The organism is Microbacterium sp. CIAB417, from assembly GCF_022788845.1.
This window is the reverse complement of the sequence record NZ_JAHZUT010000004.1, coordinates 57338-114455: the sequence shown is the minus strand read 5'-3', so window position 1 is coordinate 114455 and position 57118 is coordinate 57338. Positions and strand designations below refer to the sequence as shown.

Here is a 57118-nt window from a genome sequence, read left to right as displayed (position 1 = left end):
GCATCGCCGAACTCGCGGGGGCCCGCACGCTCCTGCGCATTCTCACCAACAAGGCCGAACTGCGCCTCACCCGCGCGCGCGCCGTCTTCGACGCGGAGCTGCTGGGCGGCGCGCAGGTGGTCGACGACATCGTGGCCGCGAGCGCCTTCGCCGAGGCGGATCCGTACCGCGCCGCCACGCACAACAAGGGCATCATGAACGGCATCACCGCCGTCGTGCTCGCGACCGGGAACGACACCCGAGCCGTCGAGTCCGGATGCCACTCCCACGCCGCGCGGTCCGGCCGGTACACGGCCCTGTCGCAGTTCGAGAAGAACGCCGACGGCGACCTCGTCGGTACGCTCGAGGTGCCGCTCGCGGTGGGACTCGTGGGAGGCGCGACGCGCGCGCACCCGACCGCGCAGGCCGCCGTGACCCTCCTCGGGGTGCAGACGGCCCGCGAGCTCGCGAGCGTGGTCGCCGCCGTGGGCCTGGCCCAGAACCTGGCGGCATGCCGCGCGCTCGCCGCCGAGGGCATCCAGCGCGGGCACATGACGCTGCACGCCAGGACGGTCGCTGCGAGCGCCGGGGCCGACGTGCACGAGATCGGCGCGGTCGCGGCACGGATCGTCGCGGATCGACGCATCCGTGTGGAGTACGCCCGAGAGGTGCTCGACGAACTGCGCAGGACCGGCTCATGACCACCGCCCTCCCCGAACCCCGGGTCTTCCGCGAGGAGGGTCTGCCCGCACGGGTGACGGTGTTCGAGGTCGGTCCCCGGGACGGGCTGCAGGCCGAGACCGACATCATCCCGGCCCGGATCAAGGTGCAGCTGTGCCGACGGCTCTACGCGGCCGGCAGCCGTGACCTCGAGGTCACGAGCTTCGTGCCCCCGGCCTGGATCCCGCAGCTGGCCGACGCGGAGCAGGTCGTCGCGGAGCTCGACGTGCCGGACGGCGCCCGTGCCGTCGGTCTCGTGCCGAACCTGAGAGGCCTGCAGCGCGCGATCGACGCGGGCGTTCGCGAGGTGTCGGTCGTCGTCAGCGCCACCGAGTCGTTCGCGCAGGCGAACCTCAACACCACGCGAACCGGCGCGATCGACCGCGCCGTCGAGGTGATCCAGGCCGCGAACGCCGAGGGGGTCCCGGTCCGGGGGTACGTGTCCATGGCGTTCGGGGATCCCTGGGAGGGCGCGGTCGATCTCGACGCGGTCCTCACGGCGACCACCGCGCTGCACGACGCCGGCAGCCGCACGGTCGCGATCAGCGACACGATCGGCGTCGCGACCCCCGGTCATGCCACGGCGGTGATCGAGGCCGCACTCGCCGCAGGCGTCCCCGTGGAGCGCATCGCGCTTCATCTGCACGACACCTACGGCCAGTCCCTTGCGAACGTCCATGCGGCGCTGCGCCTGGGGGTGGCCGAGTTCGACTCGTCGGTCGGCGGGCTCGGCCGGTGCCCGTACGCGAAGGGCGCGACCGGTAACCTCGCGACGGAGGACCTCGTGTGGATGCTGCACGGTCTCGGCATCGAGACCGGGCTCGATCTTCGCGCGCTGGCCGCCACGACGCTCTGGCTCTCACGCATCCGCAGCACCCGCCCCGCGTCCCGCATCGCCCGCGCCTACGCGGCGGCGGGACTCGACACCCCCGACATCGCCCAGGAGGTCACGAACACATGATCGACACGACGCTTCCCGCACCCGGGGCGCTCTCCGGCGTCATCGTCGTCGACCTGTCCCGCGTGCTCGCCGGGCCCTACGCCGCGCAGATGCTCGCCGACCTCGGGGCCACCGTGATCAAGGTCGAGAACCCGCGCGACCCCGACGTGTCGCGCGGGTTCCCTCCGTACCTCACCGACGGGATCGAGGAGTTCAGTGCCTATTACGCCCAGTACAACCGCGGCAAGCTCGGGGTCGGGCTCGATCTCGCCACGGCCGAGGGGAAGGAGGTCCTCAAGGACCTCGTCCGCCGGGCCGACGTGCTCATCGAGAACTTCCGGCCGGGGACCATGGACAAGCTCGGGGTCGGCTACGAGGTGCTGCGCGAGGTGAACCCGCGCCTGGTCTACACCGCCATCTCCGGGTACGGTCGCACGGGTTCGCGCAGCCGCAGACCCGCGTTCGACAACACCGCCCAGGCGGCCGGAGGGATCTGGTCGATGAACGGCTACGCCGATCAGCCGCCGGTGCGGGTCGGCGTCACGATCGGCGACCTGTCGGCCACGCTGTTCGCGGTGGTGGGGACGCTGGCCGCCCTCCGGCACGCCGAGGCGACGGGCGAGGGCCAGGTGGTCGACGTCGCCCAGGTCGACAGCATCGTCGCCCTGACCGAGACGGCGGTCGTCGACTACACCGTGAACGGAACCGTCGCGTCGCCGCAGGGCAACGCGCACGCGTGGGTGAAGCCGTACGAGCTCTTCGACTGCGCCGACGGCCAGGTGTTCTTCGGGGCCTACACGGACAAGCTCTGGGACGCGAGCTGCGATCTCTTCGGCACTCCCGAACACAAGGCGGACCCCGAGATCGACACGATGCGCAAGCGATTCGACCCCGACGTGTACGAGCGACGCGTCAAGCCGATCGTGGCCGGGTGGCTCGCGAGCCGGACCAAGCAGGAGCTCGAGGATCTCGCCGGCGACGTCGTGCCCCTGACGGCGGTGAAGAGCATCGGCGAAGTGGTCGAGGACCCCGGCACGGCGGAGCGGGACATGATCGTCGAGGCCGACTACGGCGAACTGGGCGTTCTCCGCATGTTCGGGCAGCCCATCAAGCTGTCGGCGACGCCCGCCACGCCCGCCCGCACCGCGAATCGCTTCGCCGAGCACGCCGACCAGGTGCTCGCCGATTTCGCGGGATACGACGCCGTGCGCATCGCCGAACTCCGCGCGGCGGGGGCGCTGCCGTGAGCGTCGTGCGCACCGAGCCGATCACGGCGTCGACGGTCGAGGCCTACCGCGGCACGTTCGCTCCCGGCGAGGCCGGATACGAGGACGGCGAGGAACTGCCCGCCGCTTGGGAAGGCGTCTTCTTCCCGTTCGCCGTGCCCCTCGCGGACCTGCGCCCCGACGGCACACCGGCCCGGGACGGGGTCGTGCCCGAGATCGACCTGCCGCGGCGCATGTACGCCGGGGAGACGACCGACTTCCTGCGTCCGATCCGCATCGGCGAGGAGGTCGTCCAGACGACTGCGCTCGGCGACGTCGTGGAGAAGACGGGATCCCGCGGCCGCCTGACGTTCGTCGACATCGTGCGCGAGTACGCGGTGGGCGGCGAGATTGCCGTGCGCAGCACCTGGCACGACGTGTTCCTCGAGGCCGCCGACCCGGACGTCCCGGCGAGGGCCCCCAGACCCGATCCGACAGTCGCGGAGGCGGCCGAATGGACGCAGGAGCTGACGCTCGACGCGCGGCAGCTCTTCCGGTTCTCGGCGCTGACCTTCAACACGCATCTCATCCACTACGACCGGGCGTGGGCGCGCGAGAGGGAAGGCCTGCCGGACCTCCTCGTGCACGGACCGCTCACCCGGATCCTGCTCATGGACGCCGTTCGGAGCCATGTGCCAGGGCGACGGCCCGCGCAGCTCGGCATCCGGGCGATCGCTCCGATACTGGTGGACCGCCCTCTGCGCATCGTCGGACGCTCCGACGGCGCGACGACCACGGCGGCGGTCCTCGACGCCGAAGATGTCGTGCTCGCGACCGCCGACGTCGGGTGGGTCGCCTGAGCGGGCGGCGACCGATCCCACTCAACGCTTCCGACAGGAGAGTCCATGAGGCACAACCCCGACTACGCCCTCGATGACGTCGACGCCGTGCGCGCGCTCGTCCGCGAGAACCCGTGGGCCAGCATCGTCACCCATGTACCGGGGGAAGGGCTCGTCGCGTCGCACTATCCGGTGCTGCTGGACGAGGATGCCGACGGCATCGTGCTCCTCAGTCATGTCGGCCGTCCCGACGAGCGGCTGCACCGGCTCGGCGAGCACGAGGTGATGGTGATCGTCTACGGTCCGCAGGGCTATGTGTCACCGGGCTGGTATGGCGTCTCGCCCGCCGTTCCGACCTGGGACTTCGCGGTCGCGCACCTGCACGGCACGCCGGAGATCCTGTCCGACGAGGAGAACCTGCGGGTGCTCGATCGCCTGGTCGAACGGTTCGAGCGTCCGCTGCCCGAGCCGTTCCTTCTGGCTCGGACGCTGGAGAACACCGCATACGCCGAGCGCATCGTGCACGGCACGGTCGGTTTCCGTCTGCGCGTGCAGCGCTTCGAGGCGAAGGACAAGATGAGTCAGGACAAGCCGGCGGAGGTCATCGGGCGGGTCGTCGAGGCGCTGCGCCGTCCCGGGCCGTACGAGAACCCGAGACTCGCCGACCGCATCGCAGCCGTCAACGCGCAGCGCCTCGGCGAGAGGGGGATGACGTCGTGACGCGCTTCGTGGGAGTGGCGGACATGATCGAGTGGATCTCGCGGCGCGGCGCCGAGACGATCATGACCGAGATGGCCGACACCATCGAGTCCGACTTCCGTCGCTGGGAGTCGTTCGACAAGACCCATCGGATCGCGAGTCACACGCCGTTCGGGGTGATCGAGCTGATGCCCGTCAGCGATCCGGACGTGTACGCCTTCAAATACGTGAACGGCCATCCGTTCAATCCGGCGCGGGGCTTCCAGACCGTCACGGCGTTCGGCGTGCTGGCCGACGTGCACAACGGATATCCCGTGTTCCTCGCCGAGATGACCGTGCTGACGGCCCTGCGCACCGCCGCGACCTCGGCGATGGTCGCGCGTCGTCTCGCCCGTTCGGACTCGACGACGATGGCCATGATCGGCGCCGGCAGTCAGGCCGAGTTCCAGGCGCTCGCCTTCCGCGGGGTCCTCGGCATCTCGCGGCTGCGCATCTACGACGTGGATCCGGCTGCCTCGGAGAAGTTCGTCCGCAACCTCGCGTCGCGCGGTTTCGACATCACGGTGTGCTCCTCGGCATCCGAAGCCGCCGCTGGCGCGGACATCGTGACGACATGCACCGCGGACAAGGCGGTCGCGCAGGTCCTGACGGATGCCGAGGTGGTGCCCGGCATGCACATCAACACCATCGGCGGCGACTGCCCCGGAAAGACGGAACTGGACCCGCGCATCCTCGAACGCGGTCCGGTCTTCGTCGAGTACGCCCCGCAGACGCGGATCGAGGGCGAGATCCAGAACGTCGCTCCCGACTTCCCCGTCACGGAGTTCTGGCAGGTGCTCACAGGCGCCGCCGTCGGCCGCACGTCCCCGGAGCAGGTGACGATCTTCGACTCGGTGGGTTTCGCGATCGAGGACTTCGCCGCGTTGCGGCACGTGCGGGCCGACCTGGTCGGCACCGGCCTCGGCGAGGACATCGACCTCGTCGCCGCCCCCGAGGATCCGAAGGATCTCTTCGGATTCACGACGTCCCCTGTCCCCGTAGGCTGACCGCCGAACAGCATGCGCGCTCGGACGAGCGCCGAGAGGAGCATCATGACCGAGTCCCTCACCCTCCGCGGCGTGCGTCCGTACGATGCCGCCGAACCGGTGGACATCATCGTGAACGGCGGCGTGATCACGGAGATCGCGCCGACCGGAAGCGTCACGCCCACCGGAGAGGTCGTCGACGCGGACGGCCGTTGGGTGGGCCCGGGACTCTGGGACGCGCATGTGCACTTCACCCAGCACGTCATCCGTCGCCGGCGGCTCGACCTCACGGGCACGCGCAGCGCGGACGACGTGCTCGAGATCGTCCGGCGGGCGCGCGCCGAAGGCGCGCCCCTCACCGACGGGATGCTGATGGGATACGGGTTCCGCGACGGGCTGTGGCCGGTGCCCGCGAGCCTCGCGGCGCTGGAGGGCGCCGTCAGCGACATCCCTGTGGTGCTCGTGAGCGGCGATCTGCACTGCGGGTGGATGAACCGCGCGGCCGCGAAGCGGCTGGGCGTGGAGCTGGACGAGACGGGTCTTCTGCGGGAGGGACCGTGGATCGGGCTGCTGCATTCGTTCGACGAGGCTGCGCACCTGCCCGCCGATGCCTACGCCGAGGCGGCCGCGGCAGCCGCCTCCCGCGGGGTCGTCGGCATCGTGGAGTACGAGAAGACCGACAACGCCGCCGAATGGTCGGCCCGCACGGCCGGCGGCCTCACGTCTCTGCGCGCCGACATCGCCGTCTGGCCCGATGCGCTGGAGTCGGCGATCGCGGACGGACATCGCACGGGCGAGATCGTCGACGAGGCGGGACTCATCACGTTCGGACGGCTGAAGGTCGTCGTCGACGGCTCGCTCAACACCCGGACGGCGTGGTGCTGGGATCCCTACCCCGGAATGGACCCCGCACATCCGCATGCGTGCGGCATGGAGAGCGTGCCGATCCCCGAGCTCCGGCGGCTGCTCGAGCGCGCCCGCGGCGCCGGCATCGAGGCGGCCGTGCACGCGATCGGCGATCGCGCCAACAGCGACGTGCTGGACACCTTCGAGGCGCTCGGCATGAAGGGTGTGATCGAGCACGCTCAGCTCGTCCGCGAGGAGGACTTCCCCCGATTCGCGCAGCTCGGGCTCATCGCCAGCGTCCAGCCGGAGCATGCGATGGACGATCGCGATGTCGCGGATCATCATTGGGCCGGGCGCACCGGCCGTGCGTTCGCCTTCGGATCGCTGCACCGCTCCGGCGCGGTACTGCGCCTGGGCTCGGACGCGCCCGTCGCCCCGCTGGATCCGTGGATCTCGCTGAGCGCCGCGACCACGCGAAGCCGCGGCGAACGCGACGCGTGGCATCCGGAGCAGCGTCTCGACCTCGACGTCGCGCTCGCCGCATCCGTGCGCACCTCGCTCGCAGTCGGGCAGCCGGCCGACCTCGTGCTCAGCGATCACGATCCGTACGCCTGCGACCGCGACCAGTTGCGGAACATGCCCGTCGCTGCCACTCTGCTCGGCGGCCGCTTCACCCACCGGGCGCTGTGAGCATGGCGAGCCGGACCTTCACGAACGGCCGCGTCTTCACCGGCGAATCCGAGACGCGCTTCGCCTCGGCGTTCCGCATCACCGACGGCCGGATCGACTGGGTCGGCGAGGCCGTCGACGTCCGGGATCCGGACGCCGTCGATCTCGGCGGGCGCACGGTGCTGCCGGGACTGCTCGACAGCCACACCCATCCGGCGCTTCTGGCCGGCACGGCCGCCGCCGTCGAGTGCTTCCCGCCCGCCGTGCTCTCGCGCGACGATCTGGTCGAGACGCTGCGCGCGCATGCTCGAGCGAGCGACTCGTCGGATGCCTGGATACTCGGCCGCGGGTATGACGACACCCGATTCCCCGGCGGTGCCGGGCCGACGGCCGCGGACCTCGACCGCGTCAGCACCGAACGCCCCGTGCTCGTTTGGCGCTGCGACGCCCACTCAGCGGTGTGCAACACCCGCGCGCTGGAGATCGCCGGCATCGATGCGACGACCCCTGATCCCGAGGGCGCCCGCTTCGAGCGCGATGCCGACGGGGTGCCCGACGGCGTGCTGACGGAGATCGCGGCCGTGAACGCCGTCGCGCGATTCGTCCCCGTGCCGACCAGGGACGAGCAGATCGCCGCCCTCGTCGCGCTGGGGGAGGAATGGGCTTCGCGCGGCATCGTCGCCGTGTGCGATCTGCTGTCCAGCCGGATCGACGAGCCCTTGGCGACGTTCCGCGCCGCGGCCGAGCGCGGTCTGCGTACGCGTGTCGCGCTCTACCCGGGATGGGACCCTGAGGCCCCGCTCGCCGATCTCCGACCGGATGACCGCGAGGGGCGCATCCGCATCGGGGGCGTGAAGGTCGTGCTGGACGGCGCGTACTCCAACCGCACGGCATGGGTGCATGAGGCCTACCCAGGCTCCTGCGACCACGGTCTGCGTCTCGTCGACGATGCCGACGTGCTCGCGGCCGGGGAATGGGCGCGCCGCAATGGCGTGCAGCTGGCCGTTCACGCCATGGGCGACCGCGCCCTGGACCGGGTGGTGGAGCTGTTCGAGGATGCCGAGCCCTGGCTCGACGGCATCCCGTCGGTGCGCATCGAGCACGCGACCATCGTGAGCGACGACTACCTCCAGCGGCTGTCCTCCGCGCGGATGACGTTCGGGATCGCGACCCACACCGTCTTCTTCTTCGCCGAGTACGACGGCTACGAGAAGGCCCTCCGCGTCGAGCAGGTGCCGGACGCCTATCCGATCGCTCGCCTGTACTCCGGTCTCGGGGCGCTCGCGCTGTCCTCCGATCGCCCAGCGACGGCCTGGAGCGGTGCGGACGACGTCATGCTGTCGGTCGAGGCGGCTGTGCGTCGGCGCACGTACAACGGCGTCGAGTTCGGGCCCGAGGCGGCCATCACCGTGCCGCAGGCGCTGCTGCTGTACACGTCCCGCGCCGCGACGCTGTCGCCGCTCTCCGGGGCCGGCGCGCTCGTGCCGGGGTCGGACGGCAGCTTCGCGATCCTGGACCAGGACGTGTTCTCGGTACCGGCGGAGGACATCTCGCGCGTGCGGGTCGCCGAGACATGGATCCGTGGAGAGCAGGTCTACGTCCGCTGAGCGGGCGACGGCCGTGGAGGGACGAGCAGATGAGCGACGAGTTCCGCCCGCTGGAGGGCATCCGTGTCATCGACTTCACGCGGCTGCTCGCCGGACCGTACGCGACCATGACGCTCGCCGAACTCGGCGCCGACGTGATCAAGGTCGAGCAGCCGGGCATCGGTGACGAGACGAGACACTGGGGTCCGCCCTTCGTGCACGGCTCGAGCGCGTACTTCCATGCGATCAATCGCGGCAAGCGCAGCATCGCCCTCGATCTCACCGACCCCGCGGACATCGAGACGGCCCATCGGCTGATCGGAACCGCGGACGTCCTGGTGGAGAGCTTCCGGCCCGGTGTGGCGAACCGGCTCGGAATCGGAGCGGCCGCGATGCGCGAGCGCTTCCCCCGGCTGGTCTATGCGTCGATCAGCGGATTCGCGCAGGACGGCCCCCTCGCCGGTGAGCCGGGCACTGCGGTCACGGTCGAGGCGGAATCCGGCCTGATGCACGTCACCGGGTACGAGGACGCCGACCCGGTGCGCTCGGGAGTGGCGATGGTGGACATCGCCACCGGCCTGTCGATGATGGGCGGAGTGATCGCCGCCCTTCTCGAGCGTCAGCGCACGGGTGTCGGGCGACGCCTGGAGTTCTCGCTGTTCGCGACAGCGCTGAGTTCGCTCGGGACGGTGATCGCCGCGACGTCGGCGGGCGGACCTCCGTCGAAGCCGTGGGGCAGCGCGCATCCGTCGATCGTGCCGTACCGGGCATTCGCGGCGGCGGACGGGCATGTCGTGCTCGGGGCGACGAACGACCCGATGTTCGCGCGGCTCGTGGCCGCGCTCGACCTCGGCGAGGAACTGGGTGCCCCGCGGTGGGCGGGCAACCGGGCGCGGGTCGAGGGACGCGACGAGCTGGAGAAGATCCTCGCGGCCCGGGTCGCCGCGCTCCCGCTCGAGACGGTGGTGGAGCGGCTGCGCGCTGCGCGCGTGCTGGTGGCCAGGGTCCGCAGCCCCGAGGAGGCCGCGCGCAGCGCGCAGGCACAGACGCTGGGGCTGATCGAGGAGGACGACGGCCTGTCGGTGGTCCGTTCCGCGATGGGGACGAACGGCACCGCGCGGCTCGCGCGCGCTCCCGAGCTGGATGCCCATGGGGCGCCGTTGCGCCAGGAGCTTCGGGATCGCGTCTGAGGGTCGCCCTCAGCCGGCGGCCAGCAGGCGCACGCGGCAGGCCAGCTCGACCGCGAACCGGGCGTCCGGGTCGTCGAGATCGATGCCCAGCAGGTCGCGGATGCGCCGCATGCGGTACCCGACGCCGTTGGGGTGCAGCATCAGCTCCCTCCCGGCATGGACGAGGGATCCGCGGTGCGCCAGATAGGCGAGCAGGGTGCGCGTCGACGTCAGGGCGCGTTCCGGGCCGAGGTCGTCGAGGGGCCGGAGGATGTCGTGCAGGAGCTCCCTGCTGATCGGAGAGGCGTAGAGGTCGAGCAGAACGCGGCGGAGTCCCGTGACGTCCGTGAGCTCCACACCGCCGAGGCGGCCGGCAGCGATCGCCGACTCCGCCGCGATGCGCGCCTCGGCGGCGGACTGCCGAAGCCCCAGGGCGCCGACCTGCGGCGTGCCCAGACCCAGCGTGTAGGCCCAGTCGGCTCCGGCGAGCTCCTGAGCGCGCTGCTGGACGCGCACCGCGACCTCGCGCACGCGGCGCTGATGGTCGCCGGCGCCGTGCTCCTCCGTGCACACGAGCATCAGGTCGTCCTGCAGGAAGGCCACATGCCAGAGCTCCTCCCGTGCTTCCACGAGTTGCAGCGCGAACAGCTCGAGCGCCGGCTTCACGCTGCGCGGTGCCTGGGCGTCCGGGTCGTTCCGGCGGGTCGGTGCCAGCCACGCGACCACGTGCGACTGGGGAAGCGGCAGGCCGAGACGCGCGGCCTGCGCGACGAAGCCGTCCGCGCGGGAGGAGTCGGCGAGGACCAGCTCCACCAGCAGATCGGCACGCGACTGCGTGGGGGCGTAGCGGTCGCGACTCTGTCGCTGGGCGACCCGCGACAGCAGCGAGGCGATCACGGGGAGTGCGACCTCCGTGGCTCCGTCGGCGCGCTCGGCGACCAGCCGCCCGATCACGACCTCCCCGATGAACACGGCATCGGCGTCGCTCCACGACACGGACGGATCGGATGCGACCCGGAGCTCGGTGCCGAGACCGGCCGCCGCGGTGGAGAGGATCGTGTCGGTCGTGCAGTCCTCGTCGGCGGCGGCCTCGGTGGCGAGGGCGACCGCGCGCGCACCGCGCATCATGGCCTCGGACGCGCCTCCGGAGATCGCACGGTCGACGGTCTTGGCGAGGTCCGCCGCGCCGACTCCCGTCGCCGAGAACACCGGCACGCCGCCCCGGTCGGCGAGGACCCTGGCGGTCTCGGCCAGCGTGAGGGGGGCCGTGAAAACGAGTCCGGCGAGCCCGCGCGCGCTCGCCTGGCGCAGGGCCACGTCGATGCGGAACGGCGGCGGCTGCTCGTCACCCGGGATGATCGCGAGCGTTCCGGCGGCGAGAGCGTCGACGCGATCGACGGCGGCGAGATCGACGCGGCTGACCTGGCGCTCGTCGATCGGGCCGGCGTGCAGGCGCAGGCCCAGGCGTCCGGCGTCCTCGTGCAGGTCTCGTAACGAGTACTGTGCCATGCGCACAGTATGCCCGGAAACACTGGATGCTCGGAACATTGTCGCGGCCAGTGCGCCTCCGTACCGTGAACACATGGCCCAGACTTCCTCCGCCGCACGCACCGCGGCGCCGATCACCGAGATCACCGCGGATGACATCGCCGCCCTCGGCGTCGGCACCGCGATCTTCGGCACCGGCGGCGGCGGCGCCGTGTACACCGCCCAGATCATGGTCGAGAACGCCCTGCGCGCCCACGGTCCCGTCCGGCTCGTGACGGTCGACGACCTCGGCCCCGACGATGTCGTGATCCTGATGTCGGGCATCGGCGCCCCGACCGTCGGCATCGAGATGCTGTCGGCGACGGGCCAGATCCACGCGCTTCTCGCCGAGGCCGAGCGGCTGCTCGGACGCAGGGTCACCACACTCATGGCCGCGGAGATCGGCGGCAGCAACGGCGTCCAGCCGATCGGCTGGGCCGCGCGACTGGGTCTGCAGATCCTGGATGCCGACGGCATGGGCCGTGCCTTCCCCGATGCGGCGATGGTCGCGATGAACGTCGCCGGCATCGCGTGCGAGTGGGCGGTGCAGAGCGACGTCGTCGGCAACATCTCCGTCATGAAGACGATCGATCTGCACTGGCTCGAGCGTCACGCACGCGCACTCACCGTGGCGAGCGGCTCGATCTGCATCGGCGCGCACTATCCCATGACCGCCGACACCGTGCGCGGAGCGGTGATCGAGGGCACCGTGAGCGCCGCCATCCGGGTCGGACACGCACTGATGTCCTCCTCCGACCCGGTCGCAGCCGTCGCCGCCGAGCTCGACGCGCGCGTGCTCATGACCGGCAAGATCACCGATCTCGATCGCCGCACGGTCGGCGGATTCGTCCGCGGGTCGGTGACGATCACGGGCACAGGAGCCGATCGCGGACGCCTGCAGCGTCTCGAGCTTCAGAACGAGAACCTGCTCGTGCTCGAGGACGGCGAGGTGCTCGTGAGCGTCCCCGACCTGATCACGATCATCGACGCCGAGACCGGTCATGCCATCACGACCGAGATGCTGCGCTTCGGGCAGCGCGTCTCGGTGCTCGCCTGGGCCTGCGACCCGATCTGGCGGACGCCCCGCGGCCTCGAGCTCGCGGGACCGGCGGCGTTCGGCTACGACCTCCCTTACGTCCCCTTCGAAGGAGTGGCCCGATGACCGCCCGCGACCTCTCCATCGGCGTCGACGTCGGCGGCACCAACACCGACGCCGTCGTCCTCGACGGCGAGGGCGCCGTGCTCGCGTGGACGAAGCGGGCGACCACCGACGACATCACGGGCGGCATCCGTGCCGGGATCCGCGACGTGCTCACTACGATCGGCGAGGACCGGTCCCGTGTCTCGCGGGTCATGCTCGGCACCACGCATGCGACGAACGCGATCGTCCAGCGGCGACAGCTGGACAAGGTCGCGATGATCCGCTTGGGAGCGCCTGCCGCGACCGAGTATCCGCCGCTGACCGGCTGGCCCGAGGACCTCGTGCGCATGGTGCTCGCCGATTCCGCGATGCTCGGCGGCGGCCACATGGTCGACGGCACCCCCATCGCGCCGCTCGATCGCGACGGCATCCTGCGCTTCGTGGACGGCCTCGACCACTTCGACGCGATCGCCGTCGCCGGGATCTTCAGCCCGTCGTCCCCGGAGCAGGAGCTCGAGGTGGCGGAACTGCTGCGCGGCCACCTCGGTCAGGACACCCGGGTGTTCCTGAGCCAGGACATCGGCCCGACGGGCCTGCTCGAGCGCGAGAACGCGACGCTGCTCAACGCCGCGCTGTACAGCGTCGCGCGTTCGGTGACGGATGCCCTCGTCACCGTCGTCGCGGAGGAGGGGCTCGACGCCACGACCTTCTTCGCCCAGAACGACGGCACATTGATGTCGCTGGACTTCGCCGCGCAGTACCCGGTGCTGACCATCGGCTCGGGTCCCGCGAACTCCATCCGCGGCGCGGCCTACCTCTCAGGTCACGACGACGCGATCGTCATCGACGTGGGCGGCACGACCTCGGACCTCGGCGTCGTGGTCGGCGGCTTCCCGCGCGAGTCGACGCTGCCCCGTGAGATCGGCGGAGTGCGCACGAACTTCCGCATGCCGGACATCCTCAGCGTCGGCATCGGCGGAGGAACCGTCGTGGACATCCGGTCCGGACGCGTCGGGCCGGATTCGGTGGGCTACCGCATCGATCGCGAAGGTCTCCTGTTCGGCGGGTCGACACCCACGCTGACGGATGCCGCGGCGCTGTCCGGCAGTCCCGTGGCCGGGCGCTCCCTGCCCTCCCTCGACCAGGCGACGGCTCAGGCCCTCGAGCACGCCCTCGCCGTCGTGGCCGATCGCCTCGAGGAGGCCGTCGAGCGGCTGTCCCTCGGCCGGGTGGACATCCCCCTCGTCGTCGTGGGCGGCGGCGGGTTCCTCGTGCCGGACCGGCTCGCCAGTGCGGGCCGCATCCTGCGCCCCGACCACGGCGGGGTCGCCAACGCCGTCGGCGCGGCGATCTCGCTGGCGGGAGGCCGTGCGGATCAGATGGCGCCGATGGGCGATCGAGAATCCGCCATCGAACAGGCATCCGAAGCGGCCATCGCCAAGGCGATCCAGGCGGGCGCCGATCCGCTGCAGGTCTCGGTCGTCGAGGTCCTCGAGACCCACGTGCCGTACACGGCGCAGCCCACCGTCAACGTGACCGTCAAGGCCGCGGGTCCGCTCGCGCGGCTGTCCGCCGAGGTGCCGGCCCGCTGACCGCAGCTTCATCCCCCACCCGAAACCAGGAGATCGCTATGAAACGCAGTACCGCAGTACCCGTGGCCGCCGCTCTCTCCGCCCTCGCGCTGACGCTGGCGTCCTGCGCGGGTTCGACCGATCAGCCGTCGGCGGAGGAGGGCGACTTCGTCTCCGGCGGCACCTTCGTCACCGCCGTGAACGACGACCCGGGCGACCTCAACCCGTTGAAGGCGATCTCGCCCGACACCTGGGGCGTCGTGAGCCTCGCGTATGAGTCGCTGATCTCCGTCACCCCAGACGGGGAGTTCGAGCCCTGGCTCGCCGAGAGCTGGGAGGAGACCGGCACCGAGGTCGTCTTCACGCTCAAGGAGGGCATCACCTGTTCCGACGGGTCCGAGTTCACGGCACAGACCGTCGCGGACAACCTGAACTACAACGCCGACCCGGCCAACGCCACGTTCTCGTACGGCTCGGTCATCGACGAGAACGTCTCGGCGGTCGCCGACGGCGACACGGTCACCGTCACGAGCGCCGTGAACTCGCCGTTCCTCGCGGTCAACGTCGGCACCATCCTGATGGTGTGCGACGCGGGGCTCGCCGACCCGACGACCCTGTCCGACACCACCGACGGCACCGGCCTGTTCGCACTCAGCGACGTCAAGCCCGGGGACACGTACACCTTCACCAAGCGGGACGACTACACCTGGGGACCCGATGACGTGACCAGCGAGACCGAGGGGCTCCCCGACGTCATCGAGGCGCGCGTCGTCACCGACGAGAGCACCGCGGCGAACCTGCTGATCTCCGGCGAGATCAACGCCGCGTCGATCTCCGGAGCGGATCGGGCCCGCCTCGACGGCGCAGGCCTCACCCACGTGGGCGTGCGCAATCCCGTCGGGATGATGCTGTTCAACGAGAAGGAGGGGCGCCCGTTCGCCGACCCGCTCGTGCGGGAGGCGCTGTCGATCGCAATCGACCGCGAGGAGGTCGGCACCGTCATCGCCGACGGCGAGGGGCTCGAACCGGTCTCGCTCGTCACGAAGACGCCGCTGCTCTGCGTGGCGGACGGCCCCCGATGGGAGCTGCCCGAGACCGACCTCGACCGTGCGGGCGAGCTGCTGGACGAGGCCGGCTGGGCGCTCGAGTCGGACGGCCTGCGCTACAAGGACGGTCAGCCGCTCACGATCAAGTTCGTCTACAACGCACCCACATCGACGCACGCCCCTGCGGCCGAACTGGTCAAGGAGACCTGGGACGAGCTGGGCGTGACGACCGAGCTCGCCGCGAACGACGCGGCCGCCTGGTCGGAGCAGCTGTGGTCGACGTTCGACTGGGACACCGGCTGGATCCAGGTCGCGCCCGGCGGGCCGCTCGTGCTCTCGACGTTCTTCGACGGCGCGATGCCCACCGACGGCGGACTCAACTTCATGTGGGTCGAGAACCCGGAGTACTCCGCGCTCGTCGACGAGGCGTCCAGCGCCACCCCGGAGGACACCTGCGGGATCTGGCAGGATGCCGAGGCCGAGCTCATCGAGCGTTTCGACGTCTTCCCGGTGATCGACAACATCCTGCCCACCTACCAGTCGGGGGCGGTGTTCGATCAGCCGAACTACATCCTGCCGACGTCGATCCGGATGCTGGGCTGACATGACGACGACTCCTCCTCTCCCGACCGCCGAGGTGGCCGACGCGAGCACGGCCGCCCTGGCGGCGCGAGCGGAGGAGCGCCGTCTGCGCCGAGGGCTCTCCCCGCGCACCGCGTTCCTTCTGCGCCGCCTCGGACGGCTGGTGATCTCGCTCGCCGTGGTCGTGGTCGCCTCGTTCCTGCTCATGTACCTCGTGCCCGGCGACCCCGTGCGCGCGGCGCTCGGGCAGAGTGCGACTCCGCAGCTCGTGGAGGCGACGAGGGCGCAGCTCGGGCTCGACCGTCCGATGTGGGAGCAGTTCCTCCGATTCGTCGGCGGGCTGTTCACCGGTGATCTCGGGGTATCGGTGCGGTTGCAGCGTCCGGTGGCGGACGTCATCGCGCAGCGCTTCCCGACCACGCTGCTGCTGGCCGTGCTCGCCTTCGCGATCGCCGTCGTGTGCGCCCTTCCCGCGGGGATCGGCGCCGCGGCGCTGGCCCGCTCCGGCCGCCGGCGAGGACTGTCGATCACGCTCTCGGGCGTGCTCGGCATCCTCATCGCGGTACCCAGCTTTCTCGTCGCGGTCGCACTGATCGCCCTCTTCGCGGTGCAGCTCGGCTGGCTTCCGGCGGCCGGCTGGGGCACGCCGGCGGATGCCGTGCTGCCGGTCATCGCCCTCGCCGTCGGGCCGCTGGCGTACCTCGTGCGCATCGTGCAGGTCGAGATGATCGCGGTGCTCGACACGACCTACATGACCACGGCGCGAGCGAAGCGGCTGCCGCGACGCCTGATCCACCTCCGGCACGCGCTGCCGAACATCGTCACGGCGTCCCTGACGGTGGGCGGGATGACGCTGGCCGGCCTGACCGCGGCGACCGTGCTGATCGAGACGGTGTTCGCGATCCCGGGTCTCGGCATGATCATGGTCTCGTCGGTGGGCGCGAAGGACTACCCGATGGTGCAGGGCATCGTCATCGTCTACGCCCTCATCGTGCTGGGCGTGAACCTCGTCGTGGACGTGATCCTCGCCACCATCGATCCGCGTTCGTCCATCACGGAGGGCTGAATCATGTCCCTGCGCACGAAACTCCTGAATCCCACGGCCATCGCTGCGGTGGTCGGATCCGCCCTGCTGCTCTTCCTCGCGATCGCGGGGCCGATGATCTGGGGCGCCGCGGCGGAGGCCACCGACGTCTCATCGCGGCTGCTCGGTGCGAGCGTCGCGCACCCGTTCGGCACGGACGAGCTCGGGAGGGACATCTTCGCCCGGGTGCTGGCGGCGACGCGGCTCACGCTGGTGCTCACGCTCGGAGCGACGGCGATCGCGCTCGTGGGCGGGATCGTCTTCGGGTTGGTCGCGAGCATTCTTCCGAAGTATCCGCGTCGGTGGTTCACCGGGCTCCTCGACATCCTGCTCGCGTTCCCGTGGCTGCTCATGGTGCTGTTCTTCACCGTCATCTGGGGTGCGACCGCGACCGGCGCGATGCTCGCGATCGGCTTCGCCGGAGTCCCCTCGTTCGCGCGGCTGGTCTACAACCTCGCTTCATCGGTGTCGGGCCGCGACTACGTGCGGGCCGCGCGTGTCGTCGGAGTCGGCCCGATCGGCATCCTGTGGCGTCATGTGCTGCCGAACATCGCCAATCCGTTCTTCGTCAACGCGGCCGCGACGGCGAGCGTCACTCTTCTGTCGTTCGCCGGACTCTCCTTCCTCGGGCTGGGCGTGCAGGCCCCCGCCTACGACTGGGGCCGGATGCTGCAGGAGGGCATCCTGCGCATCTACGTCAACCCGCTCGCGGCGATCGGCCCGGGCATCGCGATCGTGCTGGCCGGCCTCGTGTTCACCCTGCTGAGCGAAGCGGTCGCCGGGACGCAGGGGCAGGGCTGGCGGACCGTCGCCGCGCGGGCCGCCGGCGGAGTGACGCTGAGCTCCCGTCGCCGCGCTGCTCACTCGGAGCCGACCGCCGATGCAGCGGACGTGGTCGCCGAGATCTCCGGCCTGCACGTCGCCTTCCCGACCGCCGACGGCGGTCTCGTGGAACGCGTGCGCGGTGTGGATCTGCGCATCCTCCGGGGTGAGGTCGTCGGCATCGTGGGGGAGTCGGGATCGGGCAAGTCGCTCACGGCGATGGCGCTCGCGGGGCTGCTCGGTGACGACGCCCGCGTCACGACCTCGGTGCATCGGTTCGACGACATCGACATGACCCGTCCGCTGACGGCCTCCGACCGTTCCCGGCTCGGCGTGGAACTGGGCATGATCTTCCAGGACCCGCTCACCTCGTTGAACCCCGCTCTCACCGTGGGCCGCCAGCTCACGGAGGTCCCCGAGGTCCACATGGGCATGCGCCCGGCCCAGGCACGCGTGCGGGCGGCGGAGGCGCTGACAGCGGTCGGCATCGCCGACGCTCCGTCCCGCCTGAAGCAGTACCCGCACGAGTTCTCCGGCGGCATGCGTCAACGAGCGATGATCGGCATGGCGCTGACCGGCCGGCCGCGGCTCATCATCGCCGATGAGCCGACCACGGCGCTGGACGTGACGGTGCAGCGTCAGGTCATGGGCGTCCTGCACCGCGCCCAGGAGGAGACCGGAGCGGCCATCGTCTTCATCTCCCACGATATCGCGCTGGTGTCGGCGTTCTGCGACCGGGTCATCGTGATGAAGGACGGACTCATGGTCGAGAGCCTGCCGGCCGAACGCATCCGCGAGGAGGCGACGCACCCGTACACGAAGGCGCTGATCGCGTGCCTGCCCGACATGACGAGCGACCGGACGCAGCCACTGCCGGTGATCCCCCCGGAGCTGCGCCCGGACGCGCTCGATGAGCAGACTCTGGACGGGTCGCCGCTGGATGAGGAGGTGCCCGCGTGAACGCGCTGGAGATCACGGACCTCAGCGTCCGGTACGGACGCATGCGCGTCGTCGAGTCCGTGAGTCTTGCGGTGCCGAAAGGACGCACCGTCGGACTGGTCGGAGAGTCGGGGTCGGGAAAGAGCACGATCGCGGCCGCCGCGGTCGGCCTGGTCCGACCGGAGAGCGGATCCATCCGGGTCGACGGCGTCGAGGCGGCCGGTGCGGGAGCCGCTGCGCGTCGAGCCCGTCGCCGCATGCAGCTGGTCTTCCAGGACCCGTTTTCGGCGCTCGACCCGCTCATGCCCGTCGGCGACTCGATCGCGGAAGCGTTGCGGGCGGCGGGGCGCCGGTTCACCCGGGCGGAACGGGTCGCGCGGGTGCGGGAGCTTCTCGCCCTCGTCCACCTGGATCCCGATCGGGCGGACGAGCGTCCGGCCGCGTTCTCCGGCGGGCAGCGGCAGCGGATCACCATCGCACGCGCCCTCGCGGGGGAACCGTCCGTCCTCATCGCCGACGAGGTGACGAGCGCCCTGGACGTGTCGGTGCAGGGCGCGATCCTCAATCTGCTGCGCGAGGTGCAGCAGGAGCTCGGGCTGTCGATGCTGTTCATCTCGCACAACCTCGCGGTCGTCCGATACATCAGCGACGAGGTGTGCGTCATGCGTCACGGGCGGCTGGTGGAATCGGGGCCCACCGAGGCGCTGCTGGCGGACCCCGCCGACCCCTACACGCGGGATCTCCTCGAGGCGGTCCCGGTACTCGGAGAGAGGATGCGATTCGGATGACTTCCCCCGTCGACGACAGCTCGTTCGCCCACGCTGCGGAGGCTCTGCGCGAGGAGCTCGTCGGTGTGCGCCGTGAGCTCCACCAGGCTGTCGAGATCGGCCTCGACCTTCCACGGACGCAGGAGATCCTGCTCCGGGAGCTCGACGGCCTGGGGCTCGAGATCAGCACGGGCGCCTCTCTGTCGTCGATCACCGCCGTCCTCCGGGGCGGGAGGCCCGGCCCCGTGGTCCTGCTGCGCGGCGACATGGACGGCCTGCCCATCGCCGAGGCGACGGGACTGCCGTTCGCGTCCGCATCCGGCGCGATGCACGCGTGCGGCCACGACCTCCACATGGCCGGAATGCTCGGCGCGGTACGCGTGCTCGCGGAACGCCGGGAGGAGCTCCCCGGCACCGTCGTGTTCATGTTCCAACCCGGTGAGGAGGGACAGGCCGGCGGGCGGATCATGATCGAGGAGGGCGTTCTCTCCGCCGCCGGCGAGCGTCCGGTCGCCGCGTACGCCATCCACGTCGACAGCGCGACGCCGCGCGGCCGGCTGGTCACACGCGAGGGGCCGATGATGGCGAGCGCGAGCGCCCTGCGGATGACGCTTCACGGCACGGGCGGGCATGCCGCCTTCCCCCAGCTCGGCATCGATCCGGTGCCCGTGGCCGCGCAGCTCATCCTCGCGGTGCAGACCTTCGCCGCGCGGCGCCTGCCGGCGACGGACCAGGCCGTGATCTCGATCACGCGTCTGAGCAGCGACTCGGAGGCGAGCAATGTGCTGGCTGCGGCCGTGCACCTCGAGGCCAACATCCGCACGCTCTCGATGACGACGCTCGAGACCGTGCGCGCGGAGCTCCCGGCGCTGCTCGCCGGCATCGCCGAGGCGAACGGATGCCGGCTCGAGAGCGAGTTCATCGCCTCGTACCCCGTGACGTACAACGATCCGGTCGAGACACGCGCCGTGCTGGCCGTGCTGGACGAACTGGTGGGAGCCGAACGCGTCACGCGCCTCGAGGCGCCGTCCATGGCCTCGGAGGACTTCTCCTACGTCCTCCAGGAGGTGCCGGGCACGCTGGTGTTCGTCGGCGCGGCACCCGAGACCGGGCCTCTGCCGCTGCATTCCGAGAATGCGGTGTTCGACGACTCGGTCATCCCTCTGCAGGCGTCGGTCCTCGCGGAACTCGCCTGGCGTCGGCTCGAGCGCGACCCGTCGCGGGGGTAGCTCTCACGCACATGGTCCCGCGCCCGATGTGGTCGCATTCGCCATGGATCGCCTTCGCCCGACCTGTCAGGCTGGCTCCGCCCGGCGTCAGCGGAGACGCCGGTGGAAGGGAACGCACTCATGACTTCGGCCTCCACCGACACCCGGAGCCCAGCCCAGGAATCCGGCACCGACGGCGCCGCGTCGTCGAGGCAGATCCGCACGATCGTCGCGTCGAGCGTGGTCGGCACCACCGTGGAGTGGTTCGACTTCTTCGCCTACTCGACGGCGGCGGCGCTGATCCTCAACAGCCTGTTCTTCCCCGATTACGACCCGCTCGTCGGCACGATCCTCGCTTTCGGCGGCATCGCCGTGGGCTACTTCGGCCGGCCGCTGGGCTCGATCGTGTTCGGGCATTTCGGCGATCGCATCGGCCGCAAGCGGATGCTCGTGGTCTCGCTGGTGCTGATGGGAGCAGCCACCTTCCTCATCGGTCTCCTGCCGACCTACACGGCCATCGGGGTCGCCGCGCCGATCCTGCTCATGCTGCTGCGTTTCGTGCAGGGATTCGCTCTCGGAGGCGAGTGGGGCGGTGCGGTCCTGCTCGTCGTCGAGCACGCCTCCCCGAGAAGGCGCGCCTTCCTGGGCAGCTTCCCGCAGGTGGGTCTCGCCGTCGGGCTCACGCTGTCGACGCTCGTGTTCCTGCCGCTCGTGGCGCTGCCGGGCGACGCGTTCTCCGTCTGGGGATGGCGGGTGCCGTTCCTCATCAGCGCCGTCCTCGTGCTGGTCGGGCTGTTCATCCGCCTGAAGATCACGGAGACGCCGGAGTTCGAGCGGATGCGTCGTTCGGGGCAGGCCGTCCGCGTGCCGCTGTGGGAGACGCTGAAGACGCACACGGCCCAGGTGCTCCTTGCGGCCCTGAGCTTCGCGGTCATCGGCGCCGTGTTCTACATGCTCTTCACCTTCAGCCTCACCTACGGCACCGAGTTCGTCGGCCACGCGCAGTCCGAGATGCTCACGATCGCGACGATCTGCTCGCTGCTGGCGCTCGGAGGCCTCCCTCTCGCCGGCCGGCTCGCCGACCGGTTCGGCGTCACCCGCGTGTTCGCCGTCGGGACCGTGATCTCGATCGTCCTCGCGTTCCCCGCGTTCTGGCTGATCGACACCGGCAGCCTGGCAGCCGCCTTCGTGGCCTACATCGCGACGACGGTCGGCTTCTGCGCGACCTACGGCACGCTGGGCGTCCTCTATGCGCAGGCGTTCGACGTGCGCATCCGCTACACCGGAATGTCGCTCGCGCTCGGCATCGGCACCATCGTCGGCTCGGCGTTCGTCCCGATGATCTACCTCGAACTGCTGACGGTCTTCGGCGGTTCCTGGGCGATCGCGCTGTACATCGTCGTGGCGGGCGTCGTGACGCTCGTCTCGGCCACTGCCCTGCACCGCATCACGCGCCGGCGGGGCGCTCTCACCCCCGCCTCGGAAGGAACTCCTCGATGATCGACGACCTCACCCGCGCCCTGCTGAACGACCGGGGAGGGGTGGATGCCGCGCCGGGATCGCTCGCGGGGGTCGTCGTGCTCGACATCACCCGCGTGGTGGCCGGCCCGTACTGCTCGATGATCCTCGCGGACCTGGGCGCCACCGTGATCAAGATCGAGAATCCGGACGACCCGGACTACACGCGCACGTTCCCGCCGCTGCTGCCCCGCGACGGGGAGGAGCCGCTCAGCGGCTTCTTCGCGCAGTACAACCGCAACAAGCTCGGCTTCACGCTGAACCTGAAGAGCCCGGACGCCGCGCAGGTGCTCGACCGGCTCGTGCAGCGCGCCGATGTGCTGGTCGAGAACTTCCGGCCGGGCACGATGGATCGGCTCGGGCACGGCTACGAGCGGCTGCGCGGGGTGAACCCGCGACTCGTGTACGCGGCGCTGAGCGGCTACGGGCAGTCGGGCCCCTACCGCCTGCGTCCGGCGTACGACAACAGTGCGCAGGCCACCGGAGGCCTGTGGTCGATGAACGGCGAAGCCGGCCGCCCGCCCACGAGGGTCGGCACCATCATCGGCGACCTCGCGGCGAGCCTGTACGGGGTGATCGGGGTGCTCGCCGCGCTCCGTCACGCCGAGCAGACCGGTCAGGGGCAGCTCGTGGACATCTCGCAGCAGGACTCCGTGCTGACCCTGACCGAGAACGCGGTGGTGGCCTACACCGCCGAGGGCGAGGTCCCCAAGCCGCTCGGCAACGAGCACCCGTTCGTGCGTCCGTACGAACTGTTCCCCTGCCGGGACGGGTTCGTGTTCTTCGGCGGCTACACGGACAAGTTCTGGCGCATCTCATGCGAGACGTTCGGGTCGGCGGCCGACTGGGACGAGCATCCGGACCTGCACGCGATGGCGGCGCGCTTCGATGCGGACGTCTACCGAGAGAAGGTGCGCCCCATGGTCGTCCGGTGGTTCGCCGACCGCACCAAGAGCGAGCTCGAGGCGCTCGCGGGAGATCTCGTCCCCTTGAGCGCCGTGAAGGACATCGGCGAGGTCGTGGAGGATCCGCAGATCGCGGCTCGCGGCATGATCGTCGCCAACGAGTACCCCGGTCATGGGGAACTGCGCACCTTCGGCTCGCCCGTCAAGCTCGATCGCACCCCGCCGCGCACCGCCGGCCTCGCTCCCGAGAAGGGCGAGCACACCGATCGCGTGCTGACGGACTTCCTCGGGTTCTCGGTCGAGGACGTCGAGGCGCTGCGCACCGGAGGGACGGTCTGATGGGCATCCGTCTGGACCGATCGGGATCGGTCGCCGTCATCACGATCGACCGGCCCGACAAGCTGAACGCCCTGACGCTCGCCATGTACGAGGAACTGGGAGAGGCCTTCGCCGAGGTGCGCGACGATCGCCGCATCGGCGTGGCGGTGCTGACGGGGGCGGGCGATCGCGCCTTCTGCGTCGGCGCCGACCTCGGGGAGTCGATCCCCGCGCTCACCGAGGAGCGGTTCGACATCAGCGAGTGGGATGCCGCGCACCAGAAGCACTCCACGCTCGAGAAGCCCGTCATCGCCGCGGTCAACGGCCTGTGCCTCGGCGGCGGATTCGAGATCATGCTGTCCACCGACATCCGCCTCGCCGCCGACGGCGCGCAGTTCGCCCTCCCGGAGACCGGGGTGGGCGTCGTGCCCGCAGGCGGGACCCTCGTGCGGTTGATCCGTCAGATCCCGTACGCGTTCGCGATGGATCTGATGCTTCGCGGTGGTCGGATCGACGCCGAGACGGCGATGCGCTACGGGCTCGTGAACCGGGTGGTTCCCACGGCGCAGCTGCAGGACAGGGCGCTCGAGGTCGCCGAAGAGCTGCTCACCCGCAGTGCCACGGCTCTCGCGACGGTGAAGCGCGCCGTGAGGGCGCTCGCCGATCTTCCCGAGGACGAGGCGTTCCGTCACGAAGCCGTGCTCGGGCAGCAGGCGTTCGCGAGCGACGACGCGCGCGAAGGGCTGGCCGCCTTCGCCGCGCGGCGTGCTCCCGCCTTCCCCTCGCGCTCGTCCGCGCCCGCGCCCGCACTCGCCGAGACGGGGCGTGCCGACGGCTGACGAGGCCGCCGCTCGTAGACTGCAGGCAGTCCGGATTCCGCTGCTCGAGGAGGCGCGTTGAGCGAGAACCGCGCGATCCCGTCTGCGCTGGTGCGCGAGGTCGTGGCCGCGACCCGCGCGGAGCCGGGCGAGAGCACCGCCGCCCTCGCGACGCTGCTCGCCGAGGCGGACGTCTCGGCGGTCGAGGTCGAGGAGCTGCTCGACTCGGTGCAGGAGTCGCAGCAGCAGACCGCGCGACTGCGCAGGAGGACGGCCGAGCTCGAAGCGCTGTTCTCGACGGCCCGCGAGCTCGTGCGATTGCAGGACGTGACCGACGTGCTGCGGCGGCTCGTCGAGCGCGCGCACCAGCTGATGGGCACCGACGTGACCTATCTGTCCGAGGTCGACAACGCGCACGGCGACCTGCGCGTGCGCTACTCGGCGGGAACGGTGACGCCGGAGTTCCGCGATCTGCTCGTGCCGGCGGGGTACGGGCTGGCGAGCCTGGTCGCGAGTACGCGCGAGCCCGCCTGGGTGAGGCAGTATGCGGGCATGGCTGAGGCCCCGCATGACCCGGCCATCGATCTCGCGGTCGGCCGGGAGGGGCTCGTCTCGTTCCTCGGCGTGCCGCTGGCCGTGGGCGACGAGGTCCTCGGCGCTCTCTTCGCGTGCAATCGCTTCGCGCACGATTTCACGCCGGATCAGGTGCTGCTGCTCTCGGCGTTCGCCGACCACGCGGCGGCCGTCCTGCACAGCGCCCGGGTGCTCGCCGAGAGCGCTGCGGCGCGTGCCCGTGCCGAGGGCGCCTATCGTGAGCTCGAGCGGCATCTCGCGACGACGCAGGTCGTCAGCGGCATCCATGAGGAGCTCACGGCCGCGGTGATGTCGGGAGCGACCCTGGTCGACCTCGTGGCGACGGTGTCGGAACGGCTCGGTCGAGCCGTGCTCGCCGTCGATGAGTCGGGACGTCCCTTCGAGGCGCCGAGCGGCAGCACGGACGGGTTCCCGGGGCGGCGCGTTCTGGCCGAGGCGATCCGGTCGAGCCGTGCCAGCGGGCACGCGGAGTCGATCCGCGGGGATGGCAGGACCTGGCTGGTCGTCGCGGTGCTCGGTGCGGATCGGGTGCTCGGGGCGATCGTGGCCGAGGACGTCGACTCGCTCCCCGATGATGTCGCCCGGCCGACGCTCGAGCGTGCTGCGCACGTCGCCGCGCTCGTCTCGTTCAAGCGCGACGCCGTGGCTGCCATCCGCGCCGAGCGGCGGTCCCGGCTGCTGAGCGCGGTGCTCGACGGGACCGCCGAGGCGTCTTCGTTGGAGGCCGAGGTCACGGGTCCGATCGTCGGCGCGGCGGTGATCGAGGTCCGCGGGCAGGAGGGTGCGCTCGCTGCGGCGGCGGATGCCGTGGGCGATGAAGGGCTCGTGGCCGCGCGCGATTCGCATCTGGTCGTCGCCTGGACCGTTCGTGATCAGGAGGCCGCGACCGACCGGGTCCGCCGGGTGCTCGCGGCGCGTTTCGGCGACGGGGAGGTTGCCGCGGTGGTCGGTCCGCCCGCTGCGGACCTGCCGGCTCTGCGGGCTTCCGTCGAGCGGGCGACGCAGGATCTGCGCGTGCTCGCGCCGCTCGGCATCACCGGGGCGACTGTGCGGTCCGAGGACTTCCTGCCGTATCACGCGCTCGCCGCGGGCGAGCACCACGTCGTTGCGCGCTTCGTCGAGGGTGTTCTCGGTCCTGTGCGCGAGTGGGATGCTCGACGCGGCACCGTCCTCGTCGACACGCTCTGCGCGTACTTCGACGCCGGGGAGAACAGGCAGGGCGCCGCATCGGCGCTGCGCGTGCACACGAACACCGTGCAGCAGCGTCTCGACCGGATCTGGACGCTGCTCGACGGTGATCCCGCCGACTCGGAGTACCGGTTCCGTGTGCAGGCCGCCGTGCGGCTGGAGCGGTTGCGGCGGTCGCTCACCGGCGAGGTCTGAGTCTTCGCGCGGGTCTGGTCGTCACTCGCCGATGTGCTCGCGACGTCCGGTCCGCAGTTCGCGGGCGGCGAGATTGGGTCGGTAATCGAGTTCCGCGATCGCCGCTTCCACGCGTTGCCGTGTCCCCGGTGACACGGGAACCGCGCCGGTCACGACGTTGGACACCGTCTTCATGGAGACGCCGGCCAGCGCGGCGACGTCCAGCATCCGCGGCGGGCGGTCGCGGGGCGCGATCATGTCGGACTCGGACGCCTCTGGCGAGTTGCGCCGACGCATCTTGATGTAGTTGCCGCAGCCCGCCATGGTGCACCACCGACCGGATCGGTTGCGCGATGCGTCCCAGTACGCCCATCGGCACGAGTCGCGGGAGCAGGCCTTCACGCGGGCCCAGCTGCCGTCGGCGCGGGCGGCGTCGAGGGCGACCAGGACGGGATCCAGGAAGGACGCGGAACCCGAGCTCAGGCGCGTATCGCCGCCGTCCCCGAAGCGGAAGTGCATCGGGATCTCCGCGAGTGCCGCATTCAGTCGTGGGATCGCACCCGGGAGGGGTTCGTGTCCGGCGTGGGTGAGCAGAACTTCGCGCAGGCCCTCGCGGATGCATTGCGCCAGGGCGAGATCCTCCGCGGTCGCTGTCGCGGTCGCCGTCGTGCCCGTGCGTGCGTGCAGCCAGTCCGTCAGTGCGCGCGGCGATTCCCACGTCTCGTCGTCGGTCTGCCATTCGACGGTGTTCACGAAATCGATCAGCAGCTGCGCCGCTGGCGGCGTCCTGTCGGTAGCCATGACACCAGTGAAACCGGTTTGCCGGTGCGCGTCAATGGGCCGGTTCGCCGGTAGCTGGTAGCTGGTAGCTGGTAGCGGGTCGCGGGTCGCGGGTCGCCGGTCGTCGGTCGCGGGGTCGATTCATGGGGTCCCGGGCGACGGAGGGGCGCACTATGGCGCCGGGTCTCCACGCGCGCACGCACGCCCTCCACGCACGTACACGTACGCACGCGCGCGTGTGCGTAGGTGCTGTCAGGCGGCGAGGGTGTAGCGGGCGGTGCCGCCGAGGCGTGGGGTGCGGGTGGGGTCGATGTGGGGTGGAGGGATGAACCAGACGTGGGCGGTGGTGCTGGTGCCGTCGATGTGGATGGTCCAGTCGTTGTCGTGGATGCGGTGGTGGCAGTTGTCGCAGAGGAGGATGCCGTTGTTGAGGTCGGTGGTGCCGTGGTCGCGGTTCCACCAGTTGATGTGGTGGGCGCGGGTCATGGAGGGTGGGAGGGTGCACATGGCGCATCCGCCGTCTCGTTCGGTGAGGGCGAGGCGTTGGGTGCGGGTGAAGAGGCGTTTTTCGCGTCCCCAGTCGAGGATGTCGCTGTCGGTGTTGAGGACGGTGGGGATGATGCCGCCGTTTGCGGCCAGGCGGCGGACGGCGCCGATGCTGATGGGTTGGTCGATGCCGTCGATGGTGCCGTATCCGGTGCCGGTGGTGAGGTCGTCGAGGTTGACGCGGACGATGACGGTGGCTCCGGCAAGGGCAGGAGCGTCATTGTCGCAACCGAGAGCGTGCGCACAGATCAGCGCGAGGCCCTCCGCGCGGATCTGCGCGATCGTGCGACGGTCGGCGTCGGGGGCATCCGGATCGATCGCGTTCGCACGGGAGGCGAACACGGCAGTGGTGTGCCCTTCCAGCGCCGCCTTGATCGTGGCGCCGGTCGGCAGGTCGAAGTCGGCCTCGAGATGGAGGCGTCCGCGTCGTTCGGAGAACACCAGTGAGTTCTGGGCGCGGGCATTCTCTTCCCGCGGTGCGATGCCGTCCGGATCCAGATGTGCTTCGGCGCGAGCGATCAATTTGCGGACCTCGTCCAGGGACAGCGCCGTGGCCTTGTCCACGAGCAGTCGTTCGGCATCCTGCAGGTCGTCTGCAGCGACACGGAACTGCACGCGATCGAGCAGCTCCACGATCAGCGCCGCTGCGGGCGCGCCGAGCGACCCGGTGTTCAGTGCCTCGCGCACCGCCGGATGCTTCGCCGGCAGTGGTGCGCCCAGCAGATCGCTGCGCGTCGCGGTGGCCTCGCCGACCGTGACCAGCCGGCTCGCGTCTGTGGAGGACGCTCCGGTGGTCGCGGCGATCAGCTTCGCCGCCGTACGGAACCCGTGCTGCTTCGCCAGGGACTCGGCACCCAGTTCTGTGCGCGACTCATGCGCGATCCCGGCCGCGACCTCCGCCTGAAGGCCGTCCGTCACGCGACGCAACCGCCCCAGGACCTCGTTGGCTGCGATCAGGGCCGCCCGGTCGAGGTGCGCGGCGTCCTCGGCATCCGCCCACACCGCGTCGAGGCGGGAAACCGCCTCGTGCAGGGCATCCAGATGCGTCGTCGTCATGCATCCAGATTAGCCGATCTGCGGCAAGAATGGAAGATAACTACGAAAGAAATGTTCGAGACCATCGACGGGAGTGCGAGCGCAATGCTGGCGTCGGCGGGCGATCCGACGGTCTGTCGACACGTCCAGTCTGACGCCCTAGTCTGAACGCGTGACCACCACTGACGCCCCGGCGAGGATGAACACCCTGGCGCTGGTCGGGTTCGTCGCAGCCTTCGTCACCCCGCTGGCCGGGACTATCTTTTCCGTGTTCGCGCGCCGCCAGCTCGACGCCCCGGGGAACGCTGAGCAGGGCCGTGGGCTCGCTCGATGGGCCATGGTGATCGGGATCCTCGGCACCCCTCGGTCAGCTCGCGTTCTTCGCGCTGTGGTTCTCGCTGTTCTTCCACGCGATCAGTTGACGTGCGGCGGCACCTTGCTCTACGCCGTCGCAGAGTCTCAGCGCATCTCAGATGTCCGGCGGCACCTTCACGATCAGCAATCTCGGCATGTACGAGGTGGAGCAGTTCACGGCGATCATCAACCCGCTCGAGGGCGCGATCCTCGCGGTCGGCAGCGCGTCACCGGAGGCTGTCGTGCGCGACGGCGTCGTCGAGGCGCGGCACCGGATGCGACTGACGCTGTCGGCGGACCATCGCATCATCGACGGAGCCCTCGCCGCGCAGTTCCTGCGATCGCTCAGAGCCCTGATCGAGCAGCCGATGAACATCCTCGTCTGAGCGGAGCGATGATGAAGGGACGCGTGGCTGCGGTCAGCCCTGGGTGGGGCGGAGTGCCCGGCTCGTGTAGTAGCTCACCTCGCCGGTGGCATTCTCCACACCGTAGATCCATTTGCCCGATGGCGTGGCTCTCACGTCGATGATGCTGCCTCGTCCGCCGGGCGCGTCGACGTCATCGCCGAGCTTGGGATTGATGTCGGTCATGCCCTCGACGATACGAGAGACACCCGTCCACCGCGTCCCCGTACGGCGGACCCCATCGCATCCGGCCATGCCGGATCGTGTCCAGTCCTGTCGCCGTCCGCGCGTCCATCACCGAAAGCGAACCCAGCGGACGGTGACTTCGCGGTGCGGATTACCGGATTACGCGGTAGCGCAGGTGAGTCTCGCTCGCGAAGGCTGATGTCTCGAGGCGTTCCAGCTCGATACGGTTCTCGAGACCTGCGAACAGCGGGATGCCGTTGCCGAGGAGCACCGGCGCGATGTCGAGATGGAGTTCGTCGACGAGTCCGAGCTGGAGGCACTGGCGGGAGATGCTGCCGCCCAGCAGGCTCACCCATTTGTCTCCCGCTGCTCGTCGGGCAGACTCGACGGCGTCCGCGACGTCGTCGACGATGAAGGTGTACGTGACGCCGTCCCGCTCGATGGGGGCGTGAGGCGTGTGCGTCATGAGGTACACGGGCACCTTGATCATCCCACCGTAGGGGATCTCTCCTTCGTCGATGGTCTGCGTCTTGTTCGCTCCGCCGACGACGGCGCCGATCCGTTCGACGACCTTCATGACGACGTCGTCGTCCTCGGGCGCGGACGGTCGTCCGAACATCCAGTCGACTCCGCCCTCGGTGTCGGCGATGAATCCGTCGACCGTCATCGTCGCGTGCACGACTACTCGACTCATGAATCTCTCCCTCGTGATGGTGAGTCGGATGACTCACCATCAATCTAAGGGCCGGCCAGACATGAGTCAAGCAACTCACCTCCGTGTCATACTGGGACCATGTCGCGCCCACTGTCCGCATATCACCGCGGTGTCGCGGCGACGAACCGTGAGAAGATCCTCGACGCCGCTGTTCGTCTGTTCCTCGATTCCGGATACGATCGCACGTCGTTGGCGCGAGTCGCCGAAGGGGCAGGTGTGTCGAAGGCGACCTTGTTCAAGCAGTTCCCCACGAAGGCCGCGCTGTTCGAGGCGACGGTGCTCGCGGCGGGCGGAAGCTCCGATTCGGAGCCGGTCGCCATGCCGACGGGGGACTTCCGTGGTGGCCTGGTCGCGCTCGGGCGTGCCTACGCGGAGCTACTGTCCCGTCCCCACATGGTCGCGCTGATGCGGATCGTGATCGCTGAGTCGCCGAGATTCCCCGAGCTGAGGGAGCGCACCTTCGATTTCGGTACGCTGCCTGTGCTTTCGTCCCTCCGCGGCTATCTGCAGGCGCAGAGCGCGGCGGGGAGCGTCGACATCGACGACCTGGACATCGCCTCCGCGCAGTTCCTGGGCATGATCGCGTCCGCGATCTTCTGGCCGCGTCTCGTGCACGGCACGTGGACGATCACGGATGAGGAACAAGTCCGGGTGATCGACGAAGCCGCGCTCACCATGGCCAGGCGCTACAGCAAGCCAGTCGAGAACCGAACGCCGGCTCGCGACGGGTAGGGGCAGATGTTCCAGGTGGAGGGGCTGACGGGAATCGAACCCGCGCTGTCTGCTTGGGAAGCAGAAGTTCTGCCATTGAACTACAGCCCCGTACCGGCATCCGAAGAAGCAGGTAACGGAAAGCCTACCTGCACGCCGCCCGTAGGCCAAAGACGGGACCGGCGGGCCACCCTCGGAGTACTCTCCCGGAAGAACCGTGCGCATCGAAGGAGAGCGACGAGATGAGACGACTGCGCTACGCGATCAACGTCACGCTCGACGGCTGCTGCCATCACGAGGCGGGACTCGCGCCTGACGAGGAGTCGATGCAGTACTGGACGACGGAGATGGCGCGCGCCGATGCGCTGCTCTTCGGCCGCGTGACCTACGAGATGATGGAGTCCGCCTGGCGGCGCCCGGCCGCGGGCGTCTGGCCGGACTGGATGAGCGGCTGGGAGGTCCCGTTCGCCGAGGCCATCGACCGGGCCGAGAAGCACGTCGTGTCGAGAACACTCCGGAGCGTCGACTGGAACGCGGAGCTCGTGCGCGGCGACCTGGAGCAGGAGGTCCGGCGCCTCAAGCAGGAGCCGGGGCAAGGCCTGTTCGTCGGGGGCGTGACGCTTCCGGCCGCACTGGCGGATCGGGGGCTCATCGACGAGTACATCTTCCTCGTGCATCCCGTTCTCGCGGGGCACGGTCCGACGCTGCTGTCGGGGCTGCGCGAGCGCATCCGCCTCGACCTCGTGGATCGGCAGGAGCTCCGGTCGGGCGTCGTGGCGCAGCGCTACCGGCCGACGCCGATCACGACTGCGGCGTGAGGCTGCGCCCCGACTAGGCTGTTCCCGTGCTTCTCAGCGATCGCGACATCACCGCAGAACTCGCCTCCGGCCGGATCGGTCTCGCGCCGCACGATCCGGCGATGGTGCAGCCGTCCAGCGTCGACGTGCGGCTCGACCGCTACTTCCGGCTGTTCGACAACCACAAGTACCCGTTCATTGATCCGTCCGAGGATCAGCCCGAGCTCACGCGCCTCATCGAGGTCGCGCCGGACGAGCCGTTCATCCTGCACCCCGGCGAGTTCGCGCTCGGTGCGACCTTCGAACAGGTCACGCTGCCGGACGACGTCGCCGCGCGTCTGGAGGGGAAGTCCTCGCTCGGCCGCCTCGGCCTCATCACCCACTCCACGGCCGGCTTCATCGACCCCGGCTTCACCGGACACGTCACCCTCGAGCTCGCGAACGTCGCCACGCTGCCGATCAAGCTCTGGCCCGGCATGAAGATCGGCCAGCTCTGCTTCTTCCGTCTGACCTCTCCGGCCGAGAACCCGTACGGTTCCGGCCCGTACGGCAACCGTTACCAGGGGCAGCGCGGCCCCACGGCATCCCGGTCCTTCCAGAGCTTCCATCGCACCGACGTCGGCGTCACGGACGTCGGCTCCCTGGGCGGCTGAGCTCCGCGCGTCCGGCAGACTCAGCCGATCGCGAGGTCGGCCGGCCTCTCGACGGCGTCCGCCGGAAGGCCGCCGGTGACCGCCTCGACCACGGCGTCCAGCACCTCGTCGTCGGACAGGATGCTGTTATGACCGAGCCCGACCGGCCGCAGCATCCGGGACCGGCCCGCGTGCGCACGATGCAGGCGCAGCGAGTCCTCGTCCGGCAGCCCGCGATCATCGCGACCGTGGACGACGAGCAGGCTCGTGCCGTCCGGCAGCGGGTCGTCGGCGGCGTCGAAGAGCTCTCGGACGGATGCCGGTGACTCGCCGATCCTCGCGGCGAACCGGCGTTCCAGCTCCGCGCGTGCCCCGGGGCTCAGGCCGATCATCCCGGCGAACTGGTCGACCATCGCGATCGGACTCGCGGCGCCCGCGATCGTGACCACCAGGGGTGTCGGGGCGAACGTGCGCCCCGCGGTCAGCGCGGCGACCGCCCCGACCGAGTGCCCGACGATCGCGGCGAACGGTCCGTGCCGGCGCTGCAGCTCGTCGATGGCGGCGAGCCAGTCGCGGATGTCCGTGCGACGTCCGGGTGAAGCGCCGTGCGCCGGAGCGTCGAACGACACGACGCTCCGTCCGCGCGCCCGCAGTTCGCGCACGAGCGGGGCGAACTGCGTCGCTCGTCCCTTCCAGCCGTGCACGACGAGCACGGGGCGGTCCTCGGTTCCCCACTGGTAGGCGACGACGGAGCGTCCGCGCACGCGCAGCTCCGCGCGTCGGGCCGCGAGGTCGGTGGCGGCGTCGCGGTCGCGCAACGGCATCCGCGGGCGCGTGCGGAAGAACAGGCGGTACGCGATCCCGCCGGCGAGGGCGGGAGAGATCGCATCGGCGAGGCGGATGCTGCGGACGACGGATGACATGCTTCCTCGATTCGGCCAACAATACGAACGATCGTACGTAGACTATACGAACGATCGTTCGTACACTAGAGGCATGTCCGATTCGCCTGTCGTCGACGGCCGCCGAGCCCGCGGAGACGCCTCTCGGCGCAGCGTGCTGTCGCGGGCCACGCACCTTGCCTCGGTTGAGGGGCTCGACGGCCTCACCATCGGGCGGCTCGCCGAGACGTCGGGACACAGCAAGAGCAGCATCGCCACACTCTTCGGCAGCAAGCAGTCGCTGCAGGTGGCCACGGTCGCCGCCGCGCGGGAGGTCTTCGTCGCGACGATCATCGAGCCGTCGCGCGCCGAGCCCCGGGGGCTGAGTCGCCTGGTCGTGCTGATGCGCCGCGCCCTCGACTACTCGCGTGAGCGCACCTTCGAGGGCGGATGCTTCTTCGCGGCGACCTCGGCCGACATCGACTCCAAGCCCGGTCCCGTGCGCGACGCCCTGCGCGAAGCGCTCTCGGAGTGGTACGGATACGTCGCGGCCCAGATCCGATACGCGGCGGATGCCGGTGAGCTCGCGCTCGCCGCTTCGGATGCCGAGGCCCTCGCCTTCCACCTCATCGCGCTCGACCAGGAGGCGAACAACCGGTCCCTCCTCTTCGAGGACGATGCGCCCTACGCGCTCGCAGTTGCGGGGATGCGCGAGCGCCTGCTCGCCGCGGGAGCGGATGCTCGGATGCTGTCGCCCCTCACAGCACCAGATGCCGGGACTCGCTGAGCGGGGTCGACTTCGCTCCGCGGATGCCTGGGACACCGCGGCATGCGCGACGTAGGATCGGAGCGTGAGCGGCGACGAGGAGGACCCGACCGGACCCGGCCACGAGCAGGCGCGCGACTTTCCGCCGCCTCCGCCATCGCCGTCCGTCGATGCCGAGGTGCCCGGCGCCGTGGTCTCGGACGCGTCGGGCGAGACGGAGGATGCCGCTCGGCACGCGTCGGATTCCGGTCCGTCCGCCGTCGCCGTCCCGGAGGATGCCGCCCCCGCGGCTGTCCCGGAATCCGATGTCGCCGACTTCGCCGTTCCCGCGCCGCCGGCGATCCCTCCGCTCGACGAGGAGGCGCTGGGGATCGCGGATGACGCGGACCCGGACGGACCGCCGGTGAGCGACACGGCCGCGGCTCTCCTCGCGGAGACGGATGCCGCTGTCCCGCCCGTGCCGCCGACCCGTGCGGCCCTGCGTGCTCAGGAAGCCGCGGGAGCGGATGTACCGGGTCCTCGTCCCGCCGCACCGGTGCGGGCCGCCGCGGCGGTTCCTCCGGCCGCGGCATCCGACCCGGTGCCCGGCGATGCGGCGTTCGCCGCTCCGGAGGAGCCGGCCGGTTCCGGATATCGCGCACTGCCGCTCATCGTGTTCGCCGCGCTGCTGGTGCTTCTCGTGGCGGCGATCGTCGCGGTCGTGGTGCTGATCAATGCCGCTCCGCCGCCCTGGCCGTCGTCGATGAGCGGAGAGGTTCCGGCGCTGCTCTCGGCGACCTGGCCGTAGACGCGGCGAGGCGTGCTCCGCCGTCGGATGCGCGATGGTTCACGCATCACGCGAGAGAGCACGCCTCACGATGGGGTCAGTACGCGCCGCGTCCGCGATGGAAGCCGGCGTCGAAGCCGCGCTCGTACGCGTGCTGCGCGAAGCGCGCGAACCGGCGGTGCGGGTGGCCGTGACCGCCGCGCGGGGCGAACTCGTCGTTCTCGACGCGCTCGCGGTGTACGAACTCGTGGCCGCGGCGACCGTGGCGCGGGGAGAACTCGCCGTCGCCGTGTCCGCGGTGGCCGTCGCGGTGCGGGCCGAACGCGCGGTGTCCGCGGCATCCGTGCTCGGAGCCGTTCCGGGGATCCGGCTCGAAGCCGTGCCCGGAGAAGCCGTGCGCACGGTGGGGGCCGAAGCCGCGTCCGCCGAAGCGATGGCGTCCGTGGTGGCCGTGGGCCCGGGGCTTGCGCGGGAGCGGGGTGTGCTCGTCCCAGCCGAGTGCGCGTGAGATCTGCTCGAGGGTCGCGATGGTGGTCGCGTAGTCCTCGGGGGCGACGGCGTCGCTGATCGTGGCGCGGATGCCGTCGACGACGGTGCTGAGGCGCTCCTTGGCGGCGCGTCCGTCCTCGGTGAGGGTCCAGCCCTCGTCCGAGGGAGCGATCCAGCCGAGCTCGATGAGGCGGCCGAGCTTGCGCTTGTCGAGAGGGCGCTCAGGCGCGGAGCCGTCGATGACGTTGAGCAGTCGCCATTCGCGGCGGGTGATGCCCTCGGCCTCGAAGGCGCGCGCGAACTCCGCGGCCAGGAGGCGGTCGGCGGCCTTGAGCCAGTATCCGATCGGGCGTTCGTGGTTCTGTTCGTTCTGCGTTTCCATAGGGAGATTCCTTTGCTTGTAACTGTGCATGTATATGTAGTGTGACATGCAAGCGAGAAGCATGTCAAGTCGCATGTAAAATCGAAACGTGAGCACACCGGATCCCGCCGACGACATCGCGGAGGCCCTCGCGCGCCTCCGCGGGCGCCGCCCGCACGCACGAGGCCACGGCGGACCGCACGGGCCGCACGGCGGGCACGGGCACCCGGGTCCGCCCTGGATGGCCGGACCCGGCGGGCGGTTCGGTGCGCCGGCCTGGATGCGGATGCTGGAGGCTCTGGCCGCGGCATCCGCGCCGCTGAGCGTCAGCGAACTCGGCGAGGCCGTCGGCGTCGATCAGCCGCGGGCGTCACGCCTCGTGCAGCAGGGCGTCGAGCGCGGCTTCGTGCGTCGCGAGGCCGATCCCGAGGATGCGCGGCGCACGCGCATCGCGCTCACGGATGCCGGGTCCCGCATCGCCCGGGGCGCGAAGGGCGAACGGCGTGAGGCGCTGTCCCGCGCGCTCGAATCCTTCACCGCCGACGAGCGCAACGAGCTGGCGCGGCTGCTGAACAAGCTCGCGGATCACTGGCGGGTGTGAGGGGCGCGGGCGTGCCGAACTCCTGCAGTTCGTGACGCGGCCCGCGGAATCCCCGGGGCAGGCGTGACGACTGCGCCGAAAGTGCAGGAGTTCGAAACGCCGATCTCAGCCTTCGCCGGACGTCGAGTCCCATCCGTCAGGACTGCGCCGCGACCTGTTCTACGCGCACCGTGACGATCTGGCCGGTCATGGTTCCCGCCAGCACCTGCAGACTCACTCGGGCGACGTTCTCTGGGTCGAGGAGCGTGCCGGGGGGTTCTTCGCCGAACGCCTGCTCGCGCATTGGTGTTCTGGTCCGCTGGGGGTTGATGCAATTGATCCGCACGCCGTCGGCGGCCCACTCTTCCGCTAGCGCTTGGGTCAGATTCACGACGGCCGCTTTGCTCGCGGAATAGACGCCATAATTCGCACGTCCGCGCGTGTGCGAACTCGAGGTGAAGAGCAGCACCTGGCCGCCCGTCCTCCTGAGATATTTGTGCGCAGAGCGGGAAACGATAACGGGGGCGAGGAAGTTCGTCTCGATTCCCGTCTCGATCTGCTTCACCTTGGTCTGGGTGAGGGGACCCATCTGCAGGATCCCCGCTGACATGACCACCGCGTCGATGGAACCGACCTGTTCGTAGACTTCCTTCAGAGCCTTCTTGACCTTCACGCGCGATCGGACGTCGGTGCCGGTTGTCGAACGGCTGAACTCGTAGACTTCGGCTCCTGCTTCGCGCGCCATGTCTACGATGCTCTTGCCGATGCCGTAGCTACCACCGAACACGACGACGACTTTGCCTGTAAGGTCGGGTAGCTCTCCGTCCGCGCTCAGGCTCTCGGACTGCAACTGGAACAGTTTGTCCGCGATGTGCACATCGATGGGCTCGGTGACCTTCATGTTCTCCGCCGTGCCGTCCACAACGTAGATGGGCGTTTCCGGGAGGTATGTGAAGACGACGCCGCAGTCGTCGGTAGCGTGAAAGGTCTTGTCCTGGTTCGCCTTCTCGTATGCAGCGCGGATTGTTCCGAGTCTGAATGCCTGAGGGGTCTGACCGCGGCGCAGCTTCGAACGGTCCGGCATCGCGCTGATATGCGACGCGGCATCCACTTGGATGATCGTGTCGGCAGAAGGGATCGCAGTGTCCACCGCGTCGTAATGGTCGAGCGCTTCGACGCAGTCTACGAGGATGCGATCGTTCACGAACGGACGCACCGCATCGTGGAAGAGCACCTTTGTGTCAGGGTCATCGCCGAGTAGGTCAAGAGCCGCTTGCGTCGAGTCGTTCCGACTGTCGCCGCCGGGAATGATGCGTGTGAGCTTCGGGAACCGCGCCGGGTCCTTTAAACCCTCGAGCTGATCGATCGCCCCGGCGTTCATCACGATGATGATCTCGTCGATGACCGGGCTGGCGTTGACCACCTCGAGCGTGTGCTCCACGATCGCCTTGCCCGCGATCTTGATGAGTTGCTTCGGGATGCCGAGACCGACGCGAACGCCGATCCCTCCGGCGAGGAGTACGGCAACAGTGCGGGTCGTCATGGGATTCCAATCTACCGAAGGTCGCGCGTGCGTCGGGTGTCGCCGGCTACGGTCAGCGAGGGAGCAGGTCGGTCAATGACTCGGCGATCCAGGGGCCGAGCGATGCCGAGTAGGTGTCCGAGAGATGTGAGGCGTCGAAGTACACGGAAGCGCCCCCCGCAGCGAAGTAGCACTCGTCGGCGGTGCAGAACGCGCCGTGGGTCCGGATGAACGAGTACTCGTCGTCGAGTCCGGCTTCCGTCAGAGCCTTGTCCAGCCGATCGTTGAGGGCGCGTGACGATGAGTTGGTGCAGGCGTCGCCGGTGGCGAGGCATTCGGGACCGTTGACTCTGTGTCCCTCGTCGTCACCTGTCAGTGGCACGTCCTCTAGGAGCGCGACAGGTACGCCGGCGTCGCGCACCGTCCGGACGCTGTCGCCGAACGCTTCGGACAGATCTACGTCGAAGTGATAGTTGGTCGTCATGTTCGCCAGCACGACCAGATCGGCCTTCGGGACGAGTTCCTTCGCCACCCATCCGTTGCGCTCCGCGCAGGCCTCGCGCTCCGAGGGGGCAATGTCGCGTCCGACAGTGGCGATGGGAGCCGTCAACGTCGACGGGCACCCGTGGCGTGTCGCCACGACTGCACGGAACCCGTCCTGCTTGCCCGCCTCATCGAGGGCCGGCCCCCAAGCCGCGGCGTGGGAGTCGCCCCACAGCAGCACGGTCTTCGCCCCCGAGGGATCGCCATAGTCGCAGACGACGGTTGAGGAGTCTTCGAGTCCGTTGATGCAGCGGTCGAGCCACGGGCGAGGCTTGTCCTCGGCCGCTGCGGCCGCCACCGAGGGGGTCACGGTGTGATCGTCCGCGCAGTCGGCGAGCATCGATCCTCCGGCGTCGCAGCGGTTCGGTGATTCCTTCGCGTTCTGCATCGCCGCCACGGATGCCTGGATCTGCGATTCCGCATGCGCCGACGCCGCGGCGGACGGAACCACGACAACCAGGAGCGCGACGGTGCCCGCCACGAAGGTCTGGATGGTCTTGGAATTGAACCGTCGGGAGCGGAACGGAGTCTCGATGAACCGATAACTGAGCCATCCCAGGAAGACGGACGCGATCAGGATCACCAGCTTCTCGGGCCACTTGAGCGAATGGCCGATGACGATCGGAATGAAGACGATGAGCGGCCAATGCCAGAGATAGAGCGAGTAGGAGATGTCGCCGAGGAACTGCACCGGCTTGGTGCGGACGACGCGATCGAACGAGCTCTTGGGAGGGTTCGGTCCGCCGAGCAGGATCAGGCAGGCACCGAGGGTCGGGATGATCGCGGTGACTCCCGGGTAGGGCGTGGCGCCGGTGATCATGAGAGCCCCGGCGGCGATGAGAGCCACGCCTGTCCATGGCAGCGCTCTTCGAGCCCGCTCGGAGGAGATCGTGAAGAAGCTGATCAGGGCGCCGGAGGCTAGCTGCCAGGCGCGAGCAGGGGTGAGGAAGTAGGCCGCCTCCGGCGTCACGAACGTCGCGATGAGGGCGAACGCCAGAGACGCGCCGAGGGCGATGCTGATCGCTATGACGAGCCCGCGTCGTCGCAACCGGAGAGCGGCAAGAACAATGAACAACAGCGGCCATACGATGTAGAACTGTTCTTCGACGGACAGGGACCAGTAGTGCTGCACAGCCGAGGGTGTGGCGTCGGCGGCGAGGTAGTCGACGGACTGTTCGGCCAGATGCCAGTTCTCCACGAAGAACGTTGAGGCGAGGATGTTGCCGATGCTGTCCTGCCAAGCGCTGAGAGGCCTGAATACGATGGTCCCGGCCAGAACTGCGATAAGGACGGTCACGGCGGCCGGTGCCAGCCTCCGGATTCGGCGAGCGTAGAAGTCGACGAGGAATCGGCCCGGAGCACCGCGTCCGAGTCCTCGGATGATGTGCGAGGTGATCAGGAATCCGGAGACGACGAAGAACACGTCCACCCCGATGAATCCACCTGGTAGGCGTTTCGGCCATAGGTGATACAAGAGCACTGCGACGACGGCGATCGCCCGTACCGCTTGAATGTCGTACCGGAATCCGTCCTGGTCGGCTCCGTTGGATACGACGGTCCTTCTCGCCGGAGCCGCGGTCCGTGGCGCGGTGGAAGTGCTCTCAACCAAAGAAGTCGTCCTTATGGGCATGTCCGCATGCCCAGGCATGACATACGCGAACCGTCGTCAAGTTTGCAGGACAGTTTACGTCCTCGTCTCACTGTCCCCGGGAGACTGATGCACAGGAAGCTGTCGTCTTCATGGAAGGCGCACTGCGGGATTTCGATGACCGGCCCTGATCCGGTTGACTGGGGGACGACCTCACCTCGCTACATCGAAGGGCAGACCACATGCGCATCCTCGTCCGTGGCGGGAAACCGCCGCATGTCTCCGTGAGTCCCGAAGCATCCCTGGCGCGCTGGGGGTGGGGTATCTTCGGCGCGAATGTCGGCAACACGCTCTTCCTCCAGTCGGTCTACCGGGCGGTGAATGTCCCGTCGGCTGATGTGACCGTCGATTCCCTGTACGTCGAGCAGACCAAGTCTCCCGCGGAGATCGCCGCGGAGATTAATGAGCGGTTCGACATGTATGTCCTTCCCCTGGCGAACGCGTTCCGGGAGAACTTCGAGCGCTCCCTCACTCGACTCACCGAGGTCATCGAGAAGCTCACGATTCCCGTGGTCGTCCCCGGCGTCGGAGGACAGTCCGGAATCGGCGACGCGATGGGCGGCGTCGACGCCGCCACAAAGTCGTTCGTGGCGGCGGTGCTCGATCGATCCGCGTCCATCGGCGTGCGCGGAGAGCGCACGGCCGAATACCTGCGGGCCCTGGGTTTCCCGGAGAATGCGATCGACATTATCGGCTGCCCGAGCATGTTCGACAATGACGGCGACGTCGTCGTGGAGAAGCGGGTTGAGCGTCTGAGCCGCGATTCTGCGATCGCTATCAACGTCTCTCCCGCCGAGGGCGCCCACGAGTTCGTTGACTGGCACGTGGAGCGGTACGAGCGCCTGACCTACGTGCCGCAAGAGCACACGGAGCTCGCCATGCTGCTCTGGGGTGCCAGCGCACCCGCGCCATCGCGGTGGCTGCCCACGCAGGAGTTCCATCCGCTCTACACGGACGACAAGATCAGGTTCTTCCTGGATCCGACGACTTGGCATGGCTTCATGCGGACGCAGGACTTCTGCATCGGGATGCGGATTCACGGGACGGTCGCTGCTCTGGCAGCCGGCACACCCGGCGTGCTGCTGGCTCATGACTCGAGGACGCTGGAACTCGCGGAGTACCACCGGATCCCCTATCGGTCGATCGGTCCGGATTCTTCTGTGGTCGATGCTGCACAAGCGTACGCAGCTGTGGACTTCACGGAGCTCAATTCGTTCCGTCACGAGGCAAGGGAGCGTTACCTGTCCTTCCTGCGGCGCAACGACGTGCAGACGATCCACGACCCCGGTCAGGAGAACCCGGCCTACCAGCGAGAACTCCTCCAGGCGGGCTTTCCCGCGGGGATCAACGCGATCGCATCAACGATGTCTCCGACGGAGCGCGACCTGCTTCGTAAGTTGAACTGGCTTCGTCAGGGCGCCAGCGTCGATGCCGGCAGGTGGGTCGGCGGATACATGCCCAAGTGGAAGCCTAAGGCGCGCTGATCAGGCGTCGCCGTTTGGGCCGAAGACCTGTTCGACAAGTCGCTCTGTTGCATGACCGTCCTCGAGCGGCATGAAGCGCTGGATGAACTCGCACCTCGCGGCGTCGTACTGCTCCTTCAACCCGGTCAGATCACGGAGATGGGCGATGATTTCGTTGGTTCCGCCCACCCAGGGGCCCGGCGCGGTTTCCTCGTAGGGAACCATGGGATCGCGGTTTGACAGGTACTGCTCGCGATCAGGATTGAGGAAGATCATCGGCTTCCCCGTCAGCGCGTAATCGAAGCGAAGCGACGAGTAGTCCAGGATCGCGGCATCCGATGCGAGGATCAGGTCGTTCACATCCGGATACTCGGTGACGTCTATCGAAGACGTGCCTTTGAACGCCTGAGATGAGGCGCGAGTATTCATCACATGGCCACGCGTGAGCACTACGTACTGATCGCCGAGGGCATGCGAGATGCGGTCAGCATCCAGCAGTTCCAGCGCGGTGGCGGAGAACTCCGATACAGCCAGGTAGTCGCGGTACGTGGGTGCGTACAGCACAGCCGTCTGATCCGAGCGGATGCCGAGGCGCTGACGGATGTTCTCTCGAAGGCCGGCGGGTGGGTTGACGAGGACATCGTTCCGGGGATATCCGAGTTCGAGGAACCGCCCGTCCCACTCGGTTTTCTCCGGCAGAAACTCGCCCAAGAGCGGAGTTGCGTAAGGCGCTGGCGAAAGCAGATAGTCCCACTCCAGCGCTCGTTTGTAGAACGAGTCGATCCGAGCCCGAGAGAGTCCGGTCTTCGCCCAGTGCCGGCGTCCCGCGAGCTTGAACGGATATCCGTGGAACGTCTGGACCAGCACCTGACCCTGCTTCTTCTGGAACCAGTCCGGCTGGTGGACGTTGACCATCACGTACTTGGATGAAGCGAAGGCGTCCCAATACTCGGCCGACCCCTCCAGCACCGGTCTTGCCCCCTGGGGCACGGCGACCTCGGACGACTTCACCGCCCACAGAAGGTCGAGGTCCGCGCCATCGCGGCGCAGGTGCTCATGCACTGCCTTCGCGGTGTCGTTCGCAGCGTCCCCATAGAGGTTCCGGAACAGGACCGCGCGCCGATTCGCGGCGCCCTTGGCCAGGTAGGTCCGACGGAGCTCGTTCCGATGGAACGCACCGCGCTCGTCGGCGGCCAGGGGCGGGCTCACTTCGATGGTCACGCCGCTGCCGTCACCATGGAGGTAGTACCGGCCGTTGTCCGTCGAAGCGAGCCAAGGGTCTGGCTCCACCTGTCGCCGGGGACGCTCCGCGACAATAGGGCGTCCATCGACGGTGGACATCGTCACGCGGTACCGGCCGACGCGCCAAGGGGTGTTCGACGCCTCTCCCCAGCGCTGAATCATTTCGGGGAAGCGGAGTTCGAACCCATCGCGGGTGGACACCACGTCGGCCGACACGGTGAACTCGCCGCGCTGGGCAGAGGCCGCGGCGGGAACGTGAATACCCGTGAACGGCAGCACCAATCTGCCATCACGCACGTGCAGTCCGTCGGCCCGAACGCTCATGCCGTTGTCGCGAACCATAGCGGCGGCAGCGGGAAGCGTCATCGCATGTCGTTCGCCATCTCCCTCCGTCATGGTGAAGATGCGGGCGCCGAGACGGTGAACCACGATGGGCTCATTAGAGAGGAACCCGTCGGCGTCGGAGGTGGAGGCACTCTCCGCGGCGAGAACTGCGTGGCGGCGACCCGAGGAGTCGATCGCCGCAAGGCGCCAGGTGCGGCTGCTCATGAGCGCAGCGGGCGCCGTGGCCCGTCGGGCAATTATGGGGAGCAGTGCGTTCCCGGTCGCGGCATCGATGCTTGCCCTCGCCAGAATGTCTCCCTCGGAGCGGCCGCCATTGACGACGAGGGCGACCTCGGGGAGAGCGGTCTTGATCCGGACCTTGATCGACCTGCCCTCAGCGGAGGCCCCGATCAGCCGCGCAGCCCAGTGCACGCGCCTGACGGTTGCGAACCCGGTGTCATCGGCATGGAGGTCCCACGTCGCCTCTTCATCGACTGCCGAGAAGCGCCGTGGCGCGACAGGGGATCCCAGATGCAGCATGCGCGTGCGGGTGACGCCGTCGACGGTCAGGTCGATCTGGACTCCGTACCCGGCCGTGACGCGGGGGAGCGCGGACAGAGGGAGCGTGACGCCGTAGAACTGCTTCGACGCATTGACATTGGGCGTGCTGAAACGGTTGGCCTCGTCCTCTGTGGGCGTCGCGGGGTGAACGTCGAGCGGGATCCGAATCGGCAGGCGTTCGCCGATGAGCGCCGCGGAGACGGTGGTGCGATCGGGGTCAGCGGCGACGTTCGTGATGCCGGTCCACATGCGAAGTTCGAGCTGATCCGGCGATGGCCACGTCGCCGTGATGATTGCAGAACGGAGCCGCGTGTCGTGGCGGCTGCGGATGAACGAGGTCGGCGCGATCGGCAGGCTCTCGTCACCACGGAATGGGAGATCGGCGAACACCGTGCCATCGACGATGATGGATGGCCACGCGTCTTCGTTTCGACCGCGCAGGCGGACGAAGTCGATGGCTTCTTCTCGCCGATCGGCGAGTATGAGGTCATACATGACTCGGTTGCGCGCTGAGATCTCCTGCCAATCGATGTCCTGCGCCTGGTCGACCAGGTACCTCAGCGCCGCTCGGAACGCATCCCATGCTTCGTCGTCGAAATCCGCCAGGCCCGGAAGTGGATGCGCGTAGTCATTCGCGAGAAGCTGCCTGACGCGGAGGTTCCGTGCGTCCCTGTGCTCGGCGCCCGCGAGCGCTTCCAGAGACTGACGTGCGGCGAGGTGATGATCGCGTACATTGCGTGCGGACGTGTACTGCTGGGAGATCGAACTACGGTCTCCTCTAATGCGCCAGAGCACACCAGTCTTGGACAGGATGTCGAACTTCTTTGCCAAGGCGTAGGCGCGTGTGGAAACGGCCTGGTCCTCGTATAGGACCCCTGTCGGGAAGGAAAAAGCGCTCTGCTCCCAGAAGCTGCGGCGGTAGATCTTGCTCCACGCGGTCATATTCACGAGGATCTCGGGATGTTCTGCGAGCGTGGTGCCGATGCGGTCGCGCTCGTGCGCCTGGTAGATCCAGTGGCCCGCAGGGCGAACGTCAGTGCCGGCGAGTCGATCGTAGGGCGCCACCGCGAAGTCCGATCCTGAGCGATCGAGGCTCTCGATGGCGGAAGTGAATGCCCACGGCGTCACCTTGTCATCGCTGTCGAAGAACATCAGATACTCGCCACGGGCATGACGAGCGCCTTCGTTGCGTGCCGCGCCCAATCCGGCATTCTTCTGGCGGATGACTCGTATCACGGGATTGCGCCACTTGATCGAGTTGACAATCCGGATGCTGTTGTCAGGCGATTCGTCGTCGACGACGATGATCTCGAGCTTGCGATAGTCCTGGTCCAACAAGGATCTGATCGCGCCGCGAACGTACTTCTCGACGCCGTGTACCGGAACAACAATGCTGAGCAGACCGCGTTGGGCAGCCGGGACATGTAGCCGGAGACCCAAAGATCGGGCGCTCCACACGGCCCATCGTCTTGCGATCCGTCCCGCCGAAGCAATCAGGCGGCGCGGCTGGCGCGGGGAGACAGGTGGCGTATGCGCGGAGCTGGATCTATTGGACATGGAGTTTCGTTTCACGGATCGCGTTGACGATGAGCTCGGCGATTGCCTGCCCTGGCGGTGATGCAGAACGTGCGGCGATGAACGATTGGATTCGACCTGTAACCGCGGATTCGCCCGCGCCAGCCCGCACCTGCTCCTCGATCTCCTCGATCGAGCGCGCGAGCGGCAGCCCCAGATCCTCGGGATACTTCGCGTAGAAGTCGCGCCTCACCGAGTACTGGTCGAGATCCGGAGCAAGCAGGTACGAGGGCACTCCCGCGACCGCTGCCTCGAACACCGCCGACGAATAGTCGGTGATGAAGATGTCCGCGACGAGCAGCATCTCCTGGGTCGACATTCCCGGCGCGGTCAGCAGATCCGGATGCTGTGGGGTCGGCACGAGCGGATGGAGCTTGGTGACCGTGACGTACCCGGCGTCCTTCAGCGCGGCCGTCAGCTCCACCGGATCGGTCGTCGGCAGCGCCCCCTCGGTGCGGAAGGTCGGCGCGAACAGCGCGATCCGGCGACCCGTCAGATGCGGGTACAGGAAATCGAAAGCGGCCCGTGCCCTGGCCTTTTCTGCGGGATCGCGCAGGCGGTCGACCCGGGGCAGCGGAGCCACGACGACCTTCGACACGTCGACTCCGAATGCTTCGGCGAACGGCGCCCGGCACCGCTCGGCGCTCGCGATCACGACGTCGTATCCGGCGTGCATGCGCATGGCCCTCGCGAGCCGCGGATCGCGCCCGCCCGCCTGACCCAGGATGCTGAGGCCGAACTTCTTCAGGGCACCGAGCGCATGCCACACCTGGACGATCCTGAGGCCGTCCGAGTGCCGGGTCGCCGACGCGATGATCGAGTAACCGTCGACGATGAGCACGCGAGACGTCTCCGCGTGGTACATCTCCGTGATCAGGTGCAGCGCGTATCCGAACTTGCGCAGGATGCCGGGCGGCACCATTCGAGCCACGAGCACGACCTCGGTCGACGGGTCCTCCCGGAGGATCGCCTGCTTGAGCAGCACGAAGTCGGACGGCGGACGCGCGCTCTGCCGCGTCAGCATCGTGACCTTGTTCCGGCGCGGGAGCGGCCACATCACGAGACTCACGAGGGTCAGGGCGAGGCGCGCGGCGTAGGCGGCGACGATGTCGAGTCGGAGCACCCGGACGAGGCGAGCGATCATGCCGGAACCTCGGCGAGCTGATCGGCGATGCGCGCACTGGAGCGGCCGTCGAGCGCGCCGCAGAACTCCGCGAGGAAGGCGTCCAGACGAGCCGGCGGGACCTCGGCGCCCGAGATCGCGTTCGCCAGGTCTGCGGCGTCGGTCACGACAGGACCGACGGCGTACTCCTCGAAGGGGCGGTAGAACGAGCGCGCGGCGGTGTACTCGGCGAGATCGGGCACGTAGAACACGATGGGCCGGCGCAGCAGCGCGTATTCGAAGATCGCGGAGGAGTAGTCCGTGACGAGGACGTCCGCAGCCATGAGCACGTCGTTCATGTCCGCGACGGCCGCGGCGTCCACGATCCCGGCCGGCAGGGCGCCCCGTGCCACGAACGGGTGCTGGCGGACGCCGATCCGCCAACCTTCGCCCAGGGCGGCGGCGATGCCGGCCCAGTCGGCCTCGGGGGCGGCCTCGGCGCTGCGCTGCCCATTGCCGCGGAACGTCGGGGCGTACACGACGAAGCGCTCCCCGTCCGCGACGCCCAGGGCCGCGCGCGTGCGCGCACGTGCGGCGCTGGCCGCGTCGTCGTCGAAGAACACGTCCGACCGCGGCATCCCCCAGGCATGGACCCGCTCACGAGGGATGCCGAACGCCTCGGCGTACTCGCCGATGATGCCCTCGCTGCTGACGATGGCGTCGGTGTAGTTGCGGTGGATCTCGCTGCCGGGCGTGGGACCGCCGGGGAGGCCCGCCCGGCTGTGCCCGACCTGCTTGAAAGCGCCGGCGGCATGCCAGATCTGCACGAGCCGCGCCCCGCGCCGGATCCGGAACCGGTAGATCAGCGGATAGAAGTCGTCCAGCACGATGACGCTGCTCGTGGCGATCAGGTACGGCAGACGCACGGCATCCCGGATCGATCGTCGCGACGCCAGGCTCGGCTTGAAGACGCCGATGATCTCGGCATCCGGATGCCGGGACGCGAGCGCGTCCCGCAGGTACGCCATGTTGCCCGTGAAGCCGACGTGCGAATCGGACAGGAACAGGAAGCGGCCCGCCGTGATCGGCCGCAGGAGTCGCCAGATCGCGTAGGGGATCAGATAGGGAAGGAACCGGAGTGCGCGCAGCGTCCGGCTCCCTCGCAGCCGCTGTCGCACGAAGAATTCACCTGTTGTTCAACACGATCGGAGGTCGGATCGAGTATATGGCGTGCGAGTGGGAACCCGAGCCGCTCTCAGCCTGCGCGGGCGACCCGGCGCTCCTGCACCGGAAGCAGCAGCAGGAGTCCCAGCAGGAGGACGAGCACGATGCCGAGGATGCCGAACTTCGTCTGCGCGGTCAGGACGATCAGTCCGGTCCATGCCGCCGACGCCATCCAGCTCGCAGCGCGTCCGGTCGTGGCGTACAGGCCGAAGATCTCGCCCTCGCGCCCGGCGGGCGTCACGCGGGCGAGGAACGAGCGCGACGCCGACTGCGCCGGACCCACGAACGCGCAGAGCACGAGGCCGCCGATCCAGAAGACGGTGGCACCCGCCTCCACGAGGAAGAAGACCGCGAGACCGGCGACGACCATCGCCCCCAGCGCGAACAGGATGATCCGCTTGGCGCCGAAGCGGTCGTCGAGGCGGCCGGCGAGGATCGTCGAGACGCCGGCGATGAGGTTCGCCGCGATGCCGAAGATCACGAGCTCCAGGAACTGGAAACCGAACACCTGGCCCGCGATCACGGCCCCGAACGCGAACACGCCGCCCAGCCCGTCGCGGAACACCGCGCTCGCCAGCAGGAACCAGAAAGTCGGTCGCGTCTCGCTGCTGCGGTAGAGCCCCGCGACATCCTTCACCAGCAGGGCGTAGGAGCGGAAGAACCCGACCTGGCGCTCGGGCCGGCCGAGCGACGGCTCCGGCACGTTCAGGAAGATAGGGATGCTGAAGACGATGGCCCACACCGCGCACCCGACCGCGATGATCCGGAACGGAAGACCGCCGTCCTCGGGCAGCCCGAACCAGTCGGCCAGGAAGAAGACGACGACGAGCACGAGCGCCACGATCCCGCCGAGGTATCCGAATCCCCACCCGAGTCCCGAGATGCGCCCGATCGTCTTCGGGTTCGCGATGCCGATGAGCATCGCGTTGGAGTTCACCGCGGCGATCTCGCCGAACACGCTGCCCGCGGAGATGAGCGCGACCCCGAGCCAGAACAGCGTCGGGGTCGGTTCGACGAACCACAGGCCGAACATGCACGCGACGAGCGCCCCGGTGCCGATCCCGAGCCACAGCTTCTGACGTCCGGCCGCATCCGCGCGCTGGCCGAGCACGGGCGCGAGCAGGAGGATCGCGAACCCGGCGACGGTCGACCCGAGCCCCAGGCCGCTGGCCAGTTCCGCCTCGGCGGCGATGTACGCCTCGTCCTTGTCGCCGAGAGCCACGATGTCGGGCGGCAGGAACTGCTCGGTGGTCAGGTACAGCGCCGTGAAGATGAACGTCAGGATGACGGTGTTGAAGGGCTGCGTCGCCCAGTCCCACAGCGCCCACGAGTACACCTGCTTCTTCGGCGCCGGGGTGTCGCCGCGCAGCTCCAACCCGATCACGCCGACCGCTCCGCTGTTCGCGGTGGGCGGCGGGGGCGGAGTGTCATCCGGCGTGGTCATGACTCGAAGTCTGGCCGCGTCCGGTGAACGAGAGGTAGCGACGCGCCGCGCATCATCCGCAGGTCGCCGCGACGAGCTCCGCGAACAGCGCCTCGGCGTCGGCATCCACCCGATGCCGGGCGAACCAGTCGCACATGTTGACGCAGTCCCGGTGCAGCAGGTCGAAGCCCTGCGGATTCGCGATCACGTCCACGATCTGGGGCAGATCGATCACGCGCACGCGTCCGGAGTGGACGAGCAGGTTGTACGGCGAGAGGTCGCCGTGCGCGAAACCGGCTCCGGCGAACACGTGCATGAGGTCGACCACCTGGCGGAACAGGTCGGTGAGCTCGTCCCGATCGCCGCGGAACTGGGCAAGCCGGGGCGCAGCCGCACCGCCCGTGCCGATGAACTCCATGAGCAGTTCGGTGCCGCTGACCTGCACCGGATACGGGACGGGAGCGCCGAGCGTCCACATGCGGCAGAGCGCCTCGAACTCCGCGAACGACCACTGCGCCGCCGCCACCTCGCGACCGAAGCCGGTCTTCTTGGCGAGGGCGCGGCCGTCGCGGGAGTTCCGGGTGCGCCGGCCTTCGGTGTAGATGCTCGATCGGTGGAAGCTGCTGTGCTCGCTTCCGCGGTACCGCTTGGCCGCCAGCAGCGTGCGTTGCGACGGGTCGTCCGGGACGGCCCGCTCGATGAGGAAGACATCCGCTTCCTTGCCGGTCTTGAGGATGCCGAGCTCGGTGTCGACGGCGCCGGCGCTCGTGACGACCCAGGACGGCCAAGGCTCGGGTCCGCGCTCGGAGGGGGTGACGGCCGGCCAGGTGGTCCAGCGCTGGTTCTCGCCGGGCTCGACATCGGCGAAGGACAGGGATGCGTCGAAGGACGCGAAGGGATCGGTCACGGTGGTGCTCCGGGAAGGGAGGCCACACGCGGATCTAGGAGCGGGCGGCCTCGAGGGGAAGGGAGTCGGAGGCAGAGGGCGCGACAACGACGGCGTTCATGTCTCGCTCCTCTCGCTGAGTCCTTCCGGGGATGTCCCGGCGCGCGTCGAGCTTAGCCGCGCCCGCGCTCGCCGTCCACCCCCGGACGAACGGTCGGATGCCTCGGACGACCGGTCGGGTGCGCGGACCGACGTCCTGCGACCGTGGAAGCATGACCACGACCGCCCCTGTGCCTGTGACCCGCGCCGCCACCCCGACCGTCGAGCGGATGCGCTACGGCGGTCCCGTCGTGCTCATGCTGATGAGCTTCCTGCTCGTGACCGCGGAGTTCCTGCCGAACGGGATGCTCACCGAGATGGCGACCGGCCTCGGCGTCACGCCCGGCCAGGCCGGTCAGACGGTCACGGTGACCGCGCTGGTCGGACTGCTCGTCGCGCCGACCGTCGGTCTGATCTTCCCGCGGCTGGACCGGCGGAGCCTGCTCGTCTGGATGGCCCTCGCGGCCGGCGTCTCGAACCTCGTCGTCGCGATCGCGCCCAACCTCGTGCTCGTGCTGCTCGCGCGCTTCCTGCTGGGAGCGGCGATCAGCGCCTTCTGGTCGATGTCCATCACGGTCGCGGCGCGTATCGCCGGGCCCGAGCGCATCGGTCGGGCGGTGATGTTCACGACGGCGGGGACGTCTCTCGCCACGGTCGCCGGTGTGCCGCTGGGCGTGATGCTGAGCGAGCTGCTGGACTGGCGCGCCGTGTTCGCGCTCGCCGGGATCGTCACGCTCGTCCTCGCGATCGGCCTCCGGACGCTCCTGCCTGCGGTCCCGGCGGCCCAGGCGTCCAGTCTCCGCATCCTCGTCGACACCGTGCGGCGCCGCGGCGTCGGCCTCGGTCTCGCCGGCCACGTGCTCGTCGTGCTCGGACACTTCCTCGCGTACACCTACATCCGTCTCGCTCTGGAGCGGATGCCCGAGGTGGATGCCGGCACCATCGTCCTGCTGCTCGCACTCTTCGGAGCCGGCGGTCTCGTCGGGAACCTCGTGATCGGGCTGGTCGTGGACCGGACCTTCGCCCTCTTCGCCGTGGTCGGACCCATCGCGATCGCCGCGTCGGTGCTCGGCACGATCCTGTTCCCCGGGTCGATTCTCGCCGTCTCGGCCGCCGTGCTCGTGTGGGGCTTCTTCTTCGCCTCCTGGCTCATCGTCGTGAACACCTGGGTCGGGCACCGGATGCCGGATCGGCTGGAGGCCGGCGGCAGCCTGGTGGTCGTCGGCTTCCAGGCCGCGATCATGATCGCGGCCGGTGTCGGCGGCCTCCTCGTCGACGGACTCGGCGTCGAGCTCAACTATCTCGTCGGGGCGGCCCTCCTGGTGCTCGGTGCCGTACTGTTCGGAGCATCCAACCGCGTGCGCGGCTGAGCGGCGGCCTCACGGAGCCGGGCGGACCACGCGGACGAGCGCGCCGCCGTTCTCGCCGCCCAGTGCGACGACCCAGCCGTCGCCGACCCAACCGGCCGCGCTCACACCGCAGAGGAACGACAGCGGCTGTCCGCGGAGGTCGGCCGTCGACTCCGTGAACAGCGGACTGTCCGTGAAGAACGGCTCCTGGCAGTGCTCGTGCCGCGCGATGACCTCCCGCGCCTCGGCCGACCCGGCGACGACGTCGGCCCGGGTGCCGCGCGGATCCTCTTCGGCGCCCCACCACAGCGCCGCGCCGTCCGGATCCGCGGCGACGTGCGGTCGTTCGGCATCCTGGCCCGTACGAGCGAGCTCTGCGCCGTCGGCGTCCAGGACGATGCGGTGGACCGGCGTGGCCAGGAAGATCCGGTCCGCGGTGACGTCGAGAGCGACCGGCGGCAACCCCGGGGCGCTCTCCGGAGAGTCGGCGAAGTGCAGCGGTTCGATGTGCACGACGGTCGTCCGCCCGTCCACGGGATGGATGCGGAGGACCTCGGCCTCCAGATCCGCGGTCTCCGCAAGCCGGTAGCGCACCAGGTGGACGATCTCCGCGCGGGCGGCCACGGCGCCGAACGCGAGCCGCACATCGTCGGGACCTGAGACGGTCTCGATCGGAACATCGGTCAGCGTGAGGTCACGGGTGTCGACGATCGACAGCGTCGGGTCGTCCGTGCCGCCGCGCACGACGACGAGTCGATCCGCGGACAGCGCCGCCATCGCGGTGACGCCGAAGAGCGGTTCGCCCGGATCGAAGGAGTGCTCGGCGACCGTCTCGCCCTCGGCGTCCACGTGCACCCAGGAAGACGCGTCGGCGCTCCAGAATCCGCCCTCGCCGTCGGCGGCCACCATCGTCGTTCCGACGACGACGTCGTCAGGATGCGGGGATCCGACCCCGATGGCCTCGAGCGACCACCGGTCTCCCGCGCCGGTGCAGCCGGAGAGCGCCAGCACGACGGCGAACGCCAGCGCCACGGTCGCGGACCGGCGTCGACGTCGCACAGCGGAGGGCATGGTCCCAGTCTGTCGGCGACTCCCGCGCGGCGGAAGCCGTCGCCCCGATGGGCACCCCGGTGCCGACGGCGCCTGCGCATCCGCCCTCACGCGTCTCGTAGGCTGGGATCGACCCCCACCCGAGGAGACCCGTGTTCCGTGCGCCTGCCCGCCTCTTCCGCACTCTCGCGATCGCCGAGGCGATCACGTGGACGATCCTGATCGCAGCACTGATCGCCCGCGCGCTGGGCGCACCGGGGATCGTCGTCACGATCGGCGGCGGCATCCACGGCTTCGTGTTCCTCGCCTACGGCGCGACCGCGATCCTCGTCGCCCTCAATCAGCGCTGGCACGTCGGGGTGGCCGTGCTCGCCGTCGTGAGTGCCGTGATCCCCTACGCCACGATCCCCACCGAGATCTGGCTGCACCGGTCGGGACGCCTGCGCGGCGACTGGCGGCTCGAGGCCACGGAGGACCCGCGCGATCGACGCTGGTACGACCGCCTGATGCGCTGGTTCCTACGCCGTCCGTGGGTGCTGGCGCTGCTGCTCGTGGCGGCGATCGTCGTCCTGTACGTGGTCCTGCTGCTCATCGGCCCGCCCGGAGGCCGTTGACCGGCGGAGGCCGTTGACCGGCCGCCGCGCGTCAGGCCGGGATGGCCGAGCGCCGGCTCGCGCGCCACATCGACGGGGTCACCCCGGTGTGACGGCGGAACGCCCGGCTGAACCCCTCGTCCGATGAGTAGCCGAGCTCGCGCGAGGTCTCGGACACGCTGCGCCCGGCATCCAGCATCTGCTTCGCCTGACGCATCCGCACTTCCGTGACATAGCTGGCGGGCGACTGGCCGACGGCGGCGCGGAAGCGCTCGGCGAACACCGACCGCGACATCGCGCCCACGGTCGCGAGCAGGTCCACAGTCCAGTCGCGACCCGGCTCCGAGTGGATCGCCTCGACGACGCGATCCAGGAACGGATCCCCCGCCCGCGCTGGCCAGCCCTGCGGCGCGCACCCCGCCTGCGCCCACGCCCGGATGAGGCTGAGCAGCACCGTGGTCACCATCATGCGGCAGATGAGCGGATCCCCCGACCGCAGGTCGTGCGGTGCCGGATCCACGGGACCGAGATTCGAGGCGAGCGCCGCCGCAGCAGGCTCGAGCTCGGCGAAGCCGGTCACGAAGACGAAGCCGGGCAGGTCGTCGACCGCGGAGCGCTCGAGGTCGAGCTCGGCCGTCATCAGCCGCGCGCCGGACGTCGACTCGAGCACGACCGGCCCGCGGCCCATCGTGAGGAACGCGTCTCCGGCGAGAAGTGTGCGCGGTCCGCTCGTCCTGCTCGCCTCCCCACCAGGGAAGTCGAGCGTGCAACCCGCGTCGCGCATGACCTCGCCGGTGATCTCGCCCTCCACGACGTACGCGAGCGTCACGACACCCGCGGCAAGCGGCAGCAGGCCTCCCTGCGAAAGCGTGGTGCGCCGGGCGAACCCGAGCCGCACCTCGAAGGAGCTGAGCACCTCCTCGAGGAGGGCGGGATCGACAGTCGTCATACTGCGCCCAACGACGGCTCCGGGTCCGCTATTCCGGTTCGGCACCGGATGGCCTCGGCGATCCGGGGTACAGATGTCAGAAGCATGCCCGCTTGCATGTCCGTTGTCCCCGAAATCTCCTGACATCCCGGAAAGGCTCCCGACATCCGTCCCGGCGCGACCGCGGCTCCGATCCCGACGTCGAACCCGGATCAGGCCGCCGGCAGCCGCGGGATCGCCGAGACGAGCGTCCGCGCGTACTCGGTCCGCGGTGCGTCCAGGATGCCGCGGGTCGTGCCCTCTTCGACGATCCGGCCGTCGCGCAGCACGACGGTCCTCTCGCACAGCGCGGCCACGGCGCTGAGGTCGTGCGACACCATGACGAGCGCCAGTCCCGTCTCGCGGCGCAGGCTCCGCAGCAGCTCGATCACCTGGATGCGCGTGGTGACGTCCAGCGCAGAGACCGGCTCGTCCGCCAGCAGCACGCGCGGCTTCGACACCACGGCGCGGGCGATCGCGATACGCTGCCGCTGCCCGCCGGAGAACTCGTGCGGGTATCGGCCCAGCACATCCTCGTCCAACCCGACCGCGCGCACGGCGTCCGCCACCATCCCCGCGGCAGCCGTGCCGCGCGCGATCCCGAGGGAGCGCAGCGGCTCGCCCACGATCCGGTCGATGCGCTGGCGCGGATCTAGCGACGAGTACGGGTCCTGGAACACGGTCTGCACGTCCGTGCGGAATCGGCGCATGAGCGCTCGGTCCCGCCGGTTCATCGGCTGCCCGTCGAACAGGACGGCGCCTTCGTCGGGGGCCGCCAGGCCGAGCAGCAGCGAGAAGATCGTCGACTTCCCGGCTCCGGATTCGCCCACGAGCCCCACGGCCTCGCCGGCGGAGACGCCGAAGGTCACGCCGTCGACGACCCGGCGCGCGCCGTAGGAGAATCCGGCGTCCTGCAGCTCGAGGATCATGGGGCCTCCCCTGCCGGAGCGTCGATCGCGGAGTCCAGGGCACGGGCGCTCGCGACCAGGTCCGCGGTGTACGGATGCTGCGGCGCCCCGATCACCTGCGCGACCGTCCCCTGCTCCACCGCCCGGCCCGAGCGCATCACGATCACGCGGTCGGTCATGCGGGCGACGACGGCCAGGTCGTGGCTGATGAACAGCAGCGCCATGTCGCGCTCGGCGACCAGTCGGTCCAGCAGCGTGAGGATCTCGTCCTGCACCGTCACGTCGAGTGCCGTGGTCGGCTCGTCCGCGATCAGCAGCTGGGGCCGCGCGGCCAGCGCGATCGCGGTGGCGACCCGCTGCCTCTGGCCGCCGGACAGCTCGTGCGGGAACGCGCGCGCGATGCGCTCATCGGGCAGCGACACATCCGCGAGGGCGGTGCGCACGGCATCCTGCAGCGCCTCTCCGCGCAGGCCGAGGTGCCGGCGCATCGGCTCCGCGATCTGCCGGCCGACGCGCATGAGCGGATCCAGCGCGGTCAGCGGCTCCTGGAACAGCAGCGCCGCGACCGGACCGCGCAGCGGACGCAGGGCCCGATCGGCGGCGCCGACGACCTCCCGGCCGCCCAGCAGCACCGAACCGGAGGCCGAGAGAGACGGGCTGAGGAGACCCGTCACGGCCAGCGACGTGACGGACTTCCCGGATCCGGACTCGCCGATGACGCCCACTCGTTCCCCCGCGGAGACGTCGAAGGACACGTCGTCGACGAGACGGCGGCCGCCGGCTGCGACGGTGAGACCCATCACCTCGAGCAGGCTCATCGCGACCTCCTGCGTGTCGGGTCGGCGAAGTCGCGCAGACCGTCGGCGACGAAGTTGACCCCGAGGACGAGCACGACGAGCGCGACGCCCGGAGCGATCGCGCCGACCGGAGCGGTCAGGACGGTTCCCTGCGCCTCCTGCAGCAGGCGTCCCCAGGACGCGTTGGGCGGCGGGGCGCCCAGGCCGAGGTACGACAGGCTCGCCTCGGCGAGCACGGCGGCACCGAACTGCAGCGCCAGGTTCACGCTCAGGGTGGGCCAGATGTTCGGCAGCACGTGGAAGGCGATGATGCCGGGCCACCGCGTGCCGCTCGTGCGCGCGGCCGTGATGAACTGCTCGCGCAGGACGCGGTGCGCGAGGATGCGGGTGAGCCGTGCGACGACGGCCGACATCGCGAGCCCGATGGCGAGGATCGCCGACCACAGCGAGGCGCCCTGCACGGCCACGACGAGCATCGCCAGCAGCAGCACGGGGAACGCGATGATGACGTCCAGTGCCGCCGACATCGAGTCGTCCACCCACGGTCGCGCGAACGCCGCGATCAGTCCGATGGTCACGCCGATCACGGCGGCGAGGAGGACGGAGCCGAGGCCCACGACGAGGGCGATGCGTGCACCGATCATGAGCTGCGTGAACAGATCGCGTCCGAGCTTGTCGGTGCCCAGCAGATGGGTGCCGCTCGGCCCCTCGAGCCGCCCGCCGCTCACGTCGCCCGGTGCGAACGGCAGCCAGAACAGCGACACCAGCGCGATGAGCACGATGGCGCCCGTGAAGCACAGGCCGATGACGAGGGTCGGGTGGCCGCCGCGGCGGCGCGGCGGCGCGGCATCCTCGATCTGCTCCACGACTCCGGTCATCGCGCACCCGCCACTCGGCCGCGCAGCCGCGGGTCGATGATCCGCTGCACGATGTCGGCCAGGAAGCCGACGATCAGGACGAACAGGGTCGACACGACGAGCACGCCCTGGATGTTGGCGAAGTCGTGCTGCTCGATGCCGGTGAGCAGCATGCTGCCGAGTCCGGGCAGTGTGAACACGCTCTCGACGACGACCGCTCCCAGCAGAGTCGTCGACAGTTCGATGCCGAGCACCGCGATCACGGGGACGGCGCCGTTGCGCACGCCGTGACGCACGAGCGCCTCGGCGAGGCCGGAGCCGCCGGCCCGAGCGGTGCGCAGGTAGTCGCTGCCCAGCACGTCGAGCGTGGCGGCGCGGACGTAGCGCGACAGCGACGCGCTCATGACGATCGCGATCGTGAGGACCGGCAGAGTCAGCGAGCGCAGCGCATCGCCCGGGTCCTCCCAGTCGTCGCGCGGGAAGCCACCGGACGGCAGGACGCCGAGACCGAGCGCGAACACCCAGACCAGCAGCATCCCGACCCAGAACACCGGCACGGCGATCCCGAGCTGCGCGAATCCGGAGAGCACTGCGCCGTACCAGGTGTCCGCCTTCACCGCGGCCGTGATGCCGATCACCAGGGAGAGCACCAGCGCGAGAGCGAAGGCGAGCAGCGTCAGGGGGAGCGTGACCTGCAGGCGAGCGGCGATCTCCGGACCGACCGGGAGCGTGCTGATGTACGACTCGCCCAGATCGAACCGCACCATCTGCCCCGCCCAGAGCAGGAACTGCTCGATGAGCGGGCGGTCCGATCCCACCTGAGCCCGCGCGGCGGCGATCTGCTCCGGCGTGGCGTCCACCGACAGCAGCGCGTTCGCCGGGTCGCCCGGAAGCAGGCGTAGCAGCACGAAGATCACCATCATGGCGACGACGAGCGACACCACGAGGAACGCGGAGCGGCGGAGCAGATACGTGAGCATGGGGGACAGGAGGATCGCGGGGCGGATGCTCCAGCATCCCACCCCGCGATCCGAATGTTCAGGACTTGGTGATGTCGTACGCGAAGAACTGCGAGTTCAGGCCGTTGACCGGGTACCCGCTGA

At 69.5% G+C, this 57118-nt stretch carries 49 protein-coding genes, 1 tRNA gene and 3 pseudogenes (2 of these 53 cut by a window edge); 30 read left to right on the top strand and 23 right to left on the bottom strand.

Annotated elements, in window-relative coordinates; all coding sequences use genetic code 11:
* The 9 genes in view from KYX17_RS17925 to KYX17_RS17885 are tightly spaced (at most 45 nt apart) and all read left to right on the top strand, a layout consistent with a single transcriptional unit that may run on beyond the window.
* Positions 1–680: the 3' portion of a hydroxymethylglutaryl-CoA reductase, degradative gene (locus KYX17_RS17925; protein ID WP_243228321.1), read on the top strand. Its footprint begins 595 nt before the window's first position; the window shows 680 of its 1275 coding nt (coding positions 596–1275); its start codon lies off the left edge, out of view; it ends in the stop codon at positions 678–680.
* Positions 677–1660 carry a hydroxymethylglutaryl-CoA lyase gene (locus KYX17_RS17920; protein WP_243228320.1) on the top strand — a complete coding sequence of 328 codons (984 nt, stop codon included), beginning with the start codon at positions 677–679 and terminating at the stop codon, positions 1658–1660. The genes KYX17_RS17925 and KYX17_RS17920 overlap by 4 nt, the downstream gene beginning before the upstream one ends.
* Entirely contained in the window at positions 1657–2886 is a 1230-nt protein-coding gene (locus KYX17_RS17915; protein ID WP_243228319.1) for a CaiB/BaiF CoA-transferase family protein, read from the top strand. Before KYX17_RS17920 ends, KYX17_RS17915 begins: the two co-directional genes overlap by 4 nt.
* Positions 2883–3704: a MaoC family dehydratase N-terminal domain-containing protein gene (locus KYX17_RS17910; RefSeq protein ID WP_243228318.1), complete on the top strand. Its 822-nt coding sequence runs from the start codon at positions 2883–2885 to the stop codon at positions 3702–3704. Before KYX17_RS17915 ends, KYX17_RS17910 begins: the two co-directional genes overlap by 4 nt.
* Before the next feature lie 45 nt (positions 3705–3749).
* Positions 3750–4403: an FMN-binding negative transcriptional regulator gene (locus KYX17_RS17905; RefSeq protein WP_243228317.1), complete on the top strand. Its 654-nt coding sequence runs from the start codon at positions 3750–3752 to the stop codon at positions 4401–4403.
* On the top strand, positions 4400–5428 hold the full coding sequence (locus tag KYX17_RS17900) for an ornithine cyclodeaminase (protein ID WP_374208968.1): 1029 nt from the start codon (positions 4400–4402) through the stop codon (positions 5426–5428). Before KYX17_RS17905 ends, KYX17_RS17900 begins: the two co-directional genes overlap by 4 nt.
* A 45-nt stretch (positions 5429–5473) precedes the next feature.
* Positions 5474–6943 (top strand): amidohydrolase, encoded by a 1470-nt coding sequence (locus tag KYX17_RS17895; RefSeq protein ID WP_243228316.1) that lies wholly within the window; start codon positions 5474–5476, stop codon positions 6941–6943.
* 2 nt (positions 6944–6945) lie between these two features.
* Positions 6946–8529, top strand: a complete 1584-nt coding sequence (locus tag KYX17_RS17890; RefSeq protein ID WP_243228315.1) for an amidohydrolase — start codon at positions 6946–6948, stop codon at positions 8527–8529.
* Positions 8530–8558: 29 nt separating this feature from the next.
* Positions 8559–9698 (top strand): CaiB/BaiF CoA-transferase family protein, encoded by a 1140-nt coding sequence (locus KYX17_RS17885; protein ID WP_243228314.1) that lies wholly within the window; start codon positions 8559–8561, stop codon positions 9696–9698.
* A 9-nt stretch (positions 9699–9707) separates the two neighbouring features.
* On the opposite strand, the gene KYX17_RS17880 is transcribed toward KYX17_RS17885, so the two are convergent.
* Positions 9708–11186, bottom strand: a complete 1479-nt coding sequence (locus KYX17_RS17880; RefSeq protein WP_243228313.1) for a helix-turn-helix domain-containing protein — start codon at positions 11184–11186, stop codon at positions 9708–9710.
* Positions 11187–11259: 73 nt separating this feature from the next.
* Between KYX17_RS17880 and KYX17_RS17875 the strand changes: the two genes are divergently transcribed.
* From KYX17_RS17875 to KYX17_RS17825, 11 genes are all read left to right on the top strand, one after another.
* On the top strand, positions 11260–12366 hold the full coding sequence (locus KYX17_RS17875; RefSeq protein WP_243228312.1) for a DUF917 domain-containing protein: 1107 nt from the start codon (positions 11260–11262) through the stop codon (positions 12364–12366).
* A complete protein-coding gene (locus tag KYX17_RS17870) occupies positions 12363–13937 on the top strand; it encodes a hydantoinase/oxoprolinase family protein (RefSeq protein ID WP_243228311.1) in 1575 nt (524 codons plus the stop codon). The genes KYX17_RS17875 and KYX17_RS17870 overlap by 4 nt, the downstream gene beginning before the upstream one ends.
* A gap of 38 nt (positions 13938–13975) precedes the next feature.
* The gene (locus KYX17_RS17865; protein WP_243228310.1) at positions 13976–15565 is read left to right on the top strand and encodes an ABC transporter substrate-binding protein; all 1590 of its coding nucleotides are present in this window, start codon (positions 13976–13978) and stop codon (positions 15563–15565) included.
* Between the two features lies 1 nt (position 15566).
* Positions 15567–16610 carry an ABC transporter permease gene (locus tag KYX17_RS17860; protein WP_243228309.1) on the top strand — a complete coding sequence of 348 codons (1044 nt, stop codon included), beginning with the start codon at positions 15567–15569 and terminating at the stop codon, positions 16608–16610.
* Between the two features lie 3 nt (positions 16611–16613).
* The gene (locus KYX17_RS17855) at positions 16614–18410 is read left to right on the top strand and encodes a dipeptide/oligopeptide/nickel ABC transporter permease/ATP-binding protein (RefSeq protein ID WP_243228308.1); all 1797 of its coding nucleotides are present in this window, start codon (positions 16614–16616) and stop codon (positions 18408–18410) included.
* A complete protein-coding gene (locus KYX17_RS17850; RefSeq protein WP_243228307.1) occupies positions 18407–19177 on the top strand; it encodes an ABC transporter ATP-binding protein in 771 nt (256 codons plus the stop codon). The genes KYX17_RS17855 and KYX17_RS17850 overlap by 4 nt, the downstream gene beginning before the upstream one ends.
* Entirely contained in the window at positions 19174–20385 is a 1212-nt protein-coding gene (locus KYX17_RS17845) for a M20 family metallopeptidase (RefSeq protein ID WP_243228306.1), read from the top strand. Before KYX17_RS17850 ends, KYX17_RS17845 begins: the two co-directional genes overlap by 4 nt.
* A 120-nt stretch (positions 20386–20505) precedes the next feature.
* The gene (locus tag KYX17_RS17840) at positions 20506–21864 is read left to right on the top strand and encodes an MFS transporter (protein WP_243228305.1); all 1359 of its coding nucleotides are present in this window, start codon (positions 20506–20508) and stop codon (positions 21862–21864) included.
* The gene (locus KYX17_RS17835) at positions 21861–23126 is read left to right on the top strand and encodes a CaiB/BaiF CoA-transferase family protein (RefSeq protein ID WP_243228304.1); all 1266 of its coding nucleotides are present in this window, start codon (positions 21861–21863) and stop codon (positions 23124–23126) included. The genes KYX17_RS17840 and KYX17_RS17835 overlap by 4 nt, the downstream gene beginning before the upstream one ends.
* A complete protein-coding gene (locus tag KYX17_RS17830; RefSeq protein ID WP_243228303.1) occupies positions 23126–23944 on the top strand; it encodes an enoyl-CoA hydratase/isomerase family protein in 819 nt (272 codons plus the stop codon). The genes KYX17_RS17835 and KYX17_RS17830 overlap by 1 nt, the downstream gene beginning before the upstream one ends.
* Before the next feature lie 57 nt (positions 23945–24001).
* On the top strand, positions 24002–25900 hold the full coding sequence (locus tag KYX17_RS17825; RefSeq protein ID WP_243228302.1) for a helix-turn-helix domain-containing protein: 1899 nt from the start codon (positions 24002–24004) through the stop codon (positions 25898–25900).
* A gap of 42 nt (positions 25901–25942) precedes the next feature.
* Here KYX17_RS17825 and KYX17_RS17820 read toward each other — a convergent pair.
* The 3 genes and pseudogenes from KYX17_RS17820 to KYX17_RS17810 all read right to left on the bottom strand — a co-directional run.
* Positions 25943–26137, bottom strand: a pseudogene (locus tag KYX17_RS17820) (LacI family DNA-binding transcriptional regulator); the annotation flags it as partial.
* Positions 26138–26179: 42 nt separating this feature from the next.
* Positions 26180–26680: pseudogene (locus tag KYX17_RS17815) on the bottom strand (ABATE domain-containing protein); the annotation flags it as partial.
* 231 nt (positions 26681–26911) lie between these two features.
* The gene (locus KYX17_RS17810; RefSeq protein ID WP_243228301.1) at positions 26912–28261 is read right to left on the bottom strand and encodes an HNH endonuclease signature motif containing protein; all 1350 of its coding nucleotides are present in this window, start codon (positions 28259–28261) and stop codon (positions 26912–26914) included.
* 440 nt (positions 28262–28701) lie between these two features.
* Here KYX17_RS17810 and KYX17_RS17805 point away from each other — a divergent pair.
* Positions 28702–28980 (top strand): annotated as a pseudogene (locus tag KYX17_RS17805) (2-oxo acid dehydrogenase subunit E2); the annotation flags it as partial.
* Between the two features lie 33 nt (positions 28981–29013).
* Here KYX17_RS17805 and KYX17_RS17800 read toward each other — a convergent pair.
* Positions 29014–29184: a hypothetical protein gene (locus KYX17_RS17800; protein WP_243228299.1), complete on the bottom strand. Its 171-nt coding sequence runs from the start codon at positions 29182–29184 to the stop codon at positions 29014–29016.
* Between the two features lie 151 nt (positions 29185–29335).
* Positions 29336–29878, bottom strand: a complete 543-nt coding sequence (locus KYX17_RS17795) for a dihydrofolate reductase family protein (protein ID WP_243228298.1) — start codon at positions 29876–29878, stop codon at positions 29336–29338.
* Between the two features lie 99 nt (positions 29879–29977).
* Between KYX17_RS17795 and KYX17_RS17790 the strand changes: the two genes are divergently transcribed.
* Entirely contained in the window at positions 29978–30631 is a 654-nt protein-coding gene (locus KYX17_RS17790) for a TetR/AcrR family transcriptional regulator (protein WP_243228297.1), read from the top strand.
* A gap of 16 nt (positions 30632–30647) precedes the next feature.
* On the opposite strand, the gene KYX17_RS17785 is transcribed toward KYX17_RS17790, so the two are convergent.
* Positions 30648–30721: transfer RNA gene (locus tag KYX17_RS17785), tRNA-Gly, on the bottom strand.
* Positions 30722–30852: 131 nt separating this feature from the next.
* On the opposite strand from KYX17_RS17785, the gene KYX17_RS17780 reads away from it, so the two are divergent.
* Both KYX17_RS17780 and dcd read left to right on the top strand, forming a co-directional pair.
* Complete coding sequence (locus KYX17_RS17780) at positions 30853–31428, top strand: dihydrofolate reductase family protein (protein ID WP_243228296.1); 576 nt, start codon at positions 30853–30855, stop codon at positions 31426–31428.
* 26 nt (positions 31429–31454) lie between these two features.
* Entirely contained in the window at positions 31455–32060 is a 606-nt protein-coding gene (gene dcd / locus KYX17_RS17775; protein WP_243228295.1) for a dCTP deaminase, read from the top strand.
* A 20-nt stretch (positions 32061–32080) separates the two neighbouring features.
* Here the strand turns inward: dcd and KYX17_RS17770 are convergent, their stop codons facing one another.
* Positions 32081–32962 carry an alpha/beta hydrolase gene (locus KYX17_RS17770; protein WP_243228294.1) on the bottom strand — a complete coding sequence of 294 codons (882 nt, stop codon included), beginning with the start codon at positions 32960–32962 and terminating at the stop codon, positions 32081–32083.
* 73 nt (positions 32963–33035) lie between these two features.
* On the opposite strand from KYX17_RS17770, the gene KYX17_RS17765 reads away from it, so the two are divergent.
* Positions 33036–33707, top strand: a complete 672-nt coding sequence (locus KYX17_RS17765; RefSeq protein WP_243228293.1) for a TetR family transcriptional regulator C-terminal domain-containing protein — start codon at positions 33036–33038, stop codon at positions 33705–33707.
* 64 nt (positions 33708–33771) lie between these two features.
* Positions 33772–34473 (top strand): hypothetical protein, encoded by a 702-nt coding sequence (locus KYX17_RS17760; RefSeq protein ID WP_243229223.1) that lies wholly within the window; start codon positions 33772–33774, stop codon positions 34471–34473.
* Positions 34474–34549: 76 nt separating this feature from the next.
* Here the strand turns inward: KYX17_RS17760 and KYX17_RS17755 are convergent, their stop codons facing one another.
* Positions 34550–35323 (bottom strand): hypothetical protein, encoded by a 774-nt coding sequence (locus KYX17_RS17755; RefSeq protein WP_243228292.1) that lies wholly within the window; start codon positions 35321–35323, stop codon positions 34550–34552.
* 88 nt (positions 35324–35411) lie between these two features.
* On the opposite strand from KYX17_RS17755, the gene KYX17_RS31845 reads away from it, so the two are divergent.
* A complete protein-coding gene (locus KYX17_RS31845; protein ID WP_243228291.1) occupies positions 35412–35903 on the top strand; it encodes a MarR family winged helix-turn-helix transcriptional regulator in 492 nt (163 codons plus the stop codon).
* A 136-nt stretch (positions 35904–36039) separates the two neighbouring features.
* Here KYX17_RS31845 and KYX17_RS17745 read toward each other — a convergent pair whose 3' ends face one another.
* Both KYX17_RS17745 and KYX17_RS17740 read right to left on the bottom strand, forming a co-directional pair.
* Positions 36040–37425, bottom strand: a complete 1386-nt coding sequence (locus KYX17_RS17745) for a bifunctional cytidylyltransferase/SDR family oxidoreductase (RefSeq protein WP_243228290.1) — start codon at positions 37423–37425, stop codon at positions 36040–36042.
* Between the two features lie 52 nt (positions 37426–37477).
* The gene (locus tag KYX17_RS17740; RefSeq protein WP_243228289.1) at positions 37478–39577 is read right to left on the bottom strand and encodes an acyltransferase family protein; all 2100 of its coding nucleotides are present in this window, start codon (positions 39575–39577) and stop codon (positions 37478–37480) included.
* Positions 39578–39777: 200 nt separating this feature from the next.
* On the opposite strand from KYX17_RS17740, the gene KYX17_RS17735 reads away from it, so the two are divergent.
* A complete protein-coding gene (locus KYX17_RS17735; RefSeq protein WP_243228288.1) occupies positions 39778–41079 on the top strand; it encodes a polysaccharide pyruvyl transferase family protein in 1302 nt (433 codons plus the stop codon).
* Here the strand turns inward: KYX17_RS17735 and KYX17_RS17730 are convergent, their stop codons facing one another.
* The 5 genes from KYX17_RS17730 to KYX17_RS17710 all read right to left on the bottom strand — a co-directional run bounded on the left by KYX17_RS17730 (position 41080) and on the right by KYX17_RS17710 (position 49416).
* Complete coding sequence (locus KYX17_RS17730; protein WP_243228287.1) at positions 41080–44742, bottom strand: CDP-glycerol glycerophosphotransferase family protein; 3663 nt, start codon at positions 44740–44742, stop codon at positions 41080–41082.
* Complete coding sequence (locus KYX17_RS17725; RefSeq protein ID WP_243228286.1) at positions 44732–45904, bottom strand: CDP-glycerol glycerophosphotransferase family protein; 1173 nt, start codon at positions 45902–45904, stop codon at positions 44732–44734. Before KYX17_RS17725 ends, KYX17_RS17730 begins: the two co-directional genes overlap by 11 nt.
* Positions 45901–47040, bottom strand: coding sequence for a CDP-glycerol glycerophosphotransferase family protein (locus KYX17_RS17720; protein WP_243228285.1), 1140 nt, complete (start codon positions 47038–47040; stop codon positions 45901–45903). The genes KYX17_RS17725 and KYX17_RS17720 overlap by 4 nt, the downstream gene beginning before the upstream one ends.
* A 77-nt stretch (positions 47041–47117) precedes the next feature.
* Positions 47118–48530 carry an MFS transporter gene (locus KYX17_RS17715; RefSeq protein ID WP_243228284.1) on the bottom strand — a complete coding sequence of 471 codons (1413 nt, stop codon included), beginning with the start codon at positions 48528–48530 and terminating at the stop codon, positions 47118–47120.
* A 52-nt stretch (positions 48531–48582) separates the two neighbouring features.
* Entirely contained in the window at positions 48583–49416 is an 834-nt protein-coding gene (locus KYX17_RS17710) for a serine protein kinase RIO (protein WP_243228283.1), read from the bottom strand.
* 251 nt (positions 49417–49667) lie between these two features.
* On the opposite strand from KYX17_RS17710, the gene KYX17_RS17705 reads away from it, so the two are divergent.
* Entirely contained in the window at positions 49668–50864 is a 1197-nt protein-coding gene (locus tag KYX17_RS17705) for an MFS transporter (RefSeq protein ID WP_243228282.1), read from the top strand.
* 9 nt (positions 50865–50873) lie between these two features.
* On the opposite strand, the gene KYX17_RS17700 is transcribed toward KYX17_RS17705, so the two are convergent.
* Positions 50874–51914 carry a hypothetical protein gene (locus tag KYX17_RS17700; protein ID WP_243228281.1) on the bottom strand — a complete coding sequence of 347 codons (1041 nt, stop codon included), beginning with the start codon at positions 51912–51914 and terminating at the stop codon, positions 50874–50876.
* Between the two features lie 131 nt (positions 51915–52045).
* Between KYX17_RS17700 and KYX17_RS17695 the strand changes: the two genes are divergently transcribed.
* Positions 52046–52507: a DUF3817 domain-containing protein gene (locus KYX17_RS17695; RefSeq protein ID WP_243228280.1), complete on the top strand. Its 462-nt coding sequence runs from the start codon at positions 52046–52048 to the stop codon at positions 52505–52507.
* A gap of 31 nt (positions 52508–52538) precedes the next feature.
* Here the strand turns inward: KYX17_RS17695 and KYX17_RS17690 are convergent, their stop codons facing one another.
* From KYX17_RS17690 to KYX17_RS17665, 6 genes are all read right to left on the bottom strand, one after another.
* A complete protein-coding gene (locus tag KYX17_RS17690; RefSeq protein ID WP_243228279.1) occupies positions 52539–53435 on the bottom strand; it encodes a helix-turn-helix domain-containing protein in 897 nt (298 codons plus the stop codon).
* Positions 53436–53626: 191 nt separating this feature from the next.
* Entirely contained in the window at positions 53627–54382 is a 756-nt protein-coding gene (locus KYX17_RS17685) for an ABC transporter ATP-binding protein (protein WP_243228278.1), read from the bottom strand.
* On the bottom strand, positions 54379–55179 hold the full coding sequence (locus tag KYX17_RS17680; RefSeq protein ID WP_243228277.1) for an ABC transporter ATP-binding protein: 801 nt from the start codon (positions 55177–55179) through the stop codon (positions 54379–54381). Before KYX17_RS17680 ends, KYX17_RS17685 begins: the two co-directional genes overlap by 4 nt.
* Entirely contained in the window at positions 55176–56036 is an 861-nt protein-coding gene (locus KYX17_RS17675) for an ABC transporter permease (RefSeq protein ID WP_243228276.1), read from the bottom strand. Before KYX17_RS17675 ends, KYX17_RS17680 begins: the two co-directional genes overlap by 4 nt.
* On the bottom strand, positions 56033–56995 hold the full coding sequence (locus KYX17_RS17670) for an ABC transporter permease (protein WP_243228275.1): 963 nt from the start codon (positions 56993–56995) through the stop codon (positions 56033–56035). The genes KYX17_RS17675 and KYX17_RS17670 overlap by 4 nt, the downstream gene beginning before the upstream one ends.
* A 58-nt stretch (positions 56996–57053) precedes the next feature.
* On the bottom strand, positions 57054–57118 hold the 3' end of the coding sequence (locus tag KYX17_RS17665) for an ABC transporter substrate-binding protein (protein WP_243228274.1). It continues 1426 nt past the right edge of the window; the window shows 65 of its 1491 coding nt (coding positions 1427–1491); the start codon falls outside the window, past its right edge; its stop codon occupies positions 57054–57056.

Coding starts and splice junctions, on each gene's coding strand:
- KYX17_RS17730 (WP_243228287.1), bottom strand. CDS start 44,742: ATGTCCAATAGATCCAGCTCCGCGCATACGCCACCTGTCTCCCCGCGC.
- KYX17_RS17845 (WP_243228306.1), top strand. CDS start 19,174: ATGACTTCCCCCGTCGACGACAGCTCGTTCGCCCACGCTGCGGAGGCT.
- KYX17_RS17835 (WP_243228304.1), top strand. CDS start 21,861: ATGATCGACGACCTCACCCGCGCCCTGCTGAACGACCGGGGAGGGGTG.
- KYX17_RS17880 (WP_243228313.1), bottom strand. CDS start 11,186: ATGGCACAGTACTCGTTACGAGACCTGCACGAGGACGCCGGACGCCTG.
- KYX17_RS17685 (WP_243228278.1), bottom strand. CDS start 54,382: ATGATCCTCGAGCTGCAGGACGCCGGATTCTCCTACGGCGCGCGCCGG.
- KYX17_RS17680 (WP_243228277.1), bottom strand. CDS start 55,179: ATGAGCCTGCTCGAGGTGATGGGTCTCACCGTCGCAGCCGGCGGCCGC.
- KYX17_RS17870 (WP_243228311.1), top strand. CDS start 12,363: ATGACCGCCCGCGACCTCTCCATCGGCGTCGACGTCGGCGGCACCAAC.
- KYX17_RS17675 (WP_243228276.1), bottom strand. CDS start 56,036: ATGACCGGAGTCGTGGAGCAGATCGAGGATGCCGCGCCGCCGCGCCGC.
- KYX17_RS17895 (WP_243228316.1), top strand. CDS start 5,474: ATGACCGAGTCCCTCACCCTCCGCGGCGTGCGTCCGTACGATGCCGCC.
- KYX17_RS17855 (WP_243228308.1), top strand. CDS start 16,614: ATGTCCCTGCGCACGAAACTCCTGAATCCCACGGCCATCGCTGCGGTG.
- KYX17_RS17740 (WP_243228289.1), bottom strand. CDS start 39,577: ATGCCCATAAGGACGACTTCTTTGGTTGAGAGCACTTCCACCGCGCCA.
- KYX17_RS17700 (WP_243228281.1), bottom strand. CDS start 51,914: ATGCCCTCCGCTGTGCGACGTCGACGCCGGTCCGCGACCGTGGCGCTG.
- KYX17_RS17705 (WP_243228282.1), top strand. CDS start 49,668: ATGACCACGACCGCCCCTGTGCCTGTGACCCGCGCCGCCACCCCGACC.
- KYX17_RS17780 (WP_243228296.1), top strand. CDS start 30,853: ATGAGACGACTGCGCTACGCGATCAACGTCACGCTCGACGGCTGCTGC.
- KYX17_RS17860 (WP_243228309.1), top strand. CDS start 15,567: ATGACGACGACTCCTCCTCTCCCGACCGCCGAGGTGGCCGACGCGAGC.
- KYX17_RS17670 (WP_243228275.1), bottom strand. CDS start 56,995: ATGCTCACGTATCTGCTCCGCCGCTCCGCGTTCCTCGTGGTGTCGCTC.
- KYX17_RS17715 (WP_243228284.1), bottom strand. CDS start 48,530: ATGACCACGCCGGATGACACTCCGCCCCCGCCGCCCACCGCGAACAGC.
- KYX17_RS17800 (WP_243228299.1), bottom strand. CDS start 29,184: ATGACCGACATCAATCCCAAGCTCGGCGATGACGTCGACGCGCCCGGC.
- KYX17_RS17840 (WP_243228305.1), top strand. CDS start 20,506: ATGACTTCGGCCTCCACCGACACCCGGAGCCCAGCCCAGGAATCCGGC.
- KYX17_RS17735 (WP_243228288.1), top strand. CDS start 39,778: ATGCGCATCCTCGTCCGTGGCGGGAAACCGCCGCATGTCTCCGTGAGT.
- KYX17_RS17885 (WP_243228314.1), top strand. CDS start 8,559: ATGAGCGACGAGTTCCGCCCGCTGGAGGGCATCCGTGTCATCGACTTC.
- KYX17_RS17905 (WP_243228317.1), top strand. CDS start 3,750: ATGAGGCACAACCCCGACTACGCCCTCGATGACGTCGACGCCGTGCGC.
- KYX17_RS17765 (WP_243228293.1), top strand. CDS start 33,036: ATGTCCGATTCGCCTGTCGTCGACGGCCGCCGAGCCCGCGGAGACGCC.
- KYX17_RS17875 (WP_243228312.1), top strand. CDS start 11,260: ATGGCCCAGACTTCCTCCGCCGCACGCACCGCGGCGCCGATCACCGAG.
- KYX17_RS17920 (WP_243228320.1), top strand. CDS start 677: ATGACCACCGCCCTCCCCGAACCCCGGGTCTTCCGCGAGGAGGGTCTG.
- KYX17_RS17790 (WP_243228297.1), top strand. CDS start 29,978: ATGTCGCGCCCACTGTCCGCATATCACCGCGGTGTCGCGGCGACGAAC.
- KYX17_RS17810 (WP_243228301.1), bottom strand. CDS start 28,261: ATGACGACGACGCATCTGGATGCCCTGCACGAGGCGGTTTCCCGCCTC.
- KYX17_RS17865 (WP_243228310.1), top strand. CDS start 13,976: ATGAAACGCAGTACCGCAGTACCCGTGGCCGCCGCTCTCTCCGCCCTC.
- KYX17_RS17690 (WP_243228279.1), bottom strand. CDS start 53,435: ATGACGACTGTCGATCCCGCCCTCCTCGAGGAGGTGCTCAGCTCCTTC.
- KYX17_RS17830 (WP_243228303.1), top strand. CDS start 23,126: ATGGGCATCCGTCTGGACCGATCGGGATCGGTCGCCGTCATCACGATC.
- KYX17_RS17745 (WP_243228290.1), bottom strand. CDS start 37,425: ATGACGACCCGCACTGTTGCCGTACTCCTCGCCGGAGGGATCGGCGTT.
- KYX17_RS17725 (WP_243228286.1), bottom strand. CDS start 45,904: ATGATCGCTCGCCTCGTCCGGGTGCTCCGACTCGACATCGTCGCCGCC.
- KYX17_RS17915 (WP_243228319.1), top strand. CDS start 1,657: ATGATCGACACGACGCTTCCCGCACCCGGGGCGCTCTCCGGCGTCATC.
- KYX17_RS17795 (WP_243228298.1), bottom strand. CDS start 29,878: ATGAGTCGAGTAGTCGTGCACGCGACGATGACGGTCGACGGATTCATC.
- KYX17_RS17755 (WP_243228292.1), bottom strand. CDS start 35,323: ATGGAAACGCAGAACGAACAGAACCACGAACGCCCGATCGGATACTGG.
- KYX17_RS17770 (WP_243228294.1), bottom strand. CDS start 32,962: ATGTCATCCGTCGTCCGCAGCATCCGCCTCGCCGATGCGATCTCTCCC.
- KYX17_RS17890 (WP_243228315.1), top strand. CDS start 6,946: ATGGCGAGCCGGACCTTCACGAACGGCCGCGTCTTCACCGGCGAATCC.